Origin of the sequence: Oryzihumus sp. (assembly GCF_036391795.1) — a bacterium.
GTDB lineage: Bacteria > Actinomycetota > Actinomycetes > Actinomycetales > Dermatophilaceae > Oryzihumus.
Genome location: NZ_DASVZH010000230.1, coordinates 1 through 48,828, shown reverse-complemented (window position 1 = coordinate 48,828; position 48,828 = coordinate 1). Strand labels below are relative to the sequence as shown.

Below are 48,828 nucleotides of genomic sequence, written 5' to 3'. Positions count from 1 at the left end.
GGCAACGCGACCGACCCGATGCGGCAGGCGATCGCCAGGCTGATGGCGCGCTCCAACCGGGAGGTGCCGCACTACTACCTCGAGACCACCATCGAGCTGTCGGAGCCGCTGGCGTGGATGCGCGCCCGCAACCGCGAGCTCGACGTGGCGCAGCGGATCGTGCCGGCCGCGCTGGTGCTGCGGGCGGTGGCACGGGCGGCGGCCAGGCACCCCGAGCTCAACGGCTTCTGGGTCGAGGACGCCTTCCGCCCGGGTGACGGGGTGCACCTCGGCGTGGCGATCTCGTTGCGCGGCGGGGGGATCGTGGCGCCGGCGATCCACGATGCCGACGACCTGTCCGCCGTGGAGCTCATGGCGCAGCTGCGCGACCTCGTCGAGCGGGCGCGCTCGCGGCGGCTGCGGCGGGCCGAGCTGACCGACCCGACGATCACGGTGACCAACCTCGGGGAGCAGGGTGTCGACCTGGTGCACGGCGTCATCCACCCGCCGCAGGTGGCCCTGGTCGGGGTGGGCCGGGTGCTGGAGCGGCCCTGGGCGGTGGACGGCATGGTCGGCGTCCGGCCCCTCGTGCGGGTGACCCTCGCCGCGGACCACCGCGCCACCGACGGCTTCGTCGGGTCCCGCTTCCTGGCCGAGGTCGACCGGCAGCTGCACACCCTGGAGGAGCCATGACGCTGACCGAGCAGGACGCCCGTGACCTCGTCGCGCGGGCGTTGCACAAGGTGGTCCCCGACGCCGACCCGGCCACGTTGGCGCCGGGGGAGGACCTGAGGGACGCCTTCGAGCTGGACTCCCTGGACTTCCTCGCCTTCGCCGAGACGCTGAGCACGGGGCGCGGGGCCCGCATCGACGAGGAGGACTACCCCGAGCTGGTCTCGGTGGACTCCTGCGTGCGCTTCCTCACCCGTTCCTGACAGGGGCTCCCGGTTTCGGGTGCTATAAACATGGGCTGATACGGCCGCGGCGGGGACCGCGGCCAGGCCCTGGACGGGCCGACCTGCCGCAGGAGGACCGCCCGGACGGAGAGAGAGCCATGAGACGAGCCTGGCGGTGGCCTGCCATCGCCCAGCCCGTGGCGCTCTGCCTCCTGGCTGCGGCGCTGTGCTGGTGGACGATCGGGACGTTCTCCCCGGGGTTCATGAGCACGGACACCCTCTACCAGCTCAGGCAGGCGCTGGGCCAGGTGCAGCTGAGCGACTGGCACCCGCCGCTGATGAGCCTGCTGTGGGGCTGGCTGATCTCCGTCACCGGCACGTGGGCCTCGATGCTCGTCCTGCAGGTCGTGGTGCTGTGGGCCGCGCTGCTGACGGTCGCCCTCGTCCTGCTGCGTTCCACGCGGTCGTTCGGGCTGGCCCTGCTGGCGCTCGCGATCGGGGTGCTGCCCCAGGTCGTGGGCATCGTCGGCGTGATCTGGAAGGACGTCCAGCTCGCCGCGGCGCTGCTCGCGGTGGCCGCCATCTGCCTGCTCGCGCGCCGCTGGCGCCGCAGCCCGTGGGCGCGATGGACGCTGGTCCCCCTCGCCGTCGTGCTGCTGGTCTACGCCCTCATGGTCCGCAAGAACGGCGTCTTCGCGATCCTGCCGCTGCTCTACCTGCTCGCCCACGCGTGGTTCCCGCGCTCACGGTGGCGCGCCCCCGTGGCCGTGCTCGTGGCCGTCGGCGCCCTGACCTGGGGCACGCAGGCCCTGGTCGACGCCCAGGCCCGGCCGCAGCAGACCCACCAGCTCGCGCAGGTGATGATCGACGACATCATCCACGTGGTCCCGCCGGCGGACATCCAGGCCGCCCACCTCGACCCCGACCTGACGGCCAAGCTGCTGCAGGCCCAGCACCTGTGCCAGCGCCGGAACTCCCTCGTTAACGCCTACTGGACCTGTTACGGCACCGGGGAGAACGGCCCGTTCACCGCAGTAGCCCACTACGACGAGATCCAGAAGGCGTGGCCGGGGCTGATGCAGGCCCACGCCGGGGACTATGTGGCCTACCGCTGGCAGGCCTTTTCGCTGTTCCTGTTCGAGCACCGCGACACCTGGCAGCCGGGCGTCGACGCCAACGACCTGGGCATCGTCACCGACCATCCCCGGATGGCCCAGGCCCTGCGCTACTACGTGCAGTCGTTCGCCGAGGAGGACGTGCCGTTCGTGTTCGGCGCGTGGCTGTGGCTGGCCGTGGGCATTGCCCTGGTGGTCCGCGCCCGCCGCCGCGGGCCCTACCGTGCGGTCATCGCGATGCTCGGTCTGTCCGCCGCGCTCTACGTCCTGGGCTACGCGCCCGTGGTGCCGGCCACGGACTTCCGCTACGTCTACTGGCCGGGAATTGCCGGCTCCCTGGGTCTGCTGCTCGTCCTCGCCCAACGCGCCGAGCTGGCAGCCCACAACCGTGAGGAGACACCATCGTGACGGGCACCAACGTTGCCGTCATCGTCCCGTGCCACAACGAGGAGCGCACCATCGCCGACGTGGTGGCCGGCTTCCGGGAGGCGCTGCCCGGCTGCGAGGTGGTCGTGGTCGACAACGCCTCGACGGACGCCACCGCGGAGCGGGCCGCCGAAGCCGGCGCCCGGGTGATCTTCGAGCCGCGCCCGGGCAAGGGCAACGCCGTGCGCCGGCTCTTCGCCGACGTCGAGGCGCAGTGCTACGTCATGGTCGACGGCGACGCCACGTACGACGCGGGGGCGGCGCCGGTCCTCGTCTCCAAGGTCCTCGACGAGGGGATCGACATGGTCGTGGGAGCCCGGGTCGCCGGACCCGGCGCGGCGCAGGCCTACCGGGCCGGCCACCGCTTCGGCAACGCGTTGCTCACCTGGGTCTTCCAGCGGCTGTTCGGCCTGCGCGTGGAGGACACGCTCTCGGGCTACCGCGGCTTCAGCCGGCGCTTCGTCAAGACCTTCCCGAGCATGGCCAGCGGCTTCGAGATCGAGGCCGAGCTCAACGCGCACGCCGCGAGCGTCGGGGTGACGTACGACGAGGTGCGCACCGCGTACGGGTCGCGCCCCGAGGGTTCCGAGAGCAAGCTGTCCACCTACCGGGACGGCGTGCGCATCCTGCGGCGCAACCTGCGGCTGTTCCGTGACTGGAAGCCGTTCGCCTCGTTCACCGGTCTCGCGGTGCCCTGGGCGCTCGGCGCCGTGGCCCTCCTGGTGCCGGTGCTCACGGACTACGTCCACACCGGGCTGGTACCGCGCTACCCGAGCCTGATTGCCGCGGTGGGCTGCTTCCTGGTGGCGCTCAACCTCGTCATGGCCGGCGCGATCCTCGAGCGGACCACGCGCAACCGGATCGAGGCCGTGCGCCTGGCCTACCTGCGCATCCCCGCGCCTCGCCGCACCCCGGTCGGGGTCGAGGTGCCCGCACCCGAGGTCAGCGAGGCGTCGGCGAACCCGCGCCGCTGAGGCGACGCGGCCCGGGCCGTCAGGCCAGGTCGGACTCCCAGAACTCCTGCGCGCTGGCCCGGCTCGTGGGGTCCTGACCCGTGCCGTGGGCCTGCTGCTCGCGTCCGCGCAGCTCCACGCGGCGGATCTTGCCCGAGATGGTCTTGGGCAGCTCGGCGAACTCGATCCGCCGTACCCGCTTGTACGGCGCCAGGTGCTCGCGGCAGTAGGCCAGGATGTCCCGCGCCGTCTCCGCGGTGGGTTCGTGCCCGGGCGCCAGCACCACGTAGGCCTTGGGCACCGCCAGCCGGGTCGGGTCCGGCGAGGGCACGACGGCCGCCTCGGCGACCGCGGGGTGCTCGATGAGCACCGACTCCAGCTCGAACGGGCTGATCCGGTAGTCCGAGGCCTTGAACACGTCGTCGGCGCGCCCGACGTAGGTGATCCAGCCACGCTCGTCCCGGCTCGCGACGTCGCCGGTGTGGTAGGCGCTGTCGCGCATCGCCTCCTCGGTGCGCTCGCGGTCGCCGTGGTAGCCGACCATCAGCCCGACCGGACGCCCTCCCGGCCCGGTCAGGCGCAGGCATAGTTCGCCCTCCTGCCCGGGCTGCGTGCGCTCCTCGCCGGTGGCCGGGTCGAGCAGCACGACGTCGTAGCCCGGCAGCGGCCGGCCCATCGACCCGGGCACGACCTCCTGGCCGGGCGTGTTGCCGACCTGGGCGGTGGTCTCGGTCTGCCCGAAGCCGTCGCGCACGGTGATGCCCAGGGCTGCCCGCACCTGCTCGATCACCTCGGGGTTGAGCGGCTCCCCGGCGCCGACCATCTCCCGCAGCGAGAGCCGGTCCCGCCACGCGGCGAGGTCCTGCTGGATGAGCATGCGGTAGACCGTCGGCGGGGCGCAGAACGTGCTCACCTGGGCAGCCGTCATCGCCGCCAGCAGCCCCGGGGCGTCGAACCGGGCCTGGTTGACCACGAGGATCGTCGCCTCGGCGTTCCACGGGGCGAAGAACGAGCTCCACGCGTGCTTGGCCCAGCCCGGGGAGGAGATGTTCAGGTGCACGTCGCCGGGCTGCAGCCCGACCCAGTACATCGTCGACAGGTGTCCCACGGGGTAGGACAGGTGGGTGTGCTCGACCAGCTTGGGCTGCGCGGTCGTGCCGGAGGTGAAGTAGAGCAGCAGCGTGTCGTCACCCCGGGTGGGGCCGTCGGGGACGAAGTCGCCGGCGAACGCCCGCGACTCGCTGTATGCCGTCCAGCCGCTCCCGGCCTCGCCGACGGCGATGCGCGTGTAGTCCCCGGGCACCTGGGCGAACCGGTCGGCCTGCGCCGCGCCGGTGACGACGTGCCGGACCGCGCCGCGGCGGATCCGGTCCACGAGGTCGTCGGCGGTCAGCAGCGTGGTGGCCGGGATGACCACGGCGCCCAGCTTGATGGCAGCCAGCATGGTCTCCCACAGCTCGACCTGGTTGCCCAGCATGAGCAGCACCCGGTCGCCGCGGCGCACCCCCAGCGAGCGCAGCCACGCCGCCACCTGGGCGGAGCGCTGCGCCATCTCGGCATAGGTCACCCGTGCCTGGGTGCCGTCCTCCTCGATGACCCACAGCGCGGTCCTCGGCCCGGTCTCCGCCGTGGCGGCGACCGCGTCGAACCAGTCCAGCGCCCAGTTGAAGTGCTCCGGGCGCGGCGGCTCGTAGCCGGCCAGCGCCGCGTCGTAGTCGGTGCGCTGCGCCAGCAGCCGGTCGCGTGCGGCGCGGAAGGTGGTGTGGGCCTCGGCCATGTGCCGACCCTAGCCACGACGGCGCGCCGTGGCAGCGGGTGAGCCGCATCCAACCGTGAGGGGCCCAGAATCGTCACAAGGGCATGGAGACGACGACGGCACCGGCACGGGTGAGCCGTCGCGTCCACCGCCGGGGAGGGACGCAGGTGCAGTCGGCGGCGACCGAGGCGGCGGTGCGGCAGGTCTACGCCGCCCACTACGGGCTGCTCGCCGGCTGGGCGGCCCGCCTGCTCGGCGACCCCGACCTGGCACACGACCTGGCGACCGAGGCGTTCGTGCGGCTCATGCGCAACTGGGACCTGGTGGACGAGCCCCGGGCCTGGCTCTACGCCACGACCGCGAACCTGGTGCGTGACCACTGGCGCCGGCGCGGCCGGGAGGCCACGGCATACGACCGGTTCTCCGCGGGCCGCCCGCCGCAGGAGGCGGCGCCCGGACCCGACCAGGCCGAGCGGCTCACCGTCCGTGAGGCCGTGCTCGCGCTGCCGGACCGGCTCCGGGCCGGGGTGCTGCTCTACTACTTCGCCGACCTGAGCGTCGCCCAGGTCGCCACGCACCTGGGCCGGTCCGAGGGCGCGGTCAAGCGGGACCTGTTCGACGCGCGGGCCAGGATGGCCCGGCTGCTGGAGGGTGTGCGATGAGCGACGACGAGCCCCGGCCCGGGTCGGTCGAGGAGCTGTTCGCCCGGGAGCGGGCACTGGTCACGGACCTGTCCGCAGGCGAGGAGCGCTGGCAGCGGATCGTGCAGACCGCGCGGTGGCGCCGCCGCAGCCACCGGCAGCGGTATGCCGGGGCCGCGGCTGCCGTCGCCCTGCTCGCCGCGGGGGTCGCCTGGGCCAGCACGCACGGGACGGCCACGCCGCCCCGCCCGGCGGCGACGACCGTCGTCACCCCCGGACCCACGCAGGCGACCGGTCCAGCGCCCAGCACCCCCGCGCCCTCACCCACCGCCACCGCGGCGCCCGGTCTGGCCCGGGGTGCGGCGGTGCCGAAGGACTTCACCGTGCTCTCGCTGAGCAACGCCGGGCACGGGCACGTCTACGCCATGGGTGACGCCTCGTGCGGGCACGGGGTCCGCTGCCCGGTGCTGGCCGGCTCCGCCGACGAGGGGCGCACGTGGGCGGTCGTGCACGCCTTCGACGGACGCACGGTCCCCGACCCCGACGTCGTCGGTGCCACGGTCCAGCCGGCGAGCGTGCTGAGCCAGGTGCGGTTCGCCACCCCGCTGATCGGGTGGGTGTTCGGGGGCGGGGCGATGCAGACCCGCGACGGCGGTCGCACCTGGGCGCCCTACCCGCACAGCGGTGACGCGGTCGTGGCGCTCGAGACCGACGGCCAGCAGGTCGTCGTCGTGACCGGGCAGCGGTGCGGTACGGGCTCCTGCTCCGGCCAGTTGACCCTGGCCACCGACTCGGTCGCCCAACCGCACGGCGTGGCCGGCGGTGGCGCCTCGGCCGACGTGGGCCGCGGGTGGAACGAGCCGGTCCTCGCGCTCGGTGGGGGCCAGCCCGTGGTCAGCGTCTGGACCCCGGTCGGCGGTGTCCTGCTCCAGGTGCAGGACACCGAGTCCCTCTCACCCGGGTCGCAGGGCCCGGTCTGCCGCGGCGGTGGCGCCGAGGTGGTGACCACCGACGCGTCGGCGCACCCCGGACTGGTCGGGCTGTGCACCACCCAGGGCGCGGCCGGCTCCCTCGGCTACGCCGTGAACACCAGCCCCGACGGGCTGACCTGGAGCGTGGTCGACGCGCAGTCGCTGACGCTGGTCAACGGCGGGCACATCGCCCTGGCGGCCGCCGACCGCAGCAACCTGCTCGCCGTCTCCGGCGGGAACCCCTCCATCCACGGCTCCCTCAAGGTCAGCCACGACGGTGGCCACACGTGGGTGGTCCCGGCCGGCGCGCCCCCGATGCCCGCGATGGGGTGGCGCTGGGTGGGTGCGCCCGGGGGCGCGACGTTCTACGCCATCGGTGGCCCCGGCCCGGCATACTGGGTCAGCCACGACCACGGTGACCAGTGGCAGAAGGTGACGATCGGCTGAACCCGTTGTCATGACACGCGTACGTCACATGAGGCATGACATCCTCTAGGCATGACCGACACGGCCTCCCGCCCCGGCGCCGACCTGGCCCGGTGGGAGGCCGACGTCGTGCTCCGGGACGGCTCGGTGGCGCACGTACGCCCGATCCGCCCCGACGACGCCGACGGCATCCGCCGGTTCCACGCCCGGCAGTCGCCGGAGTCGATCTACATGCGCTTCTTCGCGCCGATCAAGCAGCTCTCCGAGCGGGACGTGCAGCGGTTCACCCACGTCGACTACGTCGACCGGGTGGCGCTGGTGGCGACGGTGCGCGGGGAGATCATCGGCATCGCCCGCTACGACAAGATCGACGCGACGACGGCGGAGGTGGCCTTCAACATCTCCGACGCCTTCCAGGGCCGGGGGGTCGGCTCGGTGCTGCTCGAGCACCTGGCCGCGATCGCCCACGAGCTCGGCGTCGGCAAGTTCGTCGCCGACGTGCTGCCGCAGAACCGCAAGATGATCGGCGTCTTCCACGAGGCCGGCTACGAGGTGGAGCACCACTACGACGACGGGGTCATATCGGTCTCGTTCCGGATCGAGCCGACCGAGCAGTCGCAGGCGGTGCGCCTGGCCCGGGAGCACCGCGCCGAGTCGGTCAGCATGCACTCGGTGCTCTTCCCGGACTCGATCGCGGTGGTCGGTGCGAGCCGCCGGTCGGACTCGATCGGGCACCAGCTGCTGCACAACATCCTCGACGCCGGCTTCACGGGCCGGGTCCACGCCGTCAACACCGAGGCGCTGGAGGTCCTGGGCCTGGAGTCGCACGCCAAGGTCAGCGACATCCCCGACGAGGTCGACCTCGCCGTCGTGGCCGTGCCCGCCGACGCCGTGCTCGACGTGGTCCGTGACTGCGCGGACGCGGGGGTCAAGGCCCTGCTGGTCGCCTCCGCCGGGTTCGCCGAGATCGGCCCGGAGGGGGAGCAGCGCCAGCGCGAGCTGCTGCGCACCGCCCGCGACGCCGGCATGCGGGTCATCGGGCCCAACTCCTTCGGGGTGATCAACTCCCACCCGGCGGTGCGCCTCAACGCCTCGCTGGCGCCGTCGCTGCCACCGCCGGGCACGTTCGGGCTGTTCGCCCAGAGCGGCGCCCTCGGCATCGCGGTCCTGGCCTCGGCCGCCCGGCGCAACCTCGGCGTCTCGGTGTTCGCCTCCGCCGGCAACCGCGTCGACGTCTCGGGCAACGACTTCATGCAGTACTGGATCGACGACGCCGACACTCATGCGGTGGGGCTGTACCTCGAGTCGATGGGCAACCCGCGCAAGTTCAGCCGGATCGCCCGGGCCCTGGCCCTCACCAAGCCGGTGATCGTGGTCAAGTCCGGGATCAGCTCGTATGGCGTGCCGCCGGGTCACCGGGCCCGGCCCACCCGGGTGCCGCCCCAGGCCTTCGACGCGATGCTGCGCCAGGCCGGGGTCATCCGGGTGGAGAACATCCACCAGCTCTTCGACGTGGCCCAGCTCGTCGTCCACCAGCCGCTGCCGCGCGGGCGGCGGGTCGCCGTGGTCGGCAACTCCGACGCCCTCGGCGCCCTCACCGCCGAAGCCTGCGTCAGCTGGGGGCTGGAGGTGACCCACGGCCCGGTGTCGCTGCCGTCGGAGGCCACCGCCGACATGTTCGCCCAGACCCTCGAGGCGGCCTTCGCCGACGAGCAGGTCGACAGCGTCCTCACCTGCTTCATCCCGCCCCTGGTCACCCTCGACGCCGAGGTGGTCGACGCCGTCGCCGACGCGGCGGCGCAGTCCGACAAGCCGTGCCTGGCCACCTTCCTCGGCATGCGTGGGGTCACCCAGGCCCTGTCCGCCAAGGAGTTCGACGAGCACGGGCGGCGGCGCGCCGTCCCGGCATACTCGATGCCCGAGGACGCGGTCCGCGCGCTCGCAGCGGCGACCAAGTACGGCGAGTGGCGGGCCCGGGACCAGGGCCAGCGGGTGGCGCCGGTGGGCATCGACCGCGCGGCCGCCGAGGCGCTCGTGGACTCGGTCCTGGAGCAGTCGCCGGAGGGTCGGGCGCTCACACCCGAGGAGGTCACGGCCCTGCTGGGTGCCTATGGGATCACCTTGTGGCCGACGGTGCCGGTGGCCACCGCCGACGAGGCCGTGGCGGCGGCCAGGCACATGGGCTACCCCGTGGTGGTCAAGTCGGTGGCGCCCGCGGTGCGCCACCAGCCCGGCACGGGCGGCATCCGGGTCGACCTGCACACCGCCGCCTCGGTGCGGGAGGCGTTCGCCGCGCTGAAGGACCGGCTGGCCGCGCTGTCGGCCAACTCCCTGGTCGTGCAGAAGATGGCCACCCCCGGGGTCTCCTGCGTGGTCAGCACGACCGAGGACCCGCTGTTCGGCCCGGTGGTCAGCTTCTCCGTGGCCGGGCCGCCGACCGAGCTGCTGGGCGACATCGGGCACCGGATCCCGCCGCTCACCGACGTCGACGTCTCCGACCTGATCTCCTCGGTGCGGGCCGCGCCGCTGCTGCACGGCCACCGCGGCGCCACCCCGGTCAACCGGGCCGCCCTGGCCGACCTGGTCGCCCGGATGTCCGTGCTCGCCGACGAGCTGCCCGAGGTCGCCTCGCTCGTGCTCAACCCGGTGGTCGCCCACCCCGGCGGCGTGGACGTCCTCGGGGCGGAGGCCAGCGTCGCACCGCCCCCGGTGCGCAAGGACACCGACCGCCGGGCCCTGCCCTAGGGACGGCGGAGGCGTCCCTAGCGGCCCACCGGGACGACCGGCCCGTAGCCGCCCGCGAGCCCGGCCGGTCAGCGGGCCCCGCTGACGTGCGCAAGGATGGGCCCATGGCCACACCGACCGAGCAGCGTCCCACCCCCCTCCCGGAGAGCCTCACCCGGGACATCGAGCGGGCCGGCTACTACCCGGCGCTCGTCGCGGACGTGGTGGACTCGGCGCTCGCGGGTGAGCAGGTCGTCTCGCACCTGGTCCACCAGGAGACGACGTTCGACCACGACACCGTGCGCCGGCACATCACCGTGCTCGTGCTCACCCCGCGCCGGCTGGTCATCGCGCACGCCGACGACCACCACGGGGAGCACGGCGAGCAGGGCGCGCCGGGCGACACCGAAGCTGTGGCCACCGCGACCTCCGAGGTCGTGCCGCTGAGCGCGGTCCGCGGGGTGATGCTCACCCACGTCGTCGCCGCGCCGGACAGCTACCAGCCCGGGGCCCTCGGCCGCGAGCTCACAGTGACCCTGGGGTGGGGCACGGTCAGCCGGGTCGACATGGTCCCGGCCGTCTGCGGTGACCCCTCCTGCGAGGCCGACCACGGCTACGAGGGCACGGTCACCGCCGATGACATCAGCCTGCGGGTCAGCGCCGCCGCCGACGGCCAGCCCGCCCTGGAGCAGGCGATGGCCTTTGCGCGCGCGATGTCGGAGACGATCGGACGCTGAGGAGGGGGACGTTCCGGTGATCGAGGAGGTACTGCCTCCCCGCTACGACGGGGAGGGCCTGGCCGCCGTGCTGCCGGCCGTGGCGCGTTCGCTGGGAGTGCCGGGGGGAGCCGGTGCGCCGACCGGCATGGACCTGCCCGAGGCGCGACGGGCCGTGGTGGTGCTCGTCGACGGTCTCGGCTACGACCTGCTGCGCCAGCGCAGCGGGCACGCGCCGTTCCTGCGGGGCCTGCTGCCCGCGGCATACCGGCTCACGGCGGGCTTCCCGTCCACGACGGCGACGAGCATGGCGACGTTCGGCACCGGGCTGCCCCCGGGGGCGCACGGCCTGGTCGGCTACGAGGTGCTGGTGCCGGGGGAGGACCGCCTGCTCAACGAGCTGTCCTGGGAGGACGGGCCCGACCCGCTGCGCTGGCAGCCGTCTGCCACGGTGTTCGAGCGCGCCCAGGCCGCAGGCGTGGACGTGACGCGGATCGGCCCCGGGTTCTTCGACGGCTCCGGTCTGACCAACGCCGCCGTCCGCGGCGGCTCGTTCCGGGCGGCGACCTCCCTGGACGACCGGGTCGACGCCGCGCTCGCGGCCGTGCGGGCCAGCCGTCGGGCGCTCGTCTACCTCTACTGGGGCGAGCTGGACAAGGTCGGGCACGTGCACGGCTGCCAGTCCTGGGAGTGGGGCGACGAGCTCGAGGCGATCGACGGGGCGATGGCCCGGCTGGCGGCGTCCGTGCCGCCGGACACCGCGGTGCTGGTGACGGCCGACCACGGCATGGTCGACGCCCCGCACGCCCTGCGGATCGACCTCGGCCACGATGCCGAGCTCGCGGCCGGGATCAGGCACGTGGGGGGCGAGGCCCGCTCGCTGCAGCTGTACTGCGAGCCGGGTGCGGCCGCCGACGTCGTGCAGACCTGGCGCGGGCGCCTGTCCGAGCGGGCGTGGGTGCTCGAGCGGGACGAGGCCGTCGCCCAGGGGTGGTTCGGCCCGGTCGCCGAGCACGTGCTGCCGCGGATCGGCGACGTCGTCGTCCCGATGCGCGACAACTTCGCGATCGTGGACTCGCGCACCGCGCGGCCGCAGCTGCTGGCGCTGCTCGGGCTGCACGGGTCGCTGACCCCCGAGGAGGTGTCGGTGCCCCTCCTGCGGGTGCCGGCGCGCGACAACGCATAGGGTTGCGGCTCGTGGCTGAACTCGTCTTCTTCTCCGGCACCATGGACTGCGGCAAGTCCACCCTCGCGCTGCAGATGGACCACAACCACGCCGCCCGCGGGCGCCGGGGGCTGATCTTCACCAAGCACGACCGCGCAGGCGAGTCGGTGCTCTCCTCACGCCTGGGCCTGTCCACCAGCGCCCTGGAGGTCGAGGACGATCTCGACTTCTGGGACGCCATCGTCGGGCAGGCCACCAACGGCCTGCGGGTCGACTACCTCATCTGCGACGAGGCGCAGTTCTACACCCCCGGGCAGGTCGAGCAGCTGGCCCGCCTCGTGGACGAGATGGGGGTGGACGTCTACGCGTTCGGCATCACCGCGGACTTCCGCACCGCGCTGTTCCCCGGCTCGCGCCGGATGATCGAGCTGGCCGACCGGGTCCAGGTGCTGCAGGTCGCGGCGCTGTGCTGGTGCGGGCAGCGCGCGACCCACAACGCCCGCGTCATCGACGGGGTCATGGTCATCGAGGGTGAGCAGGTCGTGGTCGGCGACACCGCCGGCGCGGATGCCGGGGTGGTGGAGTACGAGGTCCTGTGCCGCCGGCACTACATGCGCCGGATGACCTCCGCCGCCGCGCGGGCTGCCTCCCCGTCGGCCGAGGTGCTCCCGTTCGACCTCGACCTCTGCCCGCTGCCGGTGTTCCCCAGCACGGCCCGCGGCGCCTGAGCGGACACCCGGGACCTCCGCCTCGACCCCCCACGGCGGCCGGCCGCCAGGCTGGTCCCCACGACGTTCGTGGAGGTGGGCGATGGCGGCAGGGCAACGGGACCGGGGCGCGGCGACGCTGGCCGCGGTGATGGCGGTCGGGGCGGCGGCCGGGGCGCTTGGCCTGTGGGGCGGCATCATCGACTTCGGCGACGAGATCACGGCCCGGCTGCCGTGGGGGAGCACCGTGCTGGCCGGCACCGCCCTGCTGGTGGTGGTTGCCGTGCCGATGGCCGTGGCCGCGTCGGCGGCCTGGCGTGGGGACCCGCGGGCGCCCCGGCTGCTGCTCGTCGCCGGGCTGCTGCTCGTCGGCTGGATCGTCGTCGAGGTGGCGTTCATCCGGTCGTTCTCGTGGCTGCAACCGGTCTGCGCGACCTGGGGTGCGCTCGTGGCCGTGCTCGGCCTGAGGGACCGGGGTCGGGCCCCTGGCCCGGGAGTCAGCCCCGGTCGGAGCCCGGGCGCGCGCCGAACATGATGTCGTCCCAGCTCGGCACGCTCGGCCGGCCGCTGCGCCGGGAGGACGCCGACCGGCGCGCCGGCGCCTCCTCGCGGACCTCGGGCTGGTGCGTCTCCTCCGGCAGGGCGTCGTCCTCGTCCTCGTCGGCCTGGTCGTCGGTGGCGGCCTGCTGACCGGAGCCCGTGACCGGGCCGGCGTCCAGGGCCGGCGTGGCGTCGGCGACCTCCTCAGGGAGCGACGCGTCGTCGCCGTCCTCGAGCCCGCCGGTGGCCGCGTCGGGCTCGCCGTCGACGTCCCAGTGCGCGTGGGCGCCGGGGTAGCCGTGGGCCGGCGGGGGCGGCGGCATGGTCGTGGGGTCGTAGGCGATGTGCTCGAGCGGCACGGCCTCCTCCGGCGCGTCCGCGGCGCCGGGGACGTGGGTCGGGGTGACGGGGGAGGCGGTCGGTGCCGGCGACGGGGTGTCACGGCGAGGGCCCGGGCGGCGACGGGCGCGGGCGGCGCTGCGCTCACGCATCGCGGTCATGAGGTCCAGCGGCTCGGCGGTGCGCTCGGCGGGTCGGCCGGCGGCGTGGACGCCGCCCTCGGCCTCGACGTCGTAGACCGTGGTCGAGCGCACCGGCACCGACGCCAGGTGCGGTGCGGGGATCGGGCCGGGGACGCCGGGCTGCTCGTCCTCGCTGAGCCAGCGGGCCTCGTCGTCGACGGCCGTGACCGTGCGGTCGGCGGCGTGGTAGGTCCAGGAGGCCTGGCGCTGCCGCCCGCCGGCGGGGAAGGTCAGCACGACCGTCCACGGCCCCTCGTCGGAGCGCCACGAGTCCCAGGTCGCGTCGGTCGGGTCGACGCCGCGGCCGCTGAGCCGCTGGCTGACCCGGGTGGCCAGGGTCGGGGCGGAGGCGCCGGAGGACCCACCCCGGCCGCGCAGGCGCACCTCGCGGGCCAGCCCGGCGACGTGCTCGCGCTCGGCGATGACCGGCCCCTCGTAGCGACGCACCTTCTCCACCGGCCAGCCGGCGCGCTCGGCGACCTCCTCCACGGACGCGCCGGCGCGGATGAGCGCCTGCACGTCGCGCGGTCGCAGTCCGCCGTCGACCTCGATCTGGAGCTGGCCGAGCCGCGGACGGTCCCGTCGGACCGCAGCGCGGAGGGGTTCGTCGATGCGCACCCGGAATCGGGTGCCGTCAGCCGCCGCGAGCAGCAGGTGCTCGCCGTCCTCGTGCACGCCGATCAGTCGCAGGTCCTGCATTCGCCTTCTCCCGGTCACCTCCGCCGGGTCCCGTCCATGCCCGGCAGGACCCCGACTCTGCCACCTCGCGCAGCCCCGGCGGAAGCGGCCACGCCGCACAGGTACTTTTGCCTACGACCATGCTCACCCAGGACGCCCAGCTGCAGCTCATCCTCGACCTCGTCGGGGTCTTCGTCTTTGCCCTCTCCGGGGGGCTCGTCGCCGTCCGCAAGCGGCTCGACCTCTTCGGCGTGCTCGCGCTGGCCGGGGCCGCGGCACTCGGCGGCGGCGTGATGCGGGACCTGCTCATCGGCGCCATCCCGCCGGTGGGACTCAGCGACTGGCGGCTCGTGGCCGCCGCGGCCCTGGCCGGGGTCGTGACGTTCCTCTTCCACCCCGGCGTCGCCCGGGTCAGCAAGCTGGTCCGCATCCTCGACGCGGCCGGCCTGGCCGCCTTCGCCGTCGCCGGCGCGCTCAAGGCCCTCGGCGCCGGCACCGGGTCGATGACCGCCGTGCTCGTCGGCGCGATCACCGCCATCGGCGGCGGGATCCTGCGTGACGTCCTCGCCGGCCAGGTGCCCGAGGTGCTGCGCCGTGAGCTGTACGCCGTGCCGGCGCTGCTCGGTGCCACCGTGGTCGTCGTCGCCTACCGGATGCACCACCTCACCGAGACGGTGGTGTGGTCGGCGGTGGCCCTGGTCTTCGTCGTCCGCATGACCGCCGTCGTCCTCGACCTCAACGCCCCCACCCCCCTGCGAACCGGAGACTCCGCATGAGCACCCCTGACGCCACGCCAGGCTCCACCGACGCGACCGACGAGCTCGCGCCGTACGACGCCATCCTCCTGTTGTCCTTCGGCGGGCCCGAGGGACCCGAGGAGGTGATGCCGTTCCTGCGCCGGGTCACGGCCGGGCGCGGCATTCCCGACGAGCGGCTCGAGGCGGTCGCGGAGCACTACCTGCACTTCGGTGGGCGCAGCCCCATCAACGACCAGAACCGCGCGCTGCTCAAGGAGCTGCGGGCCGAGCTCGACCGGCGTGGTGTCACGACGCCGCTGCTGTGGGGCAACCGCAACTCCGAGCCCTTCGTCACCGACACCCTGCGCCGGGCCCATGAGGACGGGGTACGCCGTGTGGTCACCGTGGTGACCAGCGCCTACTCCTCCTACTCCTCCTGCCGGCAGTACCGCGAGGACCTTGCCGCCGCGGTGGGCGTCCTCGCCGAGGAGGGCATCGACCTCGCGGTGGACAAGGTGCGCCCGTACTGGAACCACCCGGGCTTCAGCCGGGCCAACGCGCGCCTGGTCACCGAGGCCGCCCGCGGGCTCGGCCTGCCCGACGAGCAGGTGCGGCTGGTCTTCGTCACCCACTCGGTGCCCGAGGCCATGGACGACACCTCCGGGCCGGGCGACGGTGAGGGCAACCTCTACCGCCGCCAGCACCTCGACCTGTCCGCCGCGGTCACCGCCGAGGTCAACGCCACGCTGAGCCGGTCGCTGGAGTGGGACCTCGTCTACTGCTCGCGCTCCGGTCCCCCGAGCCAGCCGTGGCTGGAGCCGGACGTCAACGACCACCTCGAGCGGCTGCACGGCGAGGGGGTGCAGGCGGTGGTGCTCGCGCCGATCGGCTTCGTCTCCGACCACATGGAGGTTGTGTTCGACCTCGACACCGAGGCCGCCGAGACAGCCGAGCGGCTCGGGCTGCGCCTGGTGCGGGTGCCCACGGTCGGCACCGACGCGGAGTTCGTCAGCGGGCTGGTCGACCTGGTCCTCGAACGGGCCGCCCTCGCCCGCGACGAGGTGGTCACCCAGCCGACGTGGCCGGGCAGCGACACCCGGCCGGTGGTCTGCCGCCCGGGCTGCTGCCCGAACCTGCGGGTGGCCAAGCCGGCGCTGTGCGGGAGCGACTGATGGCCGGCGCGATGGTCCCCGAGCTGCCGGAGCTGCCCGAGGGCCTGGACCTCGTGGCGCTGGAGCGCCTCGCCGTCGACACCGCCCACGAGGCGGGCCGGTTCATCGTGGACGAGCGTCCCGGCGGGCTCGGCGTGGCCCAGACCAAGAGCAGCGCCACCGACGTGGTCACCGTGATGGACCAGGGCTGCGAGAAGCTGCTGCGCGCACTGCTCGGGGCGGCCCGTCCCGACGACGCGATCCTGGGTGAGGAGGACGGGGCCTCCGGCGGGACGAGCGGCATCACCTGGGTGGTCGACCCGATCGACGGGACGGTCAACTACCTCTACGAGATCCCGGCGTACTGCGTCTCCATCGGAGCGGTCGTCGGCGACCCCACGCGGCCCGGCCACTGGCGCCCGGTGGCGGGCGCCGTCTACAACCCGGTCAGCGGGGAGATGTTCCACGCCCGCCTCGGGGGAGGGGCGCACCTGGTCGACGAGGCCGGGCAGCGCCGCAGGCTGCGCACCGGCGAGGTCGCCACCCTGGGCCAGGCTCTGGTCGCCACCGGCTTCGGCTACCGCGCCGAGGTCCGTCGCGCCCAGGCGGCGGTGCTGGCCGAGCTGATCCCCCACATCCGCGACATCCGCCGGGCCGGCAGCGCCGCGCTGGACCTGTGTGCCGTGGCGGCGGGCCGTGTCGATGCCTACTACGAGCGCGGGCTCAACCCGTGGGACCTCGCCGCCGGGTGGCTCGTGGCCACCGAGGCCGGTGCGCTCGTCAGCGGCCTGCCCGGGCAGCCGCCGGCCCAAGAGCTGGTCCTGGCCGCGGGGCCTCCGCTGGCCGCGGCGCTCGGCGCGCGCCTGGCCGACCTGATGGTGGCCGCGGACTGAGGGCCACGTCGGTGTGCCGGGGCACGGGTGGCACTCTCTGGCACACCCCGGACATGAGAAGAGGCCGGTGGCCGGGCATCGTGCCCGGCCACCGGCCCCTGTCGTCCTGACGGGCGGCCCAGCCTGCGCTCAGCTGGCGGCGCGCTCGTCGGGGGCGTACTCGGTCAGCTCGGGGACGTGCAGGCCGTGCTCGGCGGCCAGGTGGGCCAGTGACTCGAGCTCTCCGATCCGCACGCCCACCAGGTAGTCGTCGCCACTGCGTCGGGCGGCCTCGAGCGACTCGAGGGCCTCCTGAACCCGTTCGCGGATCTCCGCGTGGAACTCAGTCATGTCCACCTCCCGTGGTGTCTTCGGCGCGCCGACTCTACGAGGTGACCCGGTCGGGGTTGCGAATCGCGTCGCTGATCTTTGCGCTAACAAACCGTAAAGAGATCGCCAACACGACTCCCTGACCTGCACTCTTGTGCGCAGTTGTGGGTCTGGTCACATTCGCGACCGCCGTATCAGGGGGTGTGCGGGAGCCCGCGGGCGCAGGCGCGCCACACCCGCACCACCCCGGTGCATGACCCGCTGGGGTGGATAAGGCACAATCCGCCGCGCAGGTGGGCACAAATCCGGGACCTTCTGCGTTAACCCCGCTGCCATCCACCGACCAGACTTCTGCACCACCGGACAGACCTCCAAGGAGAGCGACACCACCCATGGCGACTGACTACGACGCGCCACGCAAGAACGACGACGAGGAGTCTGCGGACTCCATCGAGGAACTGAAGTCCCGCCGCGTCGACAAGAGCTCCTCGAGCGTCGACGTCGACGAGACCGAGCAGGCCGAAGGCTTCGAGCTGCCCGGCGCCGACCTCTCCGGTGAGGAGCTGTCGGTGCGGGTGCTGCCCCGCCAGGCTGACGAGTTCACCTGCTCGCGCTGCTTCCTCGTGCACCACCGCAGCCAGCTGGCCAAGGAGGTCGGCGGGCTCCCGGTGTGCAGCGAGTGCGCAGCCTGAGCCGGCATCGCTGACGGCACAGCCCGATAGGGTCGGTCCCCGTGACTGACCCTTCGCGCGTTCCGGTGCTCCTGCAGCGACTCGACCCGCAGCTTCCGCTGCCGGTCCGGTCCCACCCCGGCGACGCCGGGGTGGACCTGCATGCGCGCCGGGACGCGACCTTGCCCCCGGGCGGTCGTGACCTGGTCCCGACCGGCATCGCCGTGGCGCTGCCCGAGGGCTACGCCGCGTTCGTCCACCCCCGCTCGGGGCTGGCGGCGCGACACGGCATCACCATCGTCAACGCGCCGGGCACCGTCGACGCGGGCTACCGCGGCGAGATCCTGGTGAACCTGCTCAACACCGACCCCGAGCACCCGTTCACCGTGCACCGGGGTGACCGCATCGCCCAGCTGGTCATCCAGCAGGTCAGCGTGCCCCGGTTCATCGAGGTCGACTCGCTCCCGGGTAGCGCACGAGGGGAGACTGGGCATGGGGCCAGTGGCGGTTTCTCCGCACCGCCGCCCCACGACATGAAGGACGAGGACCACCAGTGAGCCTGTTCCGCCGCGACAAGAAGTCCGCCACGCCCGCCGGGAACGACGCCGTCGAGCCCGAGGTCACGCCGGCCGAGCCGGTGGACGAGACCACCACCGCGCAGTCCGGCACCCAGCAGTCCGGCACCGGCCAGCCGATCGGCACCGCCGGCCCCTACGACCGTGGCCAGGTGCCCGGCCCGGAGGGCCGGCTCGACCTCGGCTCGCTCTGGGTGGCCGGGGTGCCCGGCATGGAGCTGCGCCTCGAGGTCGACGACGAGACCCAGAGCATCGTGGGGGTGACCGCGGTGCTCGGCGAGTCGGCGGTCCAGCTGCAGGCGTTCGCCGCGCCGCGCTCCGAGGGCCTCTGGGAGGAGATCCGTCGGGAGATCGCCTCCAGCATCACCCGTCAGGGCGGCACGGCCGACGAGGTCCCCGGCCCGCTCGGCGCCGAGCTGCAGACGCGGATGCCGGGCCAGGCACCCGACGGCCGCACCATCTACTCCCCGGCCCGCTTCCTCGGGGTCGACGGCCCGCGCTGGTTCCTGCGCGCGGTCCTCAGCGGTCGCGCCGCGGTCGACCAGGACGCCGCCACCCCGCTGATCGAGATGGTCCGCGCGACCGTCGTCGTCCGGGGCGACGAGGCGATGGCCCCCCGGGACCTGCTGCCGTTGCAGCTGCCGTCGGAGGAGCCGCACACTGGTGAGCAGGCCCCGGAGCCGCAGGCGACGGAGGACTTCAGCCCCTTCGAGCGCGGCCCCGAGATCACCGAGATCCGCTGAGAGCGAGGTGGCCGTCACCATGACCGAGGCCGAGCGCGTGCGTCCCCGCGAGGAGGCCGGTCTGCTGCACCGCCTGACCGCGCGCCTGACCAAGAGCCAGGCCGAGCTCGACGCCGGTGAGCTGCAGGCCGACGCCGACCGGCTCGGTGGCACGCCGATCGCCGACCTCGTCGACCGCCAGACCGCCAGCGTCTGTGGTTCGGTGCGCAGCGTCACCCTGCGTCCGCGCGTCAACGTGCCGGCCCTGGTGGCCGAGCTCTACGACGGCAGCCAGCGGCTCAACCTGGTGTGGCTGGGGCGTCGCGAGATCAAGGGCATCGAGCCCGGCACCTACCTCACGGTGCGCGGCCGGGTCACCTTCCAGCGCGGGGTGCCGACGATGTTCAACCCCGCCTACGACATCAAGCCCACCCGTGGCCACTGACGCGACCGCCGCACCCGAGGCAGCCGACGCGCCCACGGTCGAGGAGCTCATCCGGGCCCGGCTCTCCGCCGCGGTCGGAGGCCTGCGGGGCTCGGTCGAGGCCGCGCTGCCCACCGTGGCGTTCGTCGCCGCCTGGGCGTGGCGCCATGACGTCGTGACCGCCGTCGTCGCGTCCGCGGTGCTCGCCGTGGTGCTGCTCGTGGTCCGGCTGGTGGCACGCCAGACCCCCCGCTACGTCTTCGGCGCCGTCCTGGCGACGGCGGTGGCGGCCGCGTTCGCGCTGCGCAGCGGCCGCGCCGAGGCCGCCTTCCTGCCAGGCATCCTGACCAACGCCGGTCTCATGCTCCTGGCCCTGCTGTCGGTGGTCGCCCGCTGGCCGCTGGTCGGTTTCGTGGTCGCCGCGGGCGACCCGCGGATGGCCGAGGACCCCACCGCGTGGCGCCGCGACGCCGGCCTGGTCCGGGTGTGCCAGCGGCTGACGCTGGTGCTCGTGGGGCTCTACGCCCTGCGCCTGGTCGTCATGGGCCCCCTGTATGCCGCCTCGCAGGTCACCCTGCTCGGCGTCGCCAAGCTGGTGCTCGGCTGGCCCGCCTACCTCGCCGCCGTCGCCGTGATGGCCGCCATCCTCATGCGCGGCCGCACGCGGGCCGCCGCCGAGGACCTCGCCGCGGGGGCCCGGCCCACCGACTGAGGCGCGCTGACGGGACGGGGGCCCACCGACCCAGGCACCCGGCATACACCCGTGCACGACGACGGGGCGGCATCATCCGCGGCCGCCCCGTCGCGATGTCCGGTGTCCCGGAGGTCAGCCCTCGACGCCGCGGGGCACCCGGTTGCCGGGGCTGAGCATCGCCTCCAGCGCGTCCTCCACCTCGGGGGTGGTGAGGAAGAGCAGCTCGTCGTGGGCCTCGACCGAGTCGTCGCGGCTCGGGGCGATCGGGTGGTCCTCGCGGATGATGCCGACGAGCACGCTGTCGCCGGGCCACGGGATGTCACCGACCCGCTTGCCGGCGAACGGGCTGTCCGGGGGAAGGGTCAGCTCGACCATCGTGGCGGTGCCCTGCTGGAACTGGAAGATGCGGACCAGGTCGCCGACGCTGACCGCCTCCTCGACGAGGGCCGTCATCAGGCGGGGCGTGGACACGGCCACGTCGACCCCCCACGCCTCGTCGAACATCCACTCGTTCTTGGGGTTGTTGACCCGGGCGACCGTGCGCGGCACGCCGAACTCGGTCTTGGCCAGCAGCGAGACGACGAGGTTGGCCTTGTCGTCACCGGTGGCGGCGACCACGACGTCGCAGTCGGCCAGGCCCGCCTCGTGCAGGGCCGTGATCTCGCAGGCGTCGGCCAGGAGCCACGAGGCCTCCGGCACGCGCCCGGCCTGGACGTCGTCGGCGTCCTTGTCGATGAGCAGCACCTGGTGCCCGTTGTGCAGGAGCTCCCGGGCGATGGAGCGGCCGACGCTGCCGGCGCCGGCGATGACTACGCGCATGGTGGGCGTGGGTCCTTTCTGGGACAGGCGCTCAGTGGGCGGGCGGCGGCTGGTCGAGCGTCTGCTCGACGCTGGTGAGGGTGCCGGTCGTCGTGACCAGGTGGACGATGTCGCCGTCCTGGTAGACGGTGTCGGCGGCCGGGAGGAGGCCTTCGCCGAGACGGGTCAGGTAGGCCACCCGCGCGCCGGTGACCGACTCGAGCTCGGTGATCCTGCGGCCGACCCAGCCGGCGTGGACCGGGACGTCGGCGATGAGGATCTGCCCGCTGGGGTCGGTGTGCTCCGGGACCGAGCCCTGGGGGAGCAGCCGGCGCAGCATCTGGTCAGCCGTCCAGCGCACCGTGGCGACGGTGGGGATGCCGAGCCGCTGGTAGACCTCGGCACGGCCGGGGTCGTAGATGCGGGCGACGACGTGCTCGACGCCGAAGGTCTCGCGCGCCACCCGCGCGGCCAGGATGTTGGAGTTGTCACCGTTGCTCACCGCGGCGAACGCGTAGGCGTCATCGATGCCTGCCTCGCGCAGGGTGTCGCGGTCGAAGCCCACCCCGGTGACCCGCTTGCCCTCGAACGTGCTGCCCAGCCGGCGGAACGCCGTGCTGTTCTGGTCGATGACGGCCACGTCGTGGCCCTGGCTCTCGAGGCTCAGGGCGAGCGTCGAGCCGACCCGGCCGCAGCCCATGATGACGAAGTGCACGCGCCGACGCTACACCGCAGGGGGTGCGGGCCGCGCAGGCCCCGCTGAGCGCCCTAGAGTTGCGACGTGCCCACCACCGGTCGTGTCCTCAAACGCCTCCTCGTGGGTCGTGCCATGCGCAGCGACCGGCTCGGCGAGACCCTGCTGCCGAAGCGGATCGCGCTGCCGGTCTTCGCCAGTGACGCCCTGTCGTCGGTGGCCTACGCCCCGGACGAGATCTTCCTTACCCTGGCGGTGGCGGGCGGGGCCTTCGCGACGACCCACTCCTGGCAGATCGGCCTCGGCGTCGTGTTCGTCATGCTGGTCGTCGTCGCGTCCTACCGGCAGAACGTGCACGCCTACCCTTCCGGCGGTGGCGACTATGAGGTCGCCACCGTCAACCTCGGCCCCCGCGCCGGGCTGACCGTGGCCAGCGCGCTGCTCGTCGACTACGTCCTGACCGTCGCGGTGTCGATCTCCTCGGGGGTGCAGAACGCCGCGGCCGCGATGCCGTTCCTGCGCGGCCACGAGATGCCGATCGCCATCGCCCTGGTGGTCCTGCTCACCGCCATGAACCTGCGGGGGGTGCGCGAGTCGGGGTCGGCGTTCGCCGTCCCGGTCTACGCGTTCATGTTCGGCATCATCGGCATGGGCCTCTACGGGTTCGCGCGGGCCGCCATCGGGGACCTGCCCCATGCCGAGAGCGCGAAGTTCACGCTCGTGCCCGAACCCGGGTCCGGGGGGATCATGGGCTTCGCGGCGATGTTCCTGCTGCTGCGGGCCTTCTCCTCGGGCTGTGCCGCGCTGACCGGCGTCGAGGCGATCTCCAACGGCGTCCCCGCCTTCAAGAAGCCCAAGAGCGCCAACGCCGCGACCACGCTGCTGCTCATGGGCACGATCGCCGTGACGATGCTCATGTCGATCATCACGCTGACCCGGATGACCGGCATCAAGTACGCCGAGAACCCCGCCACCCAGCTCTGGCTGCACGGCCATCCGGTGGGACCGTCGTACCAGCAGGACACGATCATCGGCCAGCTCGCCAAGACGGTGTTCTCCAACTTCAGCGTCGGCATCGCCTTCGTCTCGATCGTCACCGGCATCATCCTCGTGCTGGCCGCCAACACCGCCTTCAACGGCTTCCCGGTGCTGGCCTCGATCCTGGCCAAGGACGGCTACCTGCCGCGCCAGCTGCACACTCGCGGCGACCGCCTCGCGTTCAGCAACGGCATCCTCATCCTCGCCGGCGCCGCAGCGTTCCTGATCTTCATCTACAACGCCGAGGTCACCAAGCTCATCCAGCTCTACATCGTCGGCGTCTTCGTCTCGTTCACGCTGAGCCAGACCGGCATGATCCGCCACTGGAACCGGCACCTGCGCACCGAGCGCGACGCCAAGGAGCGCTCGCGGATGATGCGCAGCCGCGTCATCAACACCGTCGGTGCGGTCATGTCCGGCACGGTGCTGCTCGTGGTCCTGGCCACCAAGTTCGTCAAGGGCGCCGGCTACGCCATCGCGGCGATGGTGGTGCTGTTCGTGCTCATGCAGGCCATCTCCCGGCACTACCGGCGGGTCCGCGAGGAGCTCCATGTCGCCGAGACCGACTCCGACGCCCAGCTGCTGCCCTCGCGCGTGCACGCGGTCGTGCTGGTCTCCAAGATCCACAAGCCGACGCTGCGGGCCCTGGCCTACGCCCGGGCCACCCGCCCCTCGGTGCTGGAGGCGATCACCGTCAACGTCGAGCCGGACGAGACCAGGTCGCTGCAGCAGGAGTGGGACCGCCGTGACATCCCGGTGCCGCTGAAGGTGCTCGACTCGCCCTACCGCGAGATCACCCGCCCGGTCGTCGACTACGTCAAGTCGGTCCGCCGCGGCAGCCCGCGCGACGTGGTCATGGTCTACATCCCCGAGTACGTCCTCGGACGCTGGTGGGAGCAGCTCCTGCACAACCAGAGCGCCCTGCGCCTCAAGGGCCGCCTGCTGTTCACCCCCGGCGTCATGGTCGCCAGCGTCCCGTGGCAGCTGCGCTCCTCCGAGGGCGTCGAGGAGCGTCTCGACCGGCCGCGCGCCGGCTCGATCCGGCGGGGCCCGTGACCGAACGCACGCAGGGCGGCTCCCTGGTCGGGGCGCAGTTCGTCGTCGACGTCGGCCCGGTGGCCCACGGCGGGCACTGCGTGGCGCGTCACGACGGGCGCGTGGTGTTCGTCCGCCATGCCCTGCCGGGGGAGAAGGTCCGGGTCGAGGTCACCGAGGGCAAGGAGGGCGACCGCTTCCTGCGGGGGGACGCCGTCGAGGTCCTGGCGTCCTCACCGCACCGGGTCACCCCGCCCTGCCGGTTCGCCGGGCCGGGGCTGTGCGGCGGCTGCGACTTCCAGCACGCGGACCTGGCCTACAGCCGTGAGCTCAAGGCGGCGGTCGTGGCCGAGCAGTTCTCGCGCCTGGCCGGCCTCACGGTCGACGTCCCGGTGGAGCCGGTCCCCGGCGACACCGACGGCCTGCGCTGGCGCACCCGGGTGGAGTTCGCGATCGACGCGGACGGCCGTCCCGGCCTGCGCAAGCACCGCTCGCACGACGTCGTCCCGGTCGACGACTGCCTCATCGCCACCGAGGAGGTCGTCGGCAGCGGGGTCCTGGGCCGGACCTGGCGCGGGTCGACCGCCGTCGACGTGATCGCCCCCAGCGCCGGTCCCGGTGTCGTGACCGTGCTCCTGCCGGCCGGGGAGAAGGCCGCACCCCATGTGCGCGAGCAGGTCGAGGTGGGCGGCTGGTCGGAGGAGTTCCGGGTCGGCGCCCGCGGCTTCTGGCAGGTGCACCCCGGCGCCGCCTCCACCTTCGTCGAGCACGTCCTCGCCGAGCTCGCCCCCCAGCCGGGGGAGCGGGCGGTCGACCTGTATGCGGGGGTGGGCCTGTTCGCGGTCGCCCTCGCCGACGCGGTGGGGGAGGGCGGCGCGGTGCTGGCCGTCGAGGCCGACGAGCGCGCCGTGCGGGATGCCCGCCGCAACGTGCACTCCCGGCCGCAGGTCGAGGTCCGGCGCAGCCGGGTCGACCGGGCCCTGCGGCCGCTGCTCCAGCAGCACGTGGGCGCCGACCTGGTGGTCCTCGACCCGCCGCGCACGGGCGCCGGTCGTGACGTCGTGCGCGAGGTGGCCGCGCTGCGGCCGCGGCTGGTCGCCTATGTCGCGTGCGACCCGGCCGCCCTCGCCCGCGACGTGGCCTACGCGCGCGAGGCGGGCTACGGCATACGGTCGCTGCGGGCGTTCGACGCCTTCCCGATGACCCACCACATGGAGTGCATCGCCATCCTCGAGCCGCTCCCGGCGGAGGCCGGACAGTGAGCGTTGACAACGGTTTCCGCTACCCGGTCGACGTGCGCTTCTTCGAGGTCGACTCCCTCGGCGTGGTCTTCAACATGTGGTACCTCGGGTGGTGCGACGAGGCCATGAGCGCCTACCTGGAGCACCTCGGCCACGGCTACCGCACGCTGCGGGCGTCCGGTCACGACGCCGTGCTGCGCCGGGCCGAGCTGGACTGGGTGGACAGCCTGCAGGCGTTCGAGTCGGCCCAGGTGCGCGTCCGGGTGGAGCACATCGGCTCGACCTCGTTCCGGCTGGGCTACGACATCGAGCGGACCGGCCCGGGGGAGCGGGCCGGGCAGTCCTGCGCGCACGTGTCCATCACCTACGTGTGCGTGGCCGTCGCGGACCGGGCCAAGGCGTCGATCCCCCTTGGCCTGCGCACGGCGCTGGAGCAGGATCGGTCGGGTCCCGGGGTCGACCCCGCTGTCCCGGCCTGACCGACGTGTGGTTAGATATCTTGACGTCAAGATAAATGGTGGAAGGAGCCGGCCGTGAGCGGCACGAGCGCAAACAGCTTCGGAGCACAAGGCGCCCTGCAGGTGGGCGACGCGTCCTATGACATCTACCGCCTGGCGGCGGTCGACGGCAGCGCGAACCTGCCTTACAGCCTCAAGGTGCTGCTGGAGAACCTCCTGCGCACCGAGGACGGCGCGAACATCACCGCCGACCACATCCGGGCCCTCGCCGGCTGGGACCCCTCGGCCGAGCCCGACACCGAGATCCAGTTCACGCCCGCCCGCGTGATCATGCAGGACTTCACCGGCGTGCCCTGCGTCGTCGACCTGGCCACGATGCGCGAGGCCGTCGCCGAGCTCGGTGGCGACGCCACGAAGATCAACCCGCTGGCCCCGGCCGAGCTGGTCATCGACCACTCGGTCATCACCGACGTCTTCGGCCGCGCCGACGCCTTCGAGCGCAACGTCGAGCTGGAGTACCAGCGCAACAAGGAGCGCTACCAGTTCCTGCGCTGGGGCCAGACCGCGTTCAACGACTTCAAGGTCGTCCCGCCCGGCACCGGCATCGTCCACCAGGTCAACATCGAGCACCTGGCCCGCACGGTCATGGTCCGCGACGGCGTGGCCTACCCCGACACCTGCGTCGGCACCGACTCGCACACCACGATGGTCAACGGCCTGGGCGTCCTGGGCTGGGGCGTCGGCGGCATCGAGGCCGAGGCCGCCATGCTGGGCCAGCCGGTCTCGATGCTCATCCCGCGCGTCGTCGGCTTCAAGCTCAGCGGCCAGATCCCTTCGGGCGCCACGGCGACCGACGTCGTCCTGACGATCACCGAGATGCTGCGCAAGCACGGCGTCGTCGGCAAGTTCGTCGAGTTCTACGGCGAGGGCGTGTCCGCGGTGCCGCTGGCCAACCGCGCCACCATCGGCAACATGAGCCCGGAGTTCGGCTCGACCTGCGCCATCTTCCCGATCGACGAGGTCACCACCGAGTACCTCCGCCTCACCGGCCGCTCGGCCGAGTCGGTCGCCCTGGTCGAGGCCTACGCCAAGGAGCAGGGCCTGTGGCACGACGCGTCGGTCGAGCCGAAGTACTCCGAGTACCTCGAGCTCGACCTGTCCACGGTCGTGCCCTCCATCGCCGGCCCGAAGCGCCCGCAGGACCGCATCGCGCTCACCGACGCCAAGACCTCCTTCCGCAAGGTGCTGCCGGAGTACGTCGAGCACCGCGAGGGTGACGACGTCCTCGGCGACAGCTTCCCGGCCAGCGACCCGCCCACCCCGGACAGCCCGGCCAACGGCGGTTCCGCCCCGGCCCTGACCGGCGACGGCTCCGCCCGGTCCTCGCGCGCGGTGACGGTCGCGCTGGCCGGCGGCCAGGAGGTCGAGCTGGACCACGGCATCGTGGCGATCGCCTCGATCACCAGCTGCACCAACACCTCCAACCCCTCGGTCATGCTCGCGGCGGCGCTGCTCGCCAAGAAGGCCGTGGACAAGGGCCTGGCCTCCGCGCCGTGGGTCAAGACCTCCCTGGCCCCGGGGTCCAAGGTCGTCATGGACTACTACGAGAAGGCCGGCCTGATCCCCTACCTGGAGAAGCTGGGCTTCCACCTGGTCGGCTACGGCTGCACCACGTGCATCGGCAACTCGGGCCCGCTGCCGGAGGAGGTCTCCGCCGCGGTGCAGGAGAACGACCTCGCGGTCACCTCGGTGCTCTCGGGCAACCGCAACTTCGAGGGCCGGATCAACCCGGACGTGAAGATGAACTACCTGGCCTCGCCGCCGCTGGTCATCGCCTACGCCCTCGCCGGCACGATGGACTTCGACTTCGAGACCGACGCCCTCGGCAAGGACAGCGACGGCAACGACGTCTTCCTGCGCGACATCTGGCCGACGCCGCAGGAGGTCGAGCGCACCATCGCGACCTCGATCAACCAGGAGATGTTCTCCACGGACTACGCCGACGTCTTCGCCGGCGACCAGCGCTGGCAGTCGCTGCCCACGCCCGAGGGTGAGACCTTCGCGTGGGACGCCGAGTCGACCTACGTGCGCAAGCCCCCGTACTTCGAGGGCATGTCCATGGACATCACCCCGGTCGAGGACGTCGAGGGCGCCCGCGTCCTGGCCAAGCTGGGTGACTCGGTGACCACCGACCACATCAGCCCGGCCGGCTCGATCAAGGCCGACAGCCCGGCCGGCCGCTACCTGGCCGAGCACGGTGTGGAGCGCAAGGACTTCAACTCCTACGGCTCCCGCCGCGGCAACCACGAGGTCATGATCCGTGGCACCTTCGCCAACATCCGGCTGAAGAACCTGCTGCTGGACGGCGTCGAGGGCGGGTTTACCCGCAACTTCCTCGCCGGCGGCGAGCAGACCACGATCTTCGACGCCGCGGCCGCCTACCAGGAGGCCGGCGTCCCGCTGGTCATCCTGGCCGGCAAGGAGTACGGCTCCGGCTCCTCGCGCGACTGGGCCGCCAAGGGCACGCGCCTGCTCGGCGTCAGGGCGGTCATCGCCGAGTCCTACGAGCGGATCCACCGCTCCAACCTCATCGGCATGGGCGTGCTCCCGCTGCAGTTCCCGGCGGGGGAGAGCGCGGACAGCCTCGGCCTCGACGGCACCGAGACCTTCTCGGTCACCGGCGTCACCGCCCTCAACGACGGCACCACGCCGCGCACCGTGAAGGTCGTGGCGACCAAGGAGGGTGGCGAGACCGTCGAGCTCGACGCGGTCGTGCGCATCGACACCCCCGGTGAGGCCGACTACTACCGCAACGGCGGCATCCTGCAGTACGTCCTGCGGTCCCTCGTGAACGGCTGACGTCACCGCCCCGCGACGGGCCCGGTCACCTTCGGGTGGCCGGGCCCGTCCGCATGTGCGCACCGGTCCGCGCGGCGGTATGCCGGGTGGGCGCGGCCGCTGTCGGGCAACGGTACGCGGGGTGGGTGCGGCTGGTGCCGCGCGCCCGGGAGGCGGCCGTACGGCATACCAATCCCGGCAGTGGCTGTCCTCCGGGCGGGGCCTGCGGTTATCTTGACGCCGTGAAGTCAACTCAGGGCGCCCCGGGTAGCCAGACTTCACTGCGTGAAGCCAACAAGGCCCGCGTGGTGGAGGCGGTGGAGCAGCACGGTGCCCTGACCCAGGTCGAGCTCGCGGGCGTCACGGGGCTGTCGCCGGCCACGGTGTCCAACCTCGTGCGCGAGCTCGCCGCGGCGTCGGTGGTGTCGCTGGCCCCCAGCGTCCGCAGCGGCCGGCGCGCCGTCCTGGTCTCGCTTGCTGCAGGGGAGGGGCTGCTGGCTGGGGTGGCCTTCGGCGACCGCGACATCCGGGTGGCCGTGAGCGACACGACCGGGCACATCCTGGGCCGCCAGCGGATGCCCCTGCCTGCCGACCACCACGCCGACGAGGGGATGGAGCGGGCTGCGCGCCTGGTCGGTGACCTCGTCGACCGCGTCGGCGGACGCATGGACGGGCTGACCGCGGCCGGGTTCGGCCTGCCGGCCCCGGTCGACACGGTCAGCGGCGAGGTCGGCTCCGAGGCGATGCTGCCGGGCTGGCGGGGCGTGCCGGTGGCGCAGGAGATGTCGGGGCGGCTGCGCGTGCCGGTCCACCTGGACAACACGGCCAACCTGGCGGCGCTGGGGGAACTGCGCTCGGGCGCCCTGCGCGGGCGGCAGAACGCCTGCTACATCAAGGCGTCGTACGGCATCGGCGCCGGGCTCATCATCAACGGCGAGGTCTTCCGGGGCAGCGCGGGGACCGCGGGGGAGATCGGCCACGTCACCATCGACGAGAACGGCCCGGTCTGCCGGTGCGGCAACCGGGGGTGCCTCGACACCTTCGTCGGGTCGCGCGCGCTGCTGGACGCGCTGGCCGTCTCGCACGGCGAGCTGACGCTGCGCGACGTGCTCAACCGCACCGAGACCGGCGACCCCGGGTGCCGCCGCGTGGTCGCCGATGCCGGCCGGCACATCGGGGTGGCGGCCGCCGGCCTGGTCAACCTGCTCAACCCCGAGGTCATCGTCGTCGGCGGTCAGCTCGCCCGGGTCGGCGAGGTGCTGCTCTCTCCGTTGCGGGAAGCCATCGACCGCTGTGCAATCCCGTCCGCCGCGGCTAGCGTGGAGGTTGTCGGGGCGCAGCTCGGGGAGGAGGCCGAGCTGGTGGGAGCCCTGGCTGTTGCCGCACAGCTCCACAGTGACGCCCGGCGTGTTGCCGGCTGAGAAGTTTCGGTCACGTTTCGGGCATATTGAATTCAAGCCTTGACGCCAACCGCGCCGGGGTCTTGAATCAGCCTCAGCCCGACACCGTGGCGGGCACCCACGTCCGAGGAGACCCCATGACTTCATCGATCGCCCGGCTCGCCGGCGTCGGCCTCGCGGCCGGGCTGGCCCTGTCGTCCGTCGCGGCCTGCAGCAGCGGCAGCAGCTCCAGCTCCGGTGGCTCCAGCTCCGGCGGCGCCAAGAAGATCGCGCTGCTGCTGCCGGAGTCCAAGACGGCCCGCTATGAGCAGCTCGACCGCCCGCTGTTCGAGGCGGCCGTCAAGGCCAAGTGCCCCACCTGCACCATCATCTACTCCAACGCCGACCAGGACGCGGCCAAGCAGCAGCAGCAGGCCGAGTCCGCCCTGACGCAGGGCGCCAACGTCCTCGTCCTCGACCCGGTCGACAGCAAGGCGGCGGCCTCGATCGCCAACAGCGCCAAGAGCTCCAAGGTCCCGGTCATCGCCTACGACCGCTTCATCTCCGGCGCTCCGATCGACTACTACGTCTCCTTCGACAACGAGAAGGTCGGCCAGCTCCAGGGCCAGACCCTCGTCGACCTCATGAAGAAGGCCGGCAAGACCTCCGGCAACATCGTGATGATCAACGGCGCGCCGACCGACAACAACGCCGGCCAGTTCAAGAAGGGCGCGCACAGCGTCCTCGACTCCAGCGGCTACAAGATCGCCGCCGAGTACGACACCCCCGACTGGAGCCCGGACAAGGCCCAGGCGTGGATGGAGAGCCAGCTGACCGCGGTCAAGTCCGGCCTGGTCGGCGTCTACGCCGCCAACGACGGCACCGCCGGTGGCGCCATCGCCGCCCTCAAGGGTGGCGGCGTCAACCCGCTGCCGCCGGTGACCGGCCAGGACGCCGAGCTCGCCGCCATCCAGCGCATCCTCGCCGGTGACCAGGCCATGACCGTCTACAAGGCGATCAAGCCCGAGGCCACGGACGCCGCCAACGCGGCGGTGGCGCTGGCCAACGGCCAGAAGCCGCAGTCGCAGACCACCTACCAGAACATCCCGTCGACGCTGCTCACCCCGGTGGCCGTGACCAAGGCCAACATCAAGGACACCGTTGTCAAGGACGGCGTCTACCAGGTCAGCGCCATCTGCACGGGCGACTTCGCCAAGGCCTGCGCCGCTGCGGGCCTGAGCTGAGGAAGGAACCATGACGACCACCACCTCACCGGCAGCGACCGACACGGTCCTGTCCATGACAGGCGTATCCAAGAGGTTCGGCGCCGTGCAGGCGCTGAAGGACATCGAGCTGGACGTGCGTGCCGGTGAGGTGGTGGCGTTGGTTGGCGACAACGGCGCCGGCAAGTCAACGCTGGTCAAGACCATCGCCGGGGTCTACAGCCCCGACGAGGGCCACATGAGCTTCGACGGCAAACCGGTCAACATCGGCAGCCCCGCCGAGGCCCAGCACCTCGGCATCGCCACGGTCTTCCAGGACCTGGCCCTGTGCGACAACCTCGACGTCGTCGGCAACCTCTTCCTCGGTCGCGAGCTCAAGCACCGCCGGCAGCTGGACGAGGTCGAGATGGAGCGGCAGTCCTGGCAGCTGCTGCGCCAGCTCTCGGCCAAGATCCCCTCGGTCCGCATCCCGGTGGCGAGCCTGTCCGGCGGCCAGCGCCAGACGGTCGCCATCGCCCGCTCACTGCTCGGCGAGCCGAAGGTCGTGATGCTGGACGAGCCGACGGCGGCACTGGGTGTCGCGCAGACCGCGGAGGTGCTCAACCTCGTCGAGCGGCTGCGCGAGCGGGGCCTGGGCGTCATCCTCATCAGCCACAACATGGCCGACGTCATGGCGGTGGCGGACCGGGTCGTGGTGCTGCGGCTGGGCCGCAACAACGGCATCTACCAGGTCAGCCAGACCAGCTCGCAGGAGATCATCGCCGCCATCACCGGCGCCACCACCAACGCCGTCTCGGAGCGAGCCGCCCGTCGTACCCCGCAGGAGAGCACGTCGTGACCACCTCATCCAGCCCCCAGCAGGCCACGTCCACCGAGACCGAGGACCTGCAGGCCGCCCTGCCGGCCGACCTGCAGGACGAGCGGCTCATCGCCTCGCGCGGGTTGTCCGGCGCGTTCTCGGTGTTCACCAGCCGGCTGCGCAGTGGCGACCTCGGCTCGCTGCCGGTCATCGTCGGCCTGATCGTCATCTGGGGCGTCTTCCAGGCGCTGAACCAGGACTTCCTCTCCCCGCGCAACCTGGTCAACCTGACCCTGCAGAGCGCGGCGATCGGCACGATCTCCATCGGTGTCGTGCTGGTCCTGCTGCTCGGGGAGATCGACCTGTCCATCGGCTCGGTGAGCGGCCTGGCCGCCGCCGTGCTCGGCGTCGGGCTCACCCTGCACGGCTGGCCGCTCCCGGTGGCCATCGTCGCCGCGGTGCTGACCGGCACGGTCGTCGGCCTGTTCTACGGGGCGCTCTACACCCGCTTCGGCGTGCCGAGCTTCGTCATCACCCTCGCCGGCCTGCTCGGCTTCCTCGGCCTGCAGCTGTACATCCTGGGCAAGGAGGGCTCGCTCAACCTGCCCTTCACCTCGCCGATCGTCGAGTTCGCCCAGCTGCAGTTCCTGCCTCCGATCGTGTCCTACGTGGTCATCCTGCTCACCGTGCTGGCCTACCTCGGCAGCCGGATGGCCGCGCGCTCCCGCCGGGCTGCGGCGGGCCTGTCCACGGCCCCGACCACGATGCTCGTGGCGCGGGCGGTCGGCCTGGCCGTGGTGCTGTTCGTGCCGGTCATCGTGCTCAACCAGGACCGTGGCGTGTCCTGGATGTTCATCCTGTTCGTCGTGCTCGTGGTGATCATGGACCTGGCGCTGCGGCGGACCAGCTGGGGCCGCTCGGTCTTCGCCGTGGGCGGCAACGTCGAGGCGGCCCGCCGGTCCGGCATCAACGTGCGCGGCATCTACCTGTCGATCTTCGCGCTGTGCTCCACCTTCGCGGCCCTGGGCGGCATCCTCGCGGCCGGCCGGCTCGCGGCGGTCAACCAGAGCAGCGGCGGCGGTGACACCAACCTCAACGCCATCGCGGCGGCGGTCATCGGCGGCACCAGCCTCTTCGGTGGTCGCGGCTCGGCCTACTCGGCGTTGCTGGGCATCATCGTGATCCAGTCGATCTCCAGCGGCCTGAGCCTGCTGAACCTCGACTCCTCGATCCGGTTCATGGTCACCGGTGCGGTGCTGCTGCTCGCGGTGACGATCGACTCGCTGAGCCGGCGCAGCCGCGCCGCCCACGGTCGCGCCTGAGCGACGCACCCGTCCCACCGAGGGGCCCGGCCACCTGGCCGGGCCCCTCGGCATGTCAGGGGCGGCGCCCACACTGGTGCCGTGCGCGCGACCCCACCCGGCTGGCCCCTCGAGGTGCCGCCGCCGGACACCCCCGACTGGCAGGTGCCCGCGGTGTCCTGGCTGCTCGACCAGTGCCCCGCCGACTACCGCCGGTATGCCGGGTGGCGGCGGCACCCGGTCGCGCTCGCCTGGGTGACGGTGCGCCACGTCGACGCCCAGCTCGAGGCGATGCGGCAGGCCTACCGCGAGGCCCGGGTCGAGCTCGGCGACCACCTCACGCCCGAGGCGCTCGAGCAGGTGCTGGCCGACCTCGAGGCCGAGGGCGTGCGGCTGCGGGCCGCCCGGCGCAGCGCCGAGCTGCTGCACGAGGCGATGCAGGGGCGGCGCTTCATCCCCCGCCTGTGAGGCTGCGGGGGGACAATGCCGGTGTGAACCGCACCCTGCTCAAGCCGGTCGGCGTGCTCCTGGCCCTCGTCGGCCTGCTCTGGACGCTGCAGGGCACCGGCGCCCTCGGCGGCAGCCCCATGTCCGGCGTGGCGTTCTGGGCGGTCGTGGGCGTCGTGCTCATCATCGCCGGCGTCGCGCTCTACGTGCTGGGGGAGCGGACGCTGCGCGCGCGCCGGCGCGACCGCGACGACCGCGGCTCCTAGGCAGGCCGCGACGGGGCCGACCGACGGTGAGAAGGTGGTCGGGCTGCTGGTGGCCACGCCGCCGCAGGCCCGTGACCGGCACCGCACCCAAGGAGCGCCCCGATGCCCGAGCCCGCCGCACCTCCCACCGCCGCCCGGCCGCAGCAGCCGTGGCTGCACGACCTGAGCATCTGCGTCAGCGGCAACGTCACCGCGCTGTCGGCAGCCTCCGGCCAGGTCGAGGGCGCCGGCGCCCAGGGCGCGTTCGTCGACGACCGCCGCGTCCTGTCCGTGCTGGACGTCCGGCTGGGGGAGCGGGCCACGGCACCGGTCGCCACGGCCAGCGCCGGGCCTCGCTCCGAGTTCCTCGGCTCGGCCCGGCACCTGGGCAACCCCGGGTCGGACCCGACGGTGGAGGTTCTGCGCCGCCGCGAGGTGGTGGCACAGGGGGTCCGCGAACAGGTCGAGGTGCGCTCGCGCGCCGACGCCCCGGTGGTCGCCGACCTCGTGGTGCGCCTCGCCGGCGACGCCGCACCGATCAGCCGGGTGAAGTCCGGCATCGCCGAGGGGACGCCCCTGCCCGCGCAGGGGCGGGCGGGGCAGGTCACCTGGGGCGACGAGGACCACGAGGTCGTCGTCTCCTTCGACCCGGCACCGTCGCAGCTGTCCGCGGGCGCCGACGGCGCCGTCGCGTCCTTCCCGCTGGAGGTCCCCCCGGGCGGCAGCGCCACCGTCACCCTCACCCTCCTCGTGACCCGGCGGGGAACCTCCGGGCTGGACGCCGACGGCGGGGCCGGCCGCCTCGACTGGGACGACGTCACGGTCGAGGCGGACGACCCGCGGCTGGGGCCCGCCCTGGCCATGGGGATGACCGACCTGCGGCACCTCGCCCTGACCGACCCCCAGGCGCCGGAGGACGTCTACGCCGGCGCCGGGACACCTTGGTACCTCACGCTGTTCGGCCGCGACTCGCTGTGGGCGGCGCGGATGGCGCTGCCGTTCGGGACCACGCTCGCCGGCGGCACGCTGCGCGCGCTGGCCCGGCGGCAGGGCACCGTCGTCGACGCCGCCTCCGCGCAGGCTCCCGGCAAGATCCCGCACGAGGTGCGCCGCACGGCATACGTCGACGAGGTCAAGGGCCTGTCCCTGCCGCCGGTCTACTACGGCACCATCGACGCCACGCCGCTGTGGGTCAGCCTGCTGCACGACGCGTGGCGCTGGGGCCTGCCCGAGGCGGAGGTGGTGGCGCTGCTGCCGCACCTGCGTGCCGCGACCCGGTGGCTGACTGAGCATGCCGCGCCCGATGCCGACGGGCTGCTGAAGTACCTCGACACCACCGGCACCGGCCTGGCCAACCAGGGCTGGAAGGACTCTGCCGACTCGGTGCGCTGGCGCGACGGCCGGGTCGCCGACGGCCCGATCGCGCTGGTGGAGGCCCAGGCGTACGCCGTGGAGGCGGCCGAGGCGGCGGCCACCCTGTTCGACGCGTTCGGTCAGGACGGCGCCGCCGACCTGCGGGCCTGGGCCGACGGGCTGCGCACCCGGTTCCGGCAGCGCTACTGGGCCGAGGGCGCCGACGGGCCCTACCTGGGCATCGCGGTCGACGGGCACGGCGCCCTGGTCGACGGGGTGGGGTCCAACATGGGCCACGTCCTCGGCACCGGCACGCTGGGACCGGAGGAGGCAGCCCGGGTGACGGCGACCCTGACCGGGCCGACGATGCTGGGCCGCTACGGCATCGGCACCCTCGCCACCGACAACGGCGGCTACAACCCGATCGGCTACCACACCGGCTCGGTGTGGACGCACGACACCGCGATCTGCGCCCTCGGCATGGTCCGCGAGGGACACCGCGACGCGGCCGTCGCGGTGGGCCGCAGCCTGCTGGCCGCGGCCGTGCCGTTCGGCTACCGCTGGCCCGAGCTGTATGCCGGGTCCGGCGTGCTCGACCAGCCCGCCCCCTACCCGGCGTCCTGCCGGCCGCAGGCGTGGTCGGCGGCCTCCGCCGCCGCCCTGCTGACCGTCGCGCTGGGGTTCGAGCCGGACGCCTCCGCGGGGCGGCTCGTGCTGCGCCCGGCCCGCCCCGCGGCCTACGGGGAGATGACCGTGCACGGGCTGCGCTTCGCCGGCCACCGCTTCGGCGTGCGCTGTCTGGCCGATGGCACGACCGAGGTGCTGGAGGCACCCTCGGAGGTGGCCATCACGGTCGCCTGAGGGGAACAACTAGACTCGATCGACTCGAGCCGTGTGTGCGGAAGGACTGTTTTCCATCGTGGGTGTGCTGCAGACGATCTCCAGCCCTGCTGACCTGCGGGCGCTGCCCGCGGAGCAGATGCCTGAGCTGGCCGCGGAGATCCGCGACTTCCTGGTGACGGAGGTCTCCAAGACCGGTGGCCACCTCGGCCCCAACCTCGGCGTGGTCGAGCTGACCATCGCCCTGCACCGGGTGTTCGACTCCCCACGCGACGCGATCGTGTTCGACACCGGTCACCAGTCCTACGTGCACAAGCTGCTCACCGGGCGGCAGGACTTCCGCAAGCTCAAGAAGAAGGGCGGCCTGTCGGGCTACCCGAGCCGCGCCGAGTCCGAGCACGACGTGGTCGAGAACTCCCACGCCTCGACCGCCCTGTCGTGGGCCGACGGCATCGCCAAGGCGCGACGCCTCAAGGGCGAGCGGGGCCGGCACACCGTCGCCGTGATCGGGGACGGCGCCCTGACCGGTGGCATGGCGTGGGAGGCGATCAACAACATCGCCGCCGACAAGGACCTGCCCCTGGTCATCGTCGTCAACGACAACGAGCGCTCCTATGCCCCGACCACCGGCGGCCTGGCCGACCACCTGGCCACGCTGCGCACCACGCGCGGCTACGAGCGGTTCCTGGACTGGGGCAAGAACACCCTGTCGCGCACCCCCGTCGTGGGCTCGGCGATGTACGAGACGCTGCACGGCGTCAAGAAGGGCCTGAAGGACATCGTCGCCCCGCAGGGGATGTTCGAGGACCTGGGCCTGAAGTACCTCGGCCCGGTCGACGGGCACGACGAGGCCGCCCTCGAGCACGCGTTCCGCCGGGCCCGCGCGTACGGCCGGCCGGTGCTCGTGCACGTCATCACCCAGAAGGGCCGCGGCTACCAGCCCGCGATCGACGACGAGGCCGACCAGTTCCACGCGGTGGGCGTCATCAACCCCGAGACCGGCCTGCCGTTCGAGGCCGGCGGACGCATCTGGACCGACGAGTTCAACGACGAGATGTGCGCCATCGGCGAGCGACGCCCCGACGTCGTGGCGATCACCGCGGCCATGCTCATCCCCGTCGGACTCGACGGCTTCGCGGCGAAGTTCCCGGACCGCGTCTTCGACGTCGGCATCGCCGAGCAGCACGCCGTCACCATGGCCTCCGGCCTGGCGTTCGGCGGGATGCACCCGGTCGTCGCGGTCTACGCCACGTTCCTCAACCGGGCCTTCGACCAGCTGCTCATGGACTGCGCGCTGCACAAGGCGGGCGTGACGTTCGTGCTCGACCGTGCCGGCATCACGGGCAGCGACGGCGCCTCGCACAACGGCATGTGGGACATGACCCTGGGCAACATCGTGCCCGGGCTGCGCCTGGCCGCCCCGCGCGACGGCGACCAGGTCCGCCGTCAGCTGCGCGAGGCCGTCGAGGTGTCCGACGCCCCGACCGTCATCCGCTTCCCCAAGGGCGACGTCGCCGACCCGGTGCTGGCCACCGAGCAGTGGGGGACCGTGGACGTGCTCCACGGTCCCTCCGGCCGCGAGCCGGTGGACCTGCTGCTGGTGTCCGTGGGGTCCCTTGCCCCCACCGCGCTCGGCGTCGCCGCAAAGCTCGAGGCCCAGGGCCACAGCGTCCGCGTCGTCGACCCGCGCTGGGTGCTGCCGGTCAGTGACGACGTCGTCGACGCCGCACGACGGGCCGGCGCGGTCGCCGTCATCGAGGACAACCTCGTCGAGGGCGGCATCGGGTCGGCCGTCACCCACGCCCTGCGCGAGGCCGGGCTCTCCCAGCCCGTGCACTGCCACGGCATCCCCAAGCGGTTCCTCGAGCACGCCTCGCGCTCGCAGCTGCTCGAGGAGGTCGGGCTGACCGCCGACGCCATCGCGACGGCCCTCGCGGCCCAGCTCGGGCACGCCGCCGGCTGAGCCGTTCCGGGGTCATCCCGGCTGCCTGCGACGTGCAGGCAGCCGGGTCCGGCTACGCGCGCCGCCCTTGACCCCTGTGCTGTGAGCACACTCACACCTGAGGATCTGTGGACCGCCACGCCATCACCGGCCCGGTACCCCGTCCCGTAGTTTCCCCGCTCAGGGCCCCGGGCGACTGACACGGCAACGACGTCGTGCCACCCGGGGCGATGGGGAGGAACGCATGTCGAAGCGATGGGCTCTCGTCGTGGCAGGTGCCCTGCTGGGCAGTCTCGCGGTGGGAGCGTGCGGGACGCCGGGAGCTCCCGGCTCGGCGGCCGGCGACGCGGGCAGCGGTGGCGCCGGGGCGGCATACACGGTGGGTCTGGTGTACTCCAAGACCGGCCCGCTGGCGACGTACGGAGCGCAGTACCGCGCGGGCTTCGACGCCGGCCTGGCCTACGCCACCCGGGGCACCGGCAAGGTCAACGGGCACCCCGTCACGCTGAGCGAGTCCGACGACGCCGGTGACCCGGCCAAGGCGGTCTCCGCGGCGACCGACCTGATCGGCAAGGGCGCCAAGGTGATCGCCGGCTCGACGTCCTCCGGCGTGGCGCTGCAGGTCGCGCCGCTGGCCGCCGACAACAAGGTGCTCTTCATCTCGGGCCCGGCCGCGACAGACGCCATCACCGGCATCAACAAGTACACCTTCCGCTCCGGCCGGGAGACCTACCAGGACGTCATGACCGCGGGCACGATGCTCGGCAACGTCTCGGGCAAGAAGGTCACCGTGCTGGCCCAGGACAGCGCCTTCGGCAAGGCCAACATCGCCGGCGTCACGGCCATCCTCGGCAAGGAGGGGGCCACCGTGACCCCGGTCGCGGTGCCGTCCGCAGCGACCGACTTCACGCCGTTCGCCACCACGGTCAAGGCGCAGAAGCCGGACCTGCTCTTCGTCGCCTGGGCCGGCGCCAACGCGACCCAGATGTGGCAGACCCTCTCGCAGCAGGGCGTCTTCGACACAACCAAGGTCGTCACCGGGCTCGACATCAAGGCCAGCTACGCCGCGTTCGGCCCGGTCGCGGACAAGATCAGCTTCCTGTCGCACTTCTTCGACGGGGCCACCTCGACGCCGGCCTACCAGGCTCTCGACGCCGGGCTGAAGAAGCAGGGTCAGACCGTGGACCTGTTCACCAACGACGGCTTCGTGGCCGCGCAGATGGTCGTCCGGGCGCTCGGCCAGGGCGGCACCGACGTCGACAAGATGGTGAGCTCGCTCGAGGGCTGGAGCTTCCAGGGGCCCAAGGGCGACCTGACCATCCGCAAGGAGGACCACGCGGTCCTGCAGCCGATGTTCACTGCGAAGCTCGTCAAGGACGGCGCCGGGTGGAAGCCGCAGCTGGTCAAGACCATCGACGCCGCCACGGTCGCCCCGCCGGTTGCCGCGAAGTGAGCGTGATCGCAGCAGAGGGCATCACGTGGCAGGTCGGGGGCGCGCGCATCCTGGACGACGTCAGCCTCGAGGTCGGGGCCGGTGAGCTCCTCGGAGTCATCGGCCCCAACGGGGCGGGCAAGTCCAGCCTGGTCAACGTGCTCTCGGGCGTGCGCCGCCCGAGCGCCGGGCGGGTCGTGCTCGCCGGCAACGACGTCACCCGCGCGCGGCCGGCCACCCGGGCCCGGCGGGGACTGGCCCGCACCTTCCAGACGTCCGCGCTCTTCGACGGCCTCACCGCCCTCGAGAACGTGCGGCTGGCCGTGCAGGCCGTGGACCGCCGGCCCCTGAGCCCGTTCGGCCGGGCCCGGTCCGGCGACGCCGGGGCACGGGCCAGGGAGGCCCTGGACCACGTCGGTATGACGGGTCGTCACGACACGAGGGCACGTGACCTCTCCCACGGGGAACGGCGCAAGCTCGAGCTGGCGATGGCGCTGGCGTCCCGACCGAGTGCGCTGCTGCTCGACGAGCCGATGGCGGGGGTCTCCGCCGAGGACGTCGACGGCCTCGGCGCCCTGATCGGCGCGGTGCGCGACAGCGGCGTCGCCGTCGTGATGGTGGAGCACCTGATGCACGTGGTGCTCGGCCTGGCGGACCGGGTCGCCGTGGTGCACCACGGCCGTCTCCTCGCGACCGGGTCACCGGCAGCGGTGACGGCCGACCCGCTCGTCCAGGAGGCCTACCTGGGGGAGCCGCTGTGAGCGAGGTCGCCGCCCGTCCGCTGCTGCGCGTCGCGGACCTGCACGTGCGCGTGGGCGGCTCGCACATCCTGCAGGGTGTCGGGTTCGAGGTGCCGCAGACCGGCGTCACGGCGATCCTCGGGCGCAACGGGGTGGGCAAGACCACGACCCTCAAGGCACTCATCGGCCTCGTCCCGCGCCAGGGCGTCATCGAGCTCGACGGCACCGACATCACCCGCTGGTCGACGGCCCGCACGGTGCGCTCGGGGGTGGGTTACGTGCCCGAGGACCGCGAGGTCTTCGCCGGGCTGACCGTGGAGGAGAACCTGCGGCTGGTCGGCGGCGACACGGGAGCCGACGCCCCCGTGGTCCGGGAGCTGTTCCCCGACCTGGTGGCCCGCCGTTCGCAGAAGGCGGGCACGCTCTCCGGCGGGCAGCAGCAGATGGTCGCCCTCGCCCGGGTCCTCCTGCGGGACAACCGGATCCTGCTGATCGACGAGCCCACCAAGGGACTGGCCCCCAAGCTCGTCACCGAGGTCGCCGACGTCCTGGCGCAGGTCGCCCGCACGGTCCCGGTCCTGCTGGTGGAGCAGAACCTGCCGCTCGTGCGCCGGATCGCCGACGACGTCGTCGTCATCGACGGCGGCTCGGTCGTCCATCGCAGCACGGCCGGGGCGCTGCTGGCCGACCAGGCCCGCACGACCGAGCTCCTGGGCGTCGCGCTGCGACAGCCCTCCAGCGCCCTGAGCGGAGACCGCCCATGAGCACCATCACCCTCCTGCTCGCCACGGGCCTGGGCCTGGGCGCGCTGTACTTCCTGGCCGCGTCGGGGCTGAGCATGATCTACGGCCTCATGGGCGTGCTCAACTTCGCCCACGGCGCGTTCATGGTGGCCGGCGGCTACACCGCGTGGTGGGTCAGCGCCCACCTGCCCACGGGCACCGCCGTCGGCTGGCGCCTGCTCGTGGGGACGCTCGTTGCCTGCGTCGTGGGTGCCGGCATCGGTGCGGTCGTGGAGGTGGTGCTCATCCGCCCGCTCTACCGGCACCACATCCAGCAGGTCCTCGTCACGGTGGGACTGAGCCTGGCGTCGATCGCGGTCGTCGAGGGGGTGTGGGGCGCCGACCCGCGGCCGTTGCCGAGGCCGCAGTGGCTGGCCGGAACGACGAACCTGCTGGGGGCGCGGGTGCCCCATGACCGGTTCCTCGTCGTCGGGCTGGCCGTCCTGGTCCTGCTCGCGCTGCTGGCCCTGTTGCGGTTCACCCGCCTGGGCCTGGTCATCCGGGCCGGGGTGGAGAACCGCACCATGGTCGAGGCCCTGGGCATCGAGGTGCGCCGGACGTTCACCGTGGTGTTCGCGATCGGCGGCGCCGCGGCGGCGCTCGCCGGCGTGGTCAGTGCGATGTATGCCGGGAGCGTGGCCCCGGGGCAGGGCGCCTCGCTGCTCATCTTCGCCTTCATCGTCGTGGTCATCGGAGGCATGGGCTCGCTGACCGGCACAGCGGTCGCAGCCCTCGCCGTGGGCCTGGTGCAGCAGCTCGCCAACTACTACGCGGCCTCGGGGGTGGGCGACCTGTCCGTGGTGCTCCTCCTGGCGGTGGTGCTGCTCGCCCGGCCGCGCACGCTGGAAGGAGTGCCCGCATGAGACGCCTGCGACACGGCATACCGCTGGTGCTCCTGGCGGTGCTGGCGTGGCTGCCCTACGTCCCCGCCGACCTGCCGGTCCTGCTCCCCGGTCGGGTGAACGGGCCGGGGTCGATGCAGCTGCTGGCGCTGTGCCTGGTCATGGCCGGGATCGCGCTCAGCTACGACGTGGTCTTCGGCCGGGCCGGGCTGCTCTCCTTCGGCCACGCCCTCTTCGTCGCGACTGGCTCGTACGTCACCGCCATCGCCATGCGGACCTGGGGCCTGCCACTGGCGCTGGCGGGGCTCGTCGCGCTGCTCGTGGGGCTCGTGCTGGTACTGGTGGTCGGCTCGATCGCCTTGCGGGTCAACGGGATCGCGTTCGCCATGGTCACGCTCGCCTTCGCCCAGGCCGCGTCGATCCTGGTCCTGCGCGACCCGGGCTCGGTGACCGGGGGAGAGGAGGGCCTGCCGCTGGACCGGGCGACGACGCCGTCACTGTTCACCGGCGTGGCCAACGCGCCCTACCGCTACTGGCTCGCGCTGGCCTTCCTGGCGCTGGCCTGGGCCGTCGTGGCGTGGCTGTCGCAGTCCCGCGCCGGCCACCTGTGGGCGGCGGTGCGCGAGAACCCCTTGCGCGCAGGGGTGCTGGGGGTCTCGACCTACCGGGCCCGGCTGCAGGCGCTGGTGGTCGGCTCGGTGCTCGGCACCGTCGGCGGGGTCGTGCACCTGGTCGTGCTCGGCGGGGCGACCGCCCACCTGACGACCACCGAGTTCACCCTGTCGCTGCTGGTGATGGTCGTGCTCGGCGGTGCCGGGAGCCGGTGGGGCGCGGTCCTCGGCGGGTTCCTCTACACCTGGGCCGACGCCCGTCTGGTGGACGTCTCCGGGCTCCCCGCCGTCCAGGGCCTCCCGGCCGTGCTGCGCACGCCGCTGTCGCAACCGTTGTTCATCCTGGGCGTGCTGTTTGTCCTGGTGGTCTACTACGCACCCGGGGGCCTCACCGGCCTCCGCCAACGAGGAGGTCAACGTGCCTGAGGTTGAGCCGCAGTACCGCATCGACCGGCCCGGCGGGTCGCTGGGCGTCCACGACCTGACCCTGCCGCAGGGCGAACCCCGCGGCGGTGAGGCGGACCGGCCGCTGGTCCTCGCGCTGCACGGCATCACCGCCAACGCCCTGTCCTGGCGGATGGTGGCCGACGCCCTCGGGGAGCGCCTCGGCCCGGGCTCGGCGCGGGTGCTTGCCCCCGACCTGCGCGGCCGGGCCAGCAGCCGGGACATCACCGGTCCGTGGGGGCTCGACGCGCACGCGGCCGACGTCATCGGCGTCGCCGACGCCTTCGGCGCCCGCGAGGTGGTCCTGCTGGGGCACTCGATGGGCGCGTTCGTCGCGGCGCTGACGGCCGCGCGCCACCCCGACCGGGTCCGCGCGGCGGTGCTCGTCGACGGGGGGCTGTCCCTGCCGATGCCCGCGGAGACCGACATCGACGCCGCCCTGACCGCCGTCATCGGGCCCGCGATGCAGCGGCTGACCATGCGCTTCCCGGACGAGCAGGCCTACCTCGCCTTCTGGGAGCCGCACCCCGCCATGGCGGGCATCCTCGCCGACCCGGTGGGCGCCGCCACGCTGCACCGCTACCTGCGCCACGACCTCGTCCAGGACGGCGCGGAGGTGGTGAGCTCGTGCATCCTGGAGGCCATCCGCGCAGACGGCCGCGACCTGTTGGCCTCGCCGGAGGTGCACGCCGCGGTCGGGACCGCCGTGGCCGCAGGGGTGCCGGTGGAGCTGTTGTGGGCCCAGCGCGGCCTGATGGACGAGCCCCAGGGCCTGTACGACGAGCAGCGCCTGGCGGCGCTCGGGGTGCCGGAACAGGTGCGGGTCACCGAGGTCCGGGACGTCAACCACTACTCGGTCATCCTCGCCCAGGCCGGGGTCGAGGCGGTCACGGCGGCGGTGCAGCGACAGCTGGTCAGTCAGCCCGCATGAGCCGGCGCAGCCGCAGCGCCAGCTGCAGCTCCAGTGCCCGGTCGGGGTGCTGCCAGTCGGGCCCGAGCAGCGTGGCCACCCGCTCGAGCCGCTGGGCGACGGTGTTGACGTGCACGTGCAGCGTGGTCGCGGCGTGCCGCGGGCTGGACCCGGCGGCGAAGTAGGTCTCCAGGGTCTTGATCAGCTCGCTGCCGCGCTGGGTGTCGTAGGCGGACACCGGCCCCAGGACGCGCGCGACGTAGGAGGCGATGTCGGGGTCGGAGCCCACCACCAGGCCGGCGAAGCCGAGCGCCTGGGCGGAGGCGCCGGCACCCGTCCGGCCGAGCGCGATCAGTGCCGCCGCCGTGCGGCGCGCCTCGGCGTGGGCGGCGGGCAGGTCCTCGACCGAGCGGACCGGGCCGGCGGCACCCACGGTGACCGGGGCGCTGCGTGAGAGCCGGGTGGCCAGGTGGGTTGCCGCCGCGTCCGGGTCCTGGGCGGGCACGAGCGCCACGACGTCGCCGTCGTGCTCGCCCACGACCGAGCCCGGACCGGCGGCGGCCTGGGCCGAGAGCACCAGCGCCCGGCGTGACTCGCCCTCGCGCCCCTTGACGACCAGCACGCAGTGCGGAGCGGCGAGGTCCAGCCCGTGGGCCCGGGCGCGGGTCTGCCGTGACGGGGCGTCGCCCCGGCCGCTGACCAGGTCGGAGACCAGGTCGGTGACGACCCGCAGCGAGGCGTCGACCGCGGCCCGCTCGAACAGCAGCACCAGCGCGCTCACCACGCCCGCGCGCTCGAGGGTGCGCTCGTCGGCCTCGTCGAGCCGGCCGACGCCGCCGACGACGAGGGTGCCCAGCCGCTCGTGCGCCGCGGTGACGCTCACGGCCCAGACGCCGTCCTCGGTGGCCAGGCGGCCGGAGGCGTGCGTGGCCAGGACCGCCGCCGCGCCGGCGAGGGGGTCGGGGCAGCCGCCCGCAGCTGGGTGGGGCGCTGACCGGCCCGCCGTGCCGACCCGGGTGCCCTCGGGGTCCAGCAGGACCGCCCACCCGCCGAGCAGCTCCACCAGGGCGGCCGTGATGTCGTCGACGCCGCCGCCCTGCAGGACGAGCTCGGCGAACCGGTCGTGGGCCGCCGCGGCACGCTCGACCCCGCTGACGTGCCGACGGGCCACCTCGTGGGCCTCGGAGAGCGCGGCCAGCGCCTCGGCCGTCTCGGCGGCGGCGCGGGTGGTCACGATCGACACCGCGGCCAGTGCGGCCAGGGAGCCGAGCAGCGACACCTCGTCGTGGCTGAACGGGCGGGGCGAGCGGTTGGCCGCGAAGAGGACACCGACGAACTGCTCCTCGACCAGCAGCGGCGTGCCGCAGATGGCGACCAGCCCCTCGTCGCCGACGGCGCTGTCGATCGTCTCCGTGTGCCGGAACCGCTGGTCCTGGGGGTAGTCGGCCGTCCAGTAAGGCATGTGGGTGGACGCCACCAGGCCACCGAGCCCGGCGCCCAGGCTGAGCCGGACGGTCTGGAACCGCGCCGAGACGGACCCGTCCGTGGCGCGCATGTAGGTGTCGCCCGCCTCCGGGTCGGCCAGGGTCAGGTAGGCGACGTCGGTCTGCAGCAGGGTGCGGGCCCGGCGCACGATCGCGTCGAGGACGCCGGCCGGGTCGCGCATCGAGGCCAGGTCGCGCGCGGTTTCGACCAGCGCGCTCAGCTCGGCCTCACGCCGGCGCCGGGTGTCGAAGGCGGCCCGCACCCGAAGGGCCAGCGCACGCGCCTCCGGGGCGTCGACGGCCGAGAGCTCGGCGGCCGACGCCCCGGAGGCGAGGAGCGTGAGCAGCGTCAGCGCAGGGTCTGCAGGAGTGGACATCAGGCCCGATCCTAGGCAGCCCCGCGCCGGCGCCGCGGACGGACGGTCAGGCGACCTCACCCTTGGTGATCGTGGCCAGGTCGCGCTGCCGGGTCTCGCGGTAGGACAGCACGGCCACCAGCGAGATGACCGAGCAGATCGCGACGTACACCGCGATGGCGGTGCCGCTGTGGTAGTTCTTCAGCAGGTCCACGGCGATGATCGGCGCCAGGCCACCGGCGATGATCGAGGCCAGCTGGTAGCCGATGGACACGCCCGAGTAGCGGACCTTGGTGCCGAACAGCTCGGCGAAGAACGCCGACTGCGGGCCGTACATCGCGCCGTGGAACAGCAGGCCGACGACGACGGCGATGACCGCGAGCGGGAAGCTCTTGGTGTTGAGCATCGCGAAGAAGGCGAAGCCCCACACGCCGACGCCGGCGGCGCCGATGAGGTAGACCGGCTTGCGGCCGATGCGGTCGGACAGCGCGCCCCACAGCGGGATGGTGCAGAAGTGGATCGCGGCCGCGATGAGCACGGCGTTGAGAGCGTACGTCTTGGGCAGCTTCAGCTGCTCGACGACGTAGGTCGTGATGACGATGGTGAAGATGTAGTACGCGACGTTCTCGGCCATGCGCGCGCCCATCGCGGTGAGGATCTCGCGGGGGTAGCGGCGCAGCACGTCCAGCAGCGGCAGCTTGTCGACGGTGCCCTCGGAGGCCCGCACGTCGGCCCGCTCACGCGCTGCCTTGAACAGCGGGGACTCCTCGACCTGCAGGCGGACCCACAGACCGATGATGACCAGGACCGCCGAGAGCAGGAACGGGATGCGCCAGCCCCAGGACAGGAACGCGTTGTCGTCCTGGAAGACCGCGAGCACCGCCAGCACGCCGTTGGCGATGAGCTGGCCGGCGGGGGCCCCGGCCTGCGGCCAGGAGGCCCAGAAGCCACGCCGGCTGGGCTCGCCGTGCTCGGAGACGATGAGCACCGCACCGCCCCACTCGCCGCCGAGGGCGAAGCCCTGGATGCAGCGCATGACGGTCAGCAGCACCGGCGCGAGGGCACCGACCTGGGCGTAGCCCGGCAGCAGGCCGATCCCGAAGGTCGCGACGCCCATCATGAGCAGCGAGAGCACCAGGAGCTTCTTGCGGCCGAGCCGGTCACCGAAGTGGCCGAAGACCAGGCCGCCGAGCGGGCGGAAGACGAAGCCGATCCAGTACGTCGCGAAGCTGAGCAACGTGGCCTGCAGCGGGTCCTTGGCGTTCGGGAAGAACACGTGGGGGAAGACCGCCGCAGCGGCGACGCCGTAGAGGAAGAAGTCGTACCACTCGACGGTCGTGCCGATCAGACTGGCGCCGACGATCCGCGCGATCGGGGACCTGCGCCCCGTCGTCGGCTCGGACACAAGGGTGCTGGCCATGCTGGCTCCTGGTGTGGGGGGTGGGTGGTGAGGGTGGGGCGAAAGGGTGGTGCGGTATGCCGGGTGGCCGGGTCCTCGGAGGTCCCCGGCCACCCGGGTCCTCAGTGGGCGGTCCAGCCGCCGTCCATCGTGTAGGCGGCGCCGGTGATGGACGCCGACGACGGGCCGCACAGGAAGGCGACGAGGTCGGCCACCTCCCCGGGCTCGATCAGCCGCTTGACGGCGACCGGTGCGAGCATGACCTCGTTCACGACCTCGGACTCCTCGATGCCGTGGGCGGCCGCCTGGTCGGCGATCTGCTTCTCCACCAACGGGGTCCGAACGTAGGCCGGGTTGACGCAGTTGCTCGTCACTCCGTGGGCGGCACCTTCGAGGGCGACGACCTTGGACAGGCCCTCGAGGCCGTGCTTGGCGCTGACGTAGGCCGACTTGTAGGCGCTGGCCCGCAGGCCGTGCGCGCTGGAGACGTTGACCACGCGACCCCAGCCGCCGGCATACATGTGGGGGAGCACGTGCCGGATGAGGCGGAAGGGGGACTGCAGCATCAGCCGCAGGATGAGGTCGAAGCGCTCGGTCGGGAACTCCTCGATCGGTGCGACGTGCTGCACGCCCGCGTTGTTGACGAGGATGTCGACCGCGGCGGGCAGGTCGGTGAGGCCGTCGAGGTCGGCGAGGTCGCACGCGACGGTCTCGACCGCGGGAAGGTCCGCGAAGCGCTTCAGGCCGGCCGCGTCCAGGTCGACGGCCACGACGGAGGCGCCGGACGCAGCGAGGCGCTCCACGCAGGCCGCGCCGATACCGCTGGCGGCGCCGGTGACCAGGGCGGTCCGGCCCCGCAGGGAGGTGTCGGTGGGCAGGTTCGGTGAGGAGGCGTCGTGCGGCATGAGGCCCGAGGCTAGGACCGCCTCGCCTCACTGTGCCGTGTGTGCCGGCCACACAGTTCGCCCGGGGGCTGTGTGGCCGGCCTCCGGCCGCCTGCTCAGATGTCGCGGAAGGTCTCGATCGTGGCGCCGAGGGCGTTGAGGCGCTCGGCGAGCTCCTCGTAGCCGCGGTTGATCACGTAGACGTTGCGCAGGACCGACGTGCCGGGCGCAGCCAGCATCGCCAGCAGGATCACCACGGCCGGGCGCAGCGCAGGCGGGCAGATGACCTCGGTGGCGCGCCACCGGGTCGGGCCCTCGATCATCACGCGGTGCGGGTCGAGCAGCTGCACGCGCGCGCCGACCTTGGTCAGCTCGGTCAGGTAGATCGCGCGGTTCTCGTAGACCCAGTCGTGGATCATCGTCGTGCCCTCGGCACACGCGGCGATGATCGCGAAGAACGGCAGGTTGTCGATGTTCAGGCCGGGGAAGGGCATCGGGTGGATCTTGTCCGCCGGCGCCACCAGCGGACCGGCGATCGTGGTCAGGTCCACCAGGCGGGTGTGCCCGTTGGCCGAGCGGTACTCCGGGGTGATGTCGTACTTCATCCCCATGAGCTCCAGCTGGGCCAGCTCGATCTCGAGGAACTCGATCGGCACCCGGCGGATGGTGATCTCGGACTCGGTGACGACCGCGGCCGCGAGCAGGCTCATCGCCTCGATCGGGTCCTCGGAGGGGGAGTACTCCACGTCCACGTCGATCTCGCGCCGGCCGTGGACGGTCAGGGTCGTGCTGCCGATCCCCTCGATCCGCACGCCGAGCTTGTCCAGGAAGAAGCACAGGTCCTGGACCATGTAGTTGGGGGAGGCGTTGCGGATGACCGTCACGCCCTCGTGGCGGGCTGCGGCCAGCAGCGCGTTCTCGGT

At 73.0% G+C, this 48,828-nt stretch carries 46 protein-coding genes; 37 read left to right on the top strand and 9 right to left on the bottom strand.

Features of this window, described 5'->3' with window-relative positions:
- The 4 genes from VF825_RS14365 to VF825_RS14350 form a co-directional block, all read left to right on the top strand.
- Window positions 1-672 (top strand): 2-oxo acid dehydrogenase subunit E2 (locus tag VF825_RS14365; RefSeq protein ID WP_331114470.1); only part of this gene is annotated, 672 nt, incomplete at its 5' end.
- Window positions 669-914, top strand: coding sequence for an acyl carrier protein (locus VF825_RS14360; protein WP_331114468.1), 246 nt, complete (start codon window positions 669-671; stop codon window positions 912-914). The genes VF825_RS14365 and VF825_RS14360, both read left to right, overlap by 4 nt.
- Window positions 915-1,033: 119 nt before the next feature.
- Entirely contained in the window at window positions 1,034-2,398 is a 1,365-nt protein-coding gene (locus tag VF825_RS14355; protein ID WP_331114466.1) for a hypothetical protein, read from the top strand.
- The gene (locus VF825_RS14350; RefSeq protein ID WP_331114464.1) at window positions 2,395-3,390 is read left to right on the top strand and encodes a glycosyltransferase family 2 protein; all 996 of its coding nucleotides are present in this window, start codon (window positions 2,395-2,397) and stop codon (window positions 3,388-3,390) included. Before VF825_RS14355 ends, VF825_RS14350 begins: the two co-directional genes overlap by 4 nt.
- Before the next feature lie 19 nt (window positions 3,391-3,409).
- Here the strand turns inward: VF825_RS14350 and VF825_RS14345 are convergent, their stop codons facing one another.
- Window positions 3,410-5,146 (bottom strand): AMP-binding protein, encoded by a 1,737-nt coding sequence (locus VF825_RS14345; protein ID WP_331114462.1) that lies wholly within the window; start codon window positions 5,144-5,146, stop codon window positions 3,410-3,412.
- An 83-nt stretch (window positions 5,147-5,229) separates the two neighbouring features.
- Between VF825_RS14345 and VF825_RS14340 the strand changes: the two genes are divergently transcribed.
- The 7 genes from VF825_RS14340 (at window position 5,230) to VF825_RS14310 (ending at window position 13,010) form a co-directional block, all read left to right on the top strand.
- Window positions 5,230-5,787, top strand: coding sequence for an RNA polymerase sigma factor (locus tag VF825_RS14340; RefSeq protein ID WP_331114459.1), 558 nt, complete (start codon window positions 5,230-5,232; stop codon window positions 5,785-5,787).
- Window positions 5,784-7,184, top strand: a complete 1,401-nt coding sequence (locus VF825_RS14335) for a hypothetical protein (protein ID WP_331114457.1) — start codon at window positions 5,784-5,786, stop codon at window positions 7,182-7,184. The genes VF825_RS14340 and VF825_RS14335 overlap by 4 nt, the downstream gene beginning before the upstream one ends.
- A 51-nt stretch (window positions 7,185-7,235) precedes the next feature.
- On the top strand, window positions 7,236-9,908 hold the full coding sequence (locus VF825_RS14330) for a GNAT family N-acetyltransferase (RefSeq protein ID WP_331114455.1): 2,673 nt from the start codon (window positions 7,236-7,238) through the stop codon (window positions 9,906-9,908).
- A 104-nt stretch (window positions 9,909-10,012) separates the two neighbouring features.
- Entirely contained in the window at window positions 10,013-10,624 is a 612-nt protein-coding gene (locus VF825_RS14325) for a DUF5998 family protein (protein ID WP_331114453.1), read from the top strand.
- A 16-nt stretch (window positions 10,625-10,640) separates the two neighbouring features.
- Entirely contained in the window at window positions 10,641-11,789 is a 1,149-nt protein-coding gene (locus VF825_RS14320; protein WP_331114451.1) for a nucleotide pyrophosphatase/phosphodiesterase family protein, read from the top strand.
- Between the two features lie 11 nt (window positions 11,790-11,800).
- Window positions 11,801-12,496, top strand: a complete 696-nt coding sequence (locus tag VF825_RS14315) for a thymidine kinase (RefSeq protein ID WP_331114449.1) — start codon at window positions 11,801-11,803, stop codon at window positions 12,494-12,496.
- A gap of 82 nt (window positions 12,497-12,578) precedes the next feature.
- On the top strand, window positions 12,579-13,010 hold the full coding sequence (locus tag VF825_RS14310) for a hypothetical protein (RefSeq protein ID WP_331114447.1): 432 nt from the start codon (window positions 12,579-12,581) through the stop codon (window positions 13,008-13,010).
- On the opposite strand, the gene sepH is transcribed toward VF825_RS14310, so the two are convergent.
- Complete coding sequence (gene sepH, locus VF825_RS14305; protein WP_331114444.1) at window positions 12,973-14,235, bottom strand: septation protein SepH; 1,263 nt, start codon at window positions 14,233-14,235, stop codon at window positions 12,973-12,975. The two genes, VF825_RS14310 and sepH, sit on opposite strands and share 38 nt — an antisense overlap.
- A 119-nt stretch (window positions 14,236-14,354) precedes the next feature.
- Here sepH and VF825_RS14300 point away from each other — a divergent pair, with 119 nt between their 5' ends.
- From VF825_RS14300 to VF825_RS14290, 3 genes are read left to right on the top strand one after another with little or no spacing between them, the layout of a single operon-like run.
- On the top strand, window positions 14,355-14,990 hold the full coding sequence (locus VF825_RS14300) for a trimeric intracellular cation channel family protein (protein WP_331114442.1): 636 nt from the start codon (window positions 14,355-14,357) through the stop codon (window positions 14,988-14,990).
- Window positions 14,987-16,123, top strand: coding sequence for a ferrochelatase (locus tag VF825_RS14295; RefSeq protein WP_331114440.1), 1,137 nt, complete (start codon window positions 14,987-14,989; stop codon window positions 16,121-16,123). The genes VF825_RS14300 and VF825_RS14295 overlap by 4 nt, the downstream gene beginning before the upstream one ends.
- Window positions 16,123-16,995, top strand: coding sequence for an inositol monophosphatase family protein (locus tag VF825_RS14290; RefSeq protein ID WP_331114438.1), 873 nt, complete (start codon window positions 16,123-16,125; stop codon window positions 16,993-16,995). Before VF825_RS14295 ends, VF825_RS14290 begins: the two co-directional genes overlap by 1 nt.
- A gap of 129 nt (window positions 16,996-17,124) precedes the next feature.
- Here the strand turns inward: VF825_RS14290 and VF825_RS14285 are convergent, their stop codons facing one another.
- Window positions 17,125-17,325 (bottom strand): hypothetical protein, encoded by a 201-nt coding sequence (locus tag VF825_RS14285; protein WP_331114436.1) that lies wholly within the window; start codon window positions 17,323-17,325, stop codon window positions 17,125-17,127.
- 371 nt (window positions 17,326-17,696) lie between these two features.
- On the opposite strand from VF825_RS14285, the gene VF825_RS14280 reads away from it, so the two are divergent.
- From VF825_RS14280 to VF825_RS14260, 5 genes are read left to right on the top strand one after another with little or no spacing between them, the layout of a single operon-like run.
- Complete coding sequence (locus VF825_RS14280) at window positions 17,697-17,996, top strand: DUF4193 domain-containing protein (protein WP_141788378.1); 300 nt, start codon at window positions 17,697-17,699, stop codon at window positions 17,994-17,996.
- A 41-nt stretch (window positions 17,997-18,037) separates the two neighbouring features.
- Window positions 18,038-18,532: a dUTP diphosphatase gene (dut, locus tag VF825_RS14275; protein WP_331114433.1), complete on the top strand. Its 495-nt coding sequence runs from the start codon at window positions 18,038-18,040 to the stop codon at window positions 18,530-18,532.
- Window positions 18,529-19,293, top strand: coding sequence for a DUF3710 domain-containing protein (locus VF825_RS14270; protein WP_331114431.1), 765 nt, complete (start codon window positions 18,529-18,531; stop codon window positions 19,291-19,293). Before dut ends, VF825_RS14270 begins: the two co-directional genes overlap by 4 nt.
- 19 nt (window positions 19,294-19,312) lie before the next feature.
- A complete protein-coding gene (locus tag VF825_RS14265) occupies window positions 19,313-19,717 on the top strand; it encodes an OB-fold nucleic acid binding domain-containing protein (RefSeq protein WP_414695862.1) in 405 nt (134 codons plus the stop codon).
- Complete coding sequence (locus VF825_RS14260) at window positions 19,707-20,408, top strand: DUF3159 domain-containing protein (RefSeq protein ID WP_331114429.1); 702 nt, start codon at window positions 19,707-19,709, stop codon at window positions 20,406-20,408. The genes VF825_RS14265 and VF825_RS14260 overlap by 11 nt, the downstream gene beginning before the upstream one ends.
- 114 nt (window positions 20,409-20,522) lie before the next feature.
- Here the strand turns inward: VF825_RS14260 and VF825_RS14255 are convergent, their stop codons facing one another.
- On the bottom strand, window positions 20,523-21,209 hold the full coding sequence (locus VF825_RS14255; RefSeq protein WP_331114427.1) for a TrkA family potassium uptake protein: 687 nt from the start codon (window positions 21,207-21,209) through the stop codon (window positions 20,523-20,525).
- Between the two features lie 31 nt (window positions 21,210-21,240).
- A complete protein-coding gene (locus tag VF825_RS14250; protein ID WP_331114425.1) occupies window positions 21,241-21,903 on the bottom strand; it encodes a TrkA family potassium uptake protein in 663 nt (220 codons plus the stop codon).
- Between the two features lie 114 nt (window positions 21,904-22,017).
- On the opposite strand from VF825_RS14250, the gene VF825_RS14245 reads away from it, so the two are divergent.
- The 18 genes from VF825_RS14245 to VF825_RS14160 all read left to right on the top strand — a co-directional run bounded on the left by VF825_RS14245 (window position 22,018) and on the right by VF825_RS14160 (window position 43,803).
- The gene (locus VF825_RS14245; protein ID WP_331114472.1) at window positions 22,018-23,976 is read left to right on the top strand and encodes an APC family permease; all 1,959 of its coding nucleotides are present in this window, start codon (window positions 22,018-22,020) and stop codon (window positions 23,974-23,976) included.
- Window positions 23,973-25,217 (top strand): class I SAM-dependent RNA methyltransferase, encoded by a 1,245-nt coding sequence (locus VF825_RS14240; RefSeq protein WP_331114423.1) that lies wholly within the window; start codon window positions 23,973-23,975, stop codon window positions 25,215-25,217. Before VF825_RS14245 ends, VF825_RS14240 begins: the two co-directional genes overlap by 4 nt.
- Window positions 25,214-25,675: a thioesterase family protein gene (locus VF825_RS14235; protein WP_331114421.1), complete on the top strand. Its 462-nt coding sequence runs from the start codon at window positions 25,214-25,216 to the stop codon at window positions 25,673-25,675. The genes VF825_RS14240 and VF825_RS14235 overlap by 4 nt, the downstream gene beginning before the upstream one ends.
- Window positions 25,676-25,729: 54 nt before the next feature.
- Window positions 25,730-28,513 carry an aconitate hydratase AcnA gene (gene acnA / locus VF825_RS14230; RefSeq protein WP_331114419.1) on the top strand — a complete coding sequence of 928 codons (2,784 nt, stop codon included), beginning with the start codon at window positions 25,730-25,732 and terminating at the stop codon, window positions 28,511-28,513.
- 221 nt (window positions 28,514-28,734) lie between these two features.
- Window positions 28,735-29,913 (top strand): ROK family transcriptional regulator, encoded by a 1,179-nt coding sequence (locus VF825_RS14225; RefSeq protein ID WP_331114417.1) that lies wholly within the window; start codon window positions 28,735-28,737, stop codon window positions 29,911-29,913.
- Window positions 29,914-30,029: 116 nt separating this feature from the next.
- Window positions 30,030-31,115 (top strand): sugar ABC transporter substrate-binding protein, encoded by a 1,086-nt coding sequence (locus tag VF825_RS14220; protein ID WP_331114415.1) that lies wholly within the window; start codon window positions 30,030-30,032, stop codon window positions 31,113-31,115.
- A 10-nt stretch (window positions 31,116-31,125) separates the two neighbouring features.
- Entirely contained in the window at window positions 31,126-31,932 is an 807-nt protein-coding gene (locus VF825_RS14215; protein WP_331114413.1) for an ATP-binding cassette domain-containing protein, read from the top strand.
- Window positions 31,933-32,003: 71 nt separating this feature from the next.
- The gene (locus tag VF825_RS14210) at window positions 32,004-33,215 is read left to right on the top strand and encodes a sugar ABC transporter permease (protein WP_414695865.1); all 1,212 of its coding nucleotides are present in this window, start codon (window positions 32,004-32,006) and stop codon (window positions 33,213-33,215) included.
- Between the two features lie 81 nt (window positions 33,216-33,296).
- Window positions 33,297-33,662: a hypothetical protein gene (locus VF825_RS14205; RefSeq protein WP_331114409.1), complete on the top strand. Its 366-nt coding sequence runs from the start codon at window positions 33,297-33,299 to the stop codon at window positions 33,660-33,662.
- Between the two features lie 23 nt (window positions 33,663-33,685).
- Complete coding sequence (locus VF825_RS14200; RefSeq protein ID WP_331114407.1) at window positions 33,686-33,907, top strand: hypothetical protein; 222 nt, start codon at window positions 33,686-33,688, stop codon at window positions 33,905-33,907.
- A 102-nt stretch (window positions 33,908-34,009) separates the two neighbouring features.
- On the top strand, window positions 34,010-36,100 hold the full coding sequence (locus VF825_RS14195) for a glycogen debranching N-terminal domain-containing protein (protein ID WP_331114405.1): 2,091 nt from the start codon (window positions 34,010-34,012) through the stop codon (window positions 36,098-36,100).
- Window positions 36,101-36,158: 58 nt separating this feature from the next.
- Window positions 36,159-38,042 carry a 1-deoxy-D-xylulose-5-phosphate synthase gene (gene dxs / locus VF825_RS14190; RefSeq protein WP_331114403.1) on the top strand — a complete coding sequence of 628 codons (1,884 nt, stop codon included), beginning with the start codon at window positions 36,159-36,161 and terminating at the stop codon, window positions 38,040-38,042.
- Between the two features lie 223 nt (window positions 38,043-38,265).
- Window positions 38,266-39,474 (top strand): substrate-binding domain-containing protein, encoded by a 1,209-nt coding sequence (locus tag VF825_RS14185; RefSeq protein WP_331114401.1) that lies wholly within the window; start codon window positions 38,266-38,268, stop codon window positions 39,472-39,474.
- A gap of 2 nt (window positions 39,475-39,476) precedes the next feature.
- Window positions 39,477-40,214 (top strand): ABC transporter ATP-binding protein, encoded by a 738-nt coding sequence (locus tag VF825_RS14180; protein WP_331114399.1) that lies wholly within the window; start codon window positions 39,477-39,479, stop codon window positions 40,212-40,214.
- Window positions 40,211-40,957, top strand: a complete 747-nt coding sequence (locus VF825_RS14175) for an ABC transporter ATP-binding protein (protein WP_331114397.1) — start codon at window positions 40,211-40,213, stop codon at window positions 40,955-40,957. The genes VF825_RS14180 and VF825_RS14175 overlap by 4 nt, the downstream gene beginning before the upstream one ends.
- Window positions 40,954-41,838, top strand: coding sequence for a branched-chain amino acid ABC transporter permease (locus VF825_RS14170; protein ID WP_331114395.1), 885 nt, complete (start codon window positions 40,954-40,956; stop codon window positions 41,836-41,838). Before VF825_RS14175 ends, VF825_RS14170 begins: the two co-directional genes overlap by 4 nt.
- Window positions 41,835-42,854, top strand: coding sequence for a branched-chain amino acid ABC transporter permease (locus VF825_RS14165; protein WP_331114393.1), 1,020 nt, complete (start codon window positions 41,835-41,837; stop codon window positions 42,852-42,854). Before VF825_RS14170 ends, VF825_RS14165 begins: the two co-directional genes overlap by 4 nt.
- Window positions 42,847-43,803: an alpha/beta hydrolase gene (locus tag VF825_RS14160; RefSeq protein WP_331114391.1), complete on the top strand. Its 957-nt coding sequence runs from the start codon at window positions 42,847-42,849 to the stop codon at window positions 43,801-43,803. The genes VF825_RS14165 and VF825_RS14160 overlap by 8 nt, the downstream gene beginning before the upstream one ends.
- Here VF825_RS14160 and VF825_RS14155 read toward each other — a convergent pair.
- The 4 genes from VF825_RS14155 to VF825_RS14140 all read right to left on the bottom strand — a co-directional run.
- Window positions 43,787-45,643, bottom strand: coding sequence for a helix-turn-helix domain-containing protein (locus VF825_RS14155; protein WP_331114389.1), 1,857 nt, complete (start codon window positions 45,641-45,643; stop codon window positions 43,787-43,789). The two genes, VF825_RS14160 and VF825_RS14155, sit on opposite strands and share 17 nt — an antisense overlap.
- Window positions 45,644-45,689: 46 nt before the next feature.
- Window positions 45,690-47,042, bottom strand: coding sequence for an MFS transporter (locus VF825_RS14150; RefSeq protein WP_331114387.1), 1,353 nt, complete (start codon window positions 47,040-47,042; stop codon window positions 45,690-45,692).
- A gap of 101 nt (window positions 47,043-47,143) precedes the next feature.
- Window positions 47,144-47,926, bottom strand: a complete 783-nt coding sequence (locus VF825_RS14145) for a 3-hydroxybutyrate dehydrogenase (RefSeq protein ID WP_331114385.1) — start codon at window positions 47,924-47,926, stop codon at window positions 47,144-47,146.
- A 95-nt stretch (window positions 47,927-48,021) separates the two neighbouring features.
- The coding region (locus tag VF825_RS14140; protein ID WP_414695861.1) for a UDP-N-acetylglucosamine 1-carboxyvinyltransferase at window positions 48,022-48,828 on the bottom strand (807 nt) is incomplete at its 5' end.

Bases quoted from the DNA above. Each gene is read 5' to 3' on its own strand.
- VF825_RS14255 (WP_331114427.1), bottom strand. From the start codon at position 21,209: ATGCGCGTAGTCATCGCCGGCGCCGGCAGCGTCGGCCGCTCCATCGCC.
- VF825_RS14345 (WP_331114462.1), bottom strand. From the start codon at position 5,146: ATGGCCGAGGCCCACACCACCTTCCGCGCCGCACGCGACCGGCTGCTG.
- VF825_RS14355 (WP_331114466.1), top strand. From the start codon at position 1,034: ATGAGACGAGCCTGGCGGTGGCCTGCCATCGCCCAGCCCGTGGCGCTC.
- VF825_RS14145 (WP_331114385.1), bottom strand. From the start codon at position 47,926: ATGCCGCACGACGCCTCCTCACCGAACCTGCCCACCGACACCTCCCTG.
- VF825_RS14215 (WP_331114413.1), top strand. From the start codon at position 31,126: ATGACGACCACCACCTCACCGGCAGCGACCGACACGGTCCTGTCCATG.
- VF825_RS14295 (WP_331114440.1), top strand. From the start codon at position 14,987: ATGAGCACCCCTGACGCCACGCCAGGCTCCACCGACGCGACCGACGAG.
- VF825_RS14280 (WP_141788378.1), top strand. From the start codon at position 17,697: ATGGCGACTGACTACGACGCGCCACGCAAGAACGACGACGAGGAGTCT.
- VF825_RS14245 (WP_331114472.1), top strand. From the start codon at position 22,018: ATGCGCAGCGACCGGCTCGGCGAGACCCTGCTGCCGAAGCGGATCGCG.
- sepH (WP_331114444.1), bottom strand. From the start codon at position 14,235: ATGCAGGACCTGCGACTGATCGGCGTGCACGAGGACGGCGAGCACCTG.
- VF825_RS14360 (WP_331114468.1), top strand. From the start codon at position 669: ATGACGCTGACCGAGCAGGACGCCCGTGACCTCGTCGCGCGGGCGTTG.
- VF825_RS14185 (WP_331114401.1), top strand. From the start codon at position 38,266: ATGTCGAAGCGATGGGCTCTCGTCGTGGCAGGTGCCCTGCTGGGCAGT.
- VF825_RS14165 (WP_331114393.1), top strand. From the start codon at position 41,835: ATGAGACGCCTGCGACACGGCATACCGCTGGTGCTCCTGGCGGTGCTG.
- VF825_RS14300 (WP_331114442.1), top strand. From the start codon at position 14,355: ATGCTCACCCAGGACGCCCAGCTGCAGCTCATCCTCGACCTCGTCGGG.
- VF825_RS14220 (WP_331114415.1), top strand. From the start codon at position 30,030: ATGACTTCATCGATCGCCCGGCTCGCCGGCGTCGGCCTCGCGGCCGGG.
- VF825_RS14330 (WP_331114455.1), top strand. From the start codon at position 7,236: ATGACCGACACGGCCTCCCGCCCCGGCGCCGACCTGGCCCGGTGGGAG.
- VF825_RS14335 (WP_331114457.1), top strand. From the start codon at position 5,784: ATGAGCGACGACGAGCCCCGGCCCGGGTCGGTCGAGGAGCTGTTCGCC.
- VF825_RS14290 (WP_331114438.1), top strand. From the start codon at position 16,123: ATGGCCGGCGCGATGGTCCCCGAGCTGCCGGAGCTGCCCGAGGGCCTG.
- VF825_RS14285 (WP_331114436.1), bottom strand. From the start codon at position 17,325: ATGACTGAGTTCCACGCGGAGATCCGCGAACGGGTTCAGGAGGCCCTC.
- VF825_RS14265 (WP_414695862.1), top strand. From the start codon at position 19,313: ATGACCGAGGCCGAGCGCGTGCGTCCCCGCGAGGAGGCCGGTCTGCTG.
- VF825_RS14325 (WP_331114453.1), top strand. From the start codon at position 10,013: ATGGCCACACCGACCGAGCAGCGTCCCACCCCCCTCCCGGAGAGCCTC.
- VF825_RS14340 (WP_331114459.1), top strand. From the start codon at position 5,230: ATGGAGACGACGACGGCACCGGCACGGGTGAGCCGTCGCGTCCACCGC.
- VF825_RS14170 (WP_331114395.1), top strand. From the start codon at position 40,954: ATGAGCACCATCACCCTCCTGCTCGCCACGGGCCTGGGCCTGGGCGCG.
- VF825_RS14150 (WP_331114387.1), bottom strand. From the start codon at position 47,042: ATGGCCAGCACCCTTGTGTCCGAGCCGACGACGGGGCGCAGGTCCCCG.
- VF825_RS14195 (WP_331114405.1), top strand. From the start codon at position 34,010: ATGCCCGAGCCCGCCGCACCTCCCACCGCCGCCCGGCCGCAGCAGCCG.
- VF825_RS14155 (WP_331114389.1), bottom strand. From the start codon at position 45,643: ATGTCCACTCCTGCAGACCCTGCGCTGACGCTGCTCACGCTCCTCGCC.
- VF825_RS14310 (WP_331114447.1), top strand. From the start codon at position 12,579: ATGGCGGCAGGGCAACGGGACCGGGGCGCGGCGACGCTGGCCGCGGTG.